General features: G+C 47.8%; 51 protein-coding genes (2 of these 51 only partly in view). 9 read left to right on the forward strand and 42 right to left on the reverse strand.

What is annotated here, in order from left to right; translation table 11 throughout:
- Both BN4314_RS01000 and BN4314_RS01005 read left to right on the forward strand, forming a co-directional pair.
- A protein-coding gene (locus tag BN4314_RS01000) for an LTA synthase family protein (protein WP_021735118.1) crosses the window boundary here: on the forward strand, nucleotides 1-1,091 show its 3' portion. Its footprint begins 1,051 nt before the window's first position; 1,091 of the gene's 2,142 nt are visible here — the last part of the coding sequence; its start codon lies off the left edge, out of view; its stop codon occupies nucleotides 1,089-1,091.
- A 91-nt stretch (nucleotides 1,092-1,182) separates the two neighbouring features.
- Nucleotides 1,183-2,118, forward strand: a complete 936-nt coding sequence (locus BN4314_RS01005) for a zinc dependent phospholipase C family protein (RefSeq protein WP_021734957.1) — start codon at nucleotides 1,183-1,185, stop codon at nucleotides 2,116-2,118.
- A 59-nt stretch (nucleotides 2,119-2,177) separates the two neighbouring features.
- Here the strand turns inward: BN4314_RS01005 and BN4314_RS01010 are convergent, their stop codons facing one another.
- From BN4314_RS01010 to BN4314_RS01090, 17 genes are all read right to left on the reverse strand, one after another.
- Nucleotides 2,178-2,762 carry a manganese efflux pump MntP gene (locus BN4314_RS01010; RefSeq protein WP_068539305.1) on the reverse strand — a complete coding sequence of 195 codons (585 nt, stop codon included), beginning with the start codon at nucleotides 2,760-2,762 and terminating at the stop codon, nucleotides 2,178-2,180.
- Nucleotides 2,763-2,851: 89 nt separating this feature from the next.
- On the reverse strand, nucleotides 2,852-5,035 hold the full coding sequence (ligA, locus tag BN4314_RS01015) for an NAD-dependent DNA ligase LigA (RefSeq protein WP_021734979.1): 2,184 nt from the start codon (nucleotides 5,033-5,035) through the stop codon (nucleotides 2,852-2,854).
- A 157-nt stretch (nucleotides 5,036-5,192) separates the two neighbouring features.
- The gene (htpG, locus tag BN4314_RS01020; RefSeq protein WP_021735087.1) at nucleotides 5,193-7,184 is read right to left on the reverse strand and encodes a molecular chaperone HtpG; all 1,992 of its coding nucleotides are present in this window, start codon (nucleotides 7,182-7,184) and stop codon (nucleotides 5,193-5,195) included.
- Nucleotides 7,185-7,302: 118 nt separating this feature from the next.
- A complete protein-coding gene (locus BN4314_RS01025) occupies nucleotides 7,303-8,778 on the reverse strand; it encodes a glycogen synthase (protein WP_021734837.1) in 1,476 nt (491 codons plus the stop codon).
- A gap of 281 nt (nucleotides 8,779-9,059) precedes the next feature.
- Complete coding sequence (locus tag BN4314_RS01030) at nucleotides 9,060-10,265, reverse strand: ABC transporter ATP-binding protein (RefSeq protein WP_021735065.1); 1,206 nt, start codon at nucleotides 10,263-10,265, stop codon at nucleotides 9,060-9,062.
- Nucleotides 10,253-11,761: a 4-alpha-glucanotransferase gene (malQ, locus tag BN4314_RS01035; RefSeq protein ID WP_021735084.1), complete on the reverse strand. Its 1,509-nt coding sequence runs from the start codon at nucleotides 11,759-11,761 to the stop codon at nucleotides 10,253-10,255. Before malQ ends, BN4314_RS01030 begins: the two co-directional genes overlap by 13 nt.
- Nucleotides 11,762-11,763: 2 nt before the next feature.
- Entirely contained in the window at nucleotides 11,764-12,630 is an 867-nt protein-coding gene (locus tag BN4314_RS01040; RefSeq protein ID WP_021734901.1) for a carbohydrate ABC transporter permease, read from the reverse strand.
- Nucleotides 12,630-13,532 carry a carbohydrate ABC transporter permease gene (locus tag BN4314_RS01045; protein ID WP_021734980.1) on the reverse strand — a complete coding sequence of 301 codons (903 nt, stop codon included), beginning with the start codon at nucleotides 13,530-13,532 and terminating at the stop codon, nucleotides 12,630-12,632. Before BN4314_RS01045 ends, BN4314_RS01040 begins: the two co-directional genes overlap by 1 nt.
- Before the next feature lie 124 nt (nucleotides 13,533-13,656).
- Nucleotides 13,657-14,985, reverse strand: coding sequence for an ABC transporter substrate-binding protein (locus BN4314_RS01050; protein ID WP_068539307.1), 1,329 nt, complete (start codon nucleotides 14,983-14,985; stop codon nucleotides 13,657-13,659).
- Between the two features lie 86 nt (nucleotides 14,986-15,071).
- Nucleotides 15,072-16,112: a LacI family DNA-binding transcriptional regulator gene (locus tag BN4314_RS01055; RefSeq protein ID WP_081700904.1), complete on the reverse strand. Its 1,041-nt coding sequence runs from the start codon at nucleotides 16,110-16,112 to the stop codon at nucleotides 15,072-15,074.
- Nucleotides 16,113-16,256: 144 nt separating this feature from the next.
- Nucleotides 16,257-18,821 (reverse strand): heavy metal translocating P-type ATPase, encoded by a 2,565-nt coding sequence (locus BN4314_RS01060; protein WP_035097817.1) that lies wholly within the window; start codon nucleotides 18,819-18,821, stop codon nucleotides 16,257-16,259.
- 51 nt (nucleotides 18,822-18,872) lie between these two features.
- Nucleotides 18,873-19,169 (reverse strand): metal-sensing transcriptional repressor, encoded by a 297-nt coding sequence (locus tag BN4314_RS01065; protein WP_021734961.1) that lies wholly within the window; start codon nucleotides 19,167-19,169, stop codon nucleotides 18,873-18,875.
- A gap of 98 nt (nucleotides 19,170-19,267) precedes the next feature.
- Nucleotides 19,268-20,641 carry a DUF2130 domain-containing protein gene (locus BN4314_RS01070; RefSeq protein ID WP_021735120.1) on the reverse strand — a complete coding sequence of 458 codons (1,374 nt, stop codon included), beginning with the start codon at nucleotides 20,639-20,641 and terminating at the stop codon, nucleotides 19,268-19,270.
- A gap of 118 nt (nucleotides 20,642-20,759) precedes the next feature.
- Nucleotides 20,760-22,112, reverse strand: coding sequence for a S1C family serine protease (locus BN4314_RS01075; RefSeq protein WP_021734857.1), 1,353 nt, complete (start codon nucleotides 22,110-22,112; stop codon nucleotides 20,760-20,762).
- Nucleotides 22,113-22,363: 251 nt separating this feature from the next.
- On the reverse strand, nucleotides 22,364-23,038 hold the full coding sequence (locus tag BN4314_RS01080) for a winged helix-turn-helix domain-containing protein (protein ID WP_021734910.1): 675 nt from the start codon (nucleotides 23,036-23,038) through the stop codon (nucleotides 22,364-22,366).
- A gap of 176 nt (nucleotides 23,039-23,214) precedes the next feature.
- A complete protein-coding gene (locus tag BN4314_RS01085; RefSeq protein ID WP_021734852.1) occupies nucleotides 23,215-24,582 on the reverse strand; it encodes a glutamine synthetase family protein in 1,368 nt (455 codons plus the stop codon).
- Between the two features lie 161 nt (nucleotides 24,583-24,743).
- Nucleotides 24,744-24,950 carry a hypothetical protein gene (locus tag BN4314_RS01090; RefSeq protein ID WP_021735004.1) on the reverse strand — a complete coding sequence of 69 codons (207 nt, stop codon included), beginning with the start codon at nucleotides 24,948-24,950 and terminating at the stop codon, nucleotides 24,744-24,746.
- A gap of 170 nt (nucleotides 24,951-25,120) precedes the next feature.
- Here BN4314_RS01090 and gpmA point away from each other — a divergent pair, with 170 nt between their 5' ends.
- Nucleotides 25,121-25,885, forward strand: a complete 765-nt coding sequence (gpmA, locus tag BN4314_RS01095; protein ID WP_021734950.1) for a 2,3-diphosphoglycerate-dependent phosphoglycerate mutase — start codon at nucleotides 25,121-25,123, stop codon at nucleotides 25,883-25,885.
- 92 nt (nucleotides 25,886-25,977) lie between these two features.
- Here the strand turns inward: gpmA and BN4314_RS01100 are convergent, their stop codons facing one another.
- From BN4314_RS01100 to BN4314_RS01115, 4 genes are all read right to left on the reverse strand, one after another.
- Nucleotides 25,978-26,610, reverse strand: a complete 633-nt coding sequence (locus BN4314_RS01100) for a TetR/AcrR family transcriptional regulator (RefSeq protein ID WP_021734822.1) — start codon at nucleotides 26,608-26,610, stop codon at nucleotides 25,978-25,980.
- 62 nt (nucleotides 26,611-26,672) lie between these two features.
- On the reverse strand, nucleotides 26,673-28,412 hold the full coding sequence (locus BN4314_RS01105) for an ABC transporter ATP-binding protein (RefSeq protein ID WP_068539308.1): 1,740 nt from the start codon (nucleotides 28,410-28,412) through the stop codon (nucleotides 26,673-26,675).
- A gap of 14 nt (nucleotides 28,413-28,426) precedes the next feature.
- A complete protein-coding gene (locus BN4314_RS01110) occupies nucleotides 28,427-30,136 on the reverse strand; it encodes an ABC transporter ATP-binding protein (RefSeq protein ID WP_232309696.1) in 1,710 nt (569 codons plus the stop codon).
- 213 nt (nucleotides 30,137-30,349) lie between these two features.
- Entirely contained in the window at nucleotides 30,350-31,234 is an 885-nt protein-coding gene (locus tag BN4314_RS01115) for a methionyl aminopeptidase (protein WP_068539312.1), read from the reverse strand.
- 126 nt (nucleotides 31,235-31,360) lie between these two features.
- On the opposite strand from BN4314_RS01115, the gene BN4314_RS01120 reads away from it, so the two are divergent.
- Nucleotides 31,361-31,630, forward strand: coding sequence for an autorepressor SdpR family transcription factor (locus tag BN4314_RS01120; RefSeq protein WP_021735056.1), 270 nt, complete (start codon nucleotides 31,361-31,363; stop codon nucleotides 31,628-31,630).
- A 4-nt stretch (nucleotides 31,631-31,634) separates the two neighbouring features.
- Complete coding sequence (locus tag BN4314_RS01125; RefSeq protein ID WP_021734944.1) at nucleotides 31,635-32,303, forward strand: SdpI family protein; 669 nt, start codon at nucleotides 31,635-31,637, stop codon at nucleotides 32,301-32,303.
- 36 nt (nucleotides 32,304-32,339) lie between these two features.
- Here BN4314_RS01125 and BN4314_RS01130 read toward each other — a convergent pair whose 3' ends face one another.
- From BN4314_RS01130 to BN4314_RS01160, 7 genes are all read right to left on the reverse strand, one after another.
- Nucleotides 32,340-33,092, reverse strand: coding sequence for a type 1 glutamine amidotransferase (locus tag BN4314_RS01130; RefSeq protein WP_068539314.1), 753 nt, complete (start codon nucleotides 33,090-33,092; stop codon nucleotides 32,340-32,342).
- A complete protein-coding gene (locus BN4314_RS01135) occupies nucleotides 33,085-34,446 on the reverse strand; it encodes a Mur ligase family protein (RefSeq protein ID WP_021734984.1) in 1,362 nt (453 codons plus the stop codon). Before BN4314_RS01135 ends, BN4314_RS01130 begins: the two co-directional genes overlap by 8 nt.
- Before the next feature lie 2 nt (nucleotides 34,447-34,448).
- On the reverse strand, nucleotides 34,449-35,045 hold the full coding sequence (locus BN4314_RS01140; protein WP_021735105.1) for an Asp23/Gls24 family envelope stress response protein: 597 nt from the start codon (nucleotides 35,043-35,045) through the stop codon (nucleotides 34,449-34,451).
- Between the two features lie 41 nt (nucleotides 35,046-35,086).
- Entirely contained in the window at nucleotides 35,087-35,461 is a 375-nt protein-coding gene (locus BN4314_RS01145; RefSeq protein ID WP_021734846.1) for a DUF2273 domain-containing protein, read from the reverse strand.
- A complete protein-coding gene (locus tag BN4314_RS01150) occupies nucleotides 35,461-36,234 on the reverse strand; it encodes an Asp23/Gls24 family envelope stress response protein (RefSeq protein WP_021735053.1) in 774 nt (257 codons plus the stop codon). Before BN4314_RS01150 ends, BN4314_RS01145 begins: the two co-directional genes overlap by 1 nt.
- A 93-nt stretch (nucleotides 36,235-36,327) precedes the next feature.
- Nucleotides 36,328-37,629, reverse strand: coding sequence for an LCP family protein (locus BN4314_RS01155; protein ID WP_148424827.1), 1,302 nt, complete (start codon nucleotides 37,627-37,629; stop codon nucleotides 36,328-36,330).
- A gap of 70 nt (nucleotides 37,630-37,699) precedes the next feature.
- On the reverse strand, nucleotides 37,700-38,500 hold the full coding sequence (locus BN4314_RS01160) for a YebC/PmpR family DNA-binding transcriptional regulator (RefSeq protein ID WP_021734858.1): 801 nt from the start codon (nucleotides 38,498-38,500) through the stop codon (nucleotides 37,700-37,702).
- 225 nt (nucleotides 38,501-38,725) lie between these two features.
- Between BN4314_RS01160 and BN4314_RS01165 the strand changes: the two genes are divergently transcribed.
- Nucleotides 38,726-39,181, forward strand: a complete 456-nt coding sequence (locus BN4314_RS01165; protein ID WP_021734954.1) for a hypothetical protein — start codon at nucleotides 38,726-38,728, stop codon at nucleotides 39,179-39,181.
- A gap of 408 nt (nucleotides 39,182-39,589) precedes the next feature.
- Here the strand turns inward: BN4314_RS01165 and lgt are convergent, their stop codons facing one another.
- The 4 genes from lgt to tyrS form a co-directional block, all read right to left on the reverse strand.
- Nucleotides 39,590-40,417, reverse strand: a complete 828-nt coding sequence (lgt, locus tag BN4314_RS01170) for a prolipoprotein diacylglyceryl transferase (RefSeq protein WP_021735044.1) — start codon at nucleotides 40,415-40,417, stop codon at nucleotides 39,590-39,592.
- A gap of 12 nt (nucleotides 40,418-40,429) precedes the next feature.
- Complete coding sequence (locus BN4314_RS01175; protein WP_021735019.1) at nucleotides 40,430-40,669, reverse strand: NifU family protein; 240 nt, start codon at nucleotides 40,667-40,669, stop codon at nucleotides 40,430-40,432.
- 196 nt (nucleotides 40,670-40,865) lie between these two features.
- Nucleotides 40,866-43,364, reverse strand: a complete 2,499-nt coding sequence (locus BN4314_RS01180; RefSeq protein ID WP_068539316.1) for a U32 family peptidase — start codon at nucleotides 43,362-43,364, stop codon at nucleotides 40,866-40,868.
- Between the two features lie 15 nt (nucleotides 43,365-43,379).
- Nucleotides 43,380-44,594 (reverse strand): tyrosine--tRNA ligase, encoded by a 1,215-nt coding sequence (gene tyrS / locus BN4314_RS01185; RefSeq protein WP_068539318.1) that lies wholly within the window; start codon nucleotides 44,592-44,594, stop codon nucleotides 43,380-43,382.
- Between the two features lie 140 nt (nucleotides 44,595-44,734).
- Here tyrS and BN4314_RS01190 point away from each other — a divergent pair, with 140 nt between their 5' ends.
- Entirely contained in the window at nucleotides 44,735-46,843 is a 2,109-nt protein-coding gene (locus BN4314_RS01190; protein ID WP_068539320.1) for a transglycosylase domain-containing protein, read from the forward strand.
- Between the two features lie 130 nt (nucleotides 46,844-46,973).
- Here the strand turns inward: BN4314_RS01190 and BN4314_RS01195 are convergent, their stop codons facing one another.
- Nucleotides 46,974-47,411, reverse strand: coding sequence for an arginine repressor (locus tag BN4314_RS01195; RefSeq protein WP_068539323.1), 438 nt, complete (start codon nucleotides 47,409-47,411; stop codon nucleotides 46,974-46,976).
- Nucleotides 47,412-47,826: 415 nt separating this feature from the next.
- Between BN4314_RS01195 and BN4314_RS01200 the strand changes: the two genes are divergently transcribed.
- Nucleotides 47,827-49,083, forward strand: coding sequence for a C39 family peptidase (locus BN4314_RS01200; RefSeq protein WP_068539325.1), 1,257 nt, complete (start codon nucleotides 47,827-47,829; stop codon nucleotides 49,081-49,083).
- Nucleotides 49,084-49,320: 237 nt separating this feature from the next.
- On the opposite strand, the gene BN4314_RS01205 is transcribed toward BN4314_RS01200, so the two are convergent.
- The 8 genes from BN4314_RS01205 to frlD (BN4314_RS01240) all read right to left on the reverse strand — a co-directional run bounded on the left by BN4314_RS01205 (nucleotide 49,321) and on the right by frlD (BN4314_RS01240) (nucleotide 56,317).
- The gene (locus BN4314_RS01205) at nucleotides 49,321-50,148 is read right to left on the reverse strand and encodes a BtpA/SgcQ family protein (RefSeq protein WP_068539327.1); all 828 of its coding nucleotides are present in this window, start codon (nucleotides 50,146-50,148) and stop codon (nucleotides 49,321-49,323) included.
- A 42-nt stretch (nucleotides 50,149-50,190) separates the two neighbouring features.
- A complete protein-coding gene (locus tag BN4314_RS01210) occupies nucleotides 50,191-51,714 on the reverse strand; it encodes an FGGY-family carbohydrate kinase (RefSeq protein WP_068539329.1) in 1,524 nt (507 codons plus the stop codon).
- Between the two features lie 68 nt (nucleotides 51,715-51,782).
- Nucleotides 51,783-52,514 (reverse strand): GntR family transcriptional regulator, encoded by a 732-nt coding sequence (locus tag BN4314_RS01215; RefSeq protein ID WP_068539331.1) that lies wholly within the window; start codon nucleotides 52,512-52,514, stop codon nucleotides 51,783-51,785.
- Complete coding sequence (locus BN4314_RS01220) at nucleotides 52,515-53,243, reverse strand: GntR family transcriptional regulator (protein WP_068539333.1); 729 nt, start codon at nucleotides 53,241-53,243, stop codon at nucleotides 52,515-52,517.
- Between the two features lie 93 nt (nucleotides 53,244-53,336).
- Nucleotides 53,337-53,765, reverse strand: a complete 429-nt coding sequence (locus BN4314_RS01225) for a secondary thiamine-phosphate synthase enzyme YjbQ (protein ID WP_068540745.1) — start codon at nucleotides 53,763-53,765, stop codon at nucleotides 53,337-53,339.
- Nucleotides 53,766-53,773: 8 nt separating this feature from the next.
- Nucleotides 53,774-54,625: an amidohydrolase family protein gene (locus tag BN4314_RS01230; protein ID WP_068539335.1), complete on the reverse strand. Its 852-nt coding sequence runs from the start codon at nucleotides 54,623-54,625 to the stop codon at nucleotides 53,774-53,776.
- A 1-nt stretch (nucleotide 54,626) separates the two neighbouring features.
- The gene (gene frlC / locus BN4314_RS01235; RefSeq protein WP_068539337.1) at nucleotides 54,627-55,451 is read right to left on the reverse strand and encodes a fructoselysine 3-epimerase; all 825 of its coding nucleotides are present in this window, start codon (nucleotides 55,449-55,451) and stop codon (nucleotides 54,627-54,629) included.
- 65 nt (nucleotides 55,452-55,516) lie between these two features.
- Nucleotides 55,517-56,317, reverse strand: a complete 801-nt coding sequence (frlD, locus tag BN4314_RS01240; protein WP_068539339.1) for a fructoselysine 6-kinase — start codon at nucleotides 56,315-56,317, stop codon at nucleotides 55,517-55,519.
- A gap of 283 nt (nucleotides 56,318-56,600) precedes the next feature.
- On the opposite strand from frlD (BN4314_RS01240), the gene frlD (BN4314_RS01245) reads away from it, so the two are divergent.
- Entirely contained in the window at nucleotides 56,601-57,386 is a 786-nt protein-coding gene (gene frlD / locus BN4314_RS01245) for a fructoselysine 6-kinase (protein WP_068539341.1), read from the forward strand.
- A 270-nt stretch (nucleotides 57,387-57,656) separates the two neighbouring features.
- On the opposite strand, the gene BN4314_RS01250 is transcribed toward frlD (BN4314_RS01245), so the two are convergent.
- A protein-coding gene (locus tag BN4314_RS01250; RefSeq protein WP_232309697.1) for a PfkB family carbohydrate kinase crosses the window boundary here: on the reverse strand, nucleotides 57,657-57,671 show its final stretch. Its footprint extends 849 nt past the window's final position; 15 of the gene's 864 nt are visible here — the last part of the coding sequence; the start codon falls outside the window, past its right edge; it ends in the stop codon at nucleotides 57,657-57,659.

A 57,671-nucleotide genomic window follows, 5' to 3' on the forward strand; every position in this document is an offset into this window, starting at 1 on the left:
GCTATGCAAATCTGGGCGGCGCATACAACGGGCCTGAATGGTTCAAAAACTATCAGGGTGCACTCGCCAAGGGCGCTCTCTACGTTGCACCTTACGGTGGAGGTACCTGCAACTCTGAGTGGGAGTTGATGACAAGCTGCTCGATGGCATTTATGGGTTCTGGTGTCTATCCCTACATGGTCTATAACATGGAGGGTGTACCTAACATGGCCGCCAGCTTCAAAAAACTGGGGTATGACACCATTGCGATGCATCCTAACCTTGCCACTAACTGGGGACGCGATGTGGTCTACCCTACCTTTGGCTTTGATCGTTTCCTTGATATCAACGACTTTACTGGCGCTGATCGCCTACGCAACATGGTTACCGATGAGGCAACTTACGACAAGATTTATGAGAGTCTTACGACCAGCAAAAACCCGCAGTTCTTCCTCAATGTCACTATGCAAAATCACGGCGGTTATGAGACAGGCGCTCTGCCTACAGATATGGTCAAGCACTACCGCGTACATGGTATTAATAACCCTGCTTTGGATGAGTATCTGGCTCTTATCGATGAGTCGGACCGTGCAATGGAGAAGTTCTTAGAGCAACTCTCCAAGCTTGATCGCAAGGTTGTGGTGGTCTTTTTTGGTGACCATCAGCCTTCCATTGCAAATGAGTACAACAAACTCATCACCGATGATCCATCCGATTTGGTGCATCAGGAGCGTGAACGCACTACTGAATACATGATTTGGGCTAACTATGATGTTGCTGGTTCAAAGAAAAACCAGCAGCTCGATACCAGTACCAACTTCCTTGCAGCCGATATGCTGCAGCTCATCGGTGGTCCGCTCACCGACCTCAACAAAGCTGAGCTGGTTATGCGCCATAGCGACATGCCTGTTCTTAACCTCTTGGGCTACCAAGATAAGTCAGGCACGTGGAATGATATCAGCACGAAAGCCGCGCAAAAGGCAGGCACGCCCGCTGCCCGACTACGTCTTGATCTACAGACCCTGCAATATAAGCAGCTTTTTGGCGACGGCGTCAAATTCCGCACGGGCGCTGGGCACGAAGGGACTGTCTGGGGACGTATTGGTGGTTAAATCACCAAGCGAAATGGCTCGCCTTGGGATAGGATGTATTTGTTATTTCCAACAGCCGCCTTGCGCGGCTGTTGCTATAAGGAGAATATAGATGCCAGCTATTATTACTCATCACCTCTTTGGCGAAGATGCCGCAAAACTTCTACCTAAAGATATTGTGAGTGACGAAGAGGAGCTCCTTGCCTTTCTATTGGGCAATCAGGGTCCCGACCCCCTCTTTGCCTGTATAAGCACCTTTCCTGAACAGGCCAAACTCTGCCACAAACTAGGGTGGGAACTCCACGAACGTAAGATTGTTGATGCATTTTGGGTACTACGCGATGCGGTAAGTCACCTGCGTTGCGAAGACGAGCGCATCGGCCTTGCTTGGTCATTGGGCTATTTAGGCCACTATGCACTCGATAGTGCCGCTCATCCGCTGATTTATGCTCAACAGGATGAGCTGGCACGCGCTGCATATGGTCTTGAAGATGCTAGCGAAGAAATCCACGCTCTGCTCGAAAGCGAAATTGACGTTTGGATGCTGCGCCAGCTACGTGGCATAAACGTTACAGATGTGCCCACGTATTCTTATCTAGCACGTACCGAACGCATTTCACAAGTCGCAGGTGCACTGATGGCCCAAGTTGGACTGCAGGTCTACGGTTTGCCAATAGGTGTTGCTGCCTATGGTGGAGCGGTTGCTGATTACGAATTGGTTTATCGTTTTATTGAACCAGCAGGTAGTATGCACACGCGCCTCGCAACAAAGATCGAGCAACTGATACGTCCAAATCACTACTCGCGAATTTTGGCCATGACGCATGTGGTCAGTGAGAGCGACGCCTGTGCAGCAGCAAATCTTGAGCAGCGTAGATGGATTAATCCTGCCGATGGTAAACCACGAACTGAAAGTTTCCCTGACCTCTATCATTTGGGTCTTGAGCGCTGGGAATCATTGTCACACTGCTTGTCCTCGGGTGACCGCAAAGGCTTTGCGCAAATCGTCAATAGTCTTAACTTTGATGGTAAGCCCGATATGGGGTAGCGTCTACGGTTTTTGAGCGCGCTATTGCAGCACTCTTTTTGTCTGCATGGGTACCTAAGCTATATGCCAAAGAAAGCTTTGAGGCCAATTCCTACAAGAACGATACCGCCTACAACTTCAGCTCGATTACCCAGCAATGTGCTCAATTTCTTGCCCAGCACAATCGCGATGACGCAACAAAGTGCCGTAGTGAGGCCAATGGTAGTAACCGAAAACGCAAGGTTTACCGACTGCGCACGCAGGCTCACACCTACCGCAAAGGCATCGATAGCGGTAGCCACTGCCTGAAAAAACAACGTAGTCAAGGTCATACGACGGCGAACAGCGCAGACCTCGCCCTCGATGTTTTTACTGCGGCGTGCGGCAAGTAGAGCGCTGCCACCTTCGCAAATCATATGGCCACCAATAATGCCCAAAATCACGAGGGTCACCAAGCCTGCGTAACGCTCGATAAGAAAAGCAGCCACACTGCCCAAGAAATAGCCCAAGAGCGGCATCAAAGCCTGGAATACTCCAAAGAAAAGTGGCATCAACATCAGACGGCGCTTAGGTTCTTCGCTATAGATAAAGGTGTTGGAAACAGTCACCGAGAAAGCATCTGCTGAGAGCGCAAGCCCCAACAGCAAAATCTCTACTAGGGTCATCGACCCTCCCCCTCTTGCAAGAATCAAACAAGCAGCCGTTTCCTCTCCCCGGCCGCTTGTTTGCCTACAAATTATCTGTGGCGCACATTTTACTCGGGCATAGGCCTCTCGCCTGTTGCCAAAATATGCTCAAGAGCTTCTTCATTCAAAATAGGCACCCCTAACTGGTCGGCTTTGGTAAGCTTGGATCCTGCAGCCTCTCCTGCAATCACAAAACTCGTCTTTTTTGAAACCGAACCAGATACCTTGGCGCCGAGAGCAAGCAAAGCATTTTTCACTTCGCTGCGCCCATGATGAGGAAGCGTACCCGTGAGGACAAAAGTCAAACCGGATAGAGTCTGAGGAATCGCTTCATCCTGTCGTTGTTCTTCGAGCATAACGTTTGCCTGCCGCAAGCGCTCAATTACCGCAAGGTTATCGGCAACCCTAAAGAAAGACACAACCGATGCAGCAATTTTGGGTCCAATGCCCTCAACCTGTGCAATATCTTCTTCGCTTGCAAGCTGTAGAGCCTCAAGGCTGCCAAAATGCTGAGCGAGCAAGCGAGCAACATGAGCACCTACCATACGAATACCCAGACCAAAAAGCACACGTGCCAAACCACGACTCTTGGACTCTTCAATTTCGCTCATCACTTTTGTAGCAATGGTTTTTCCTACAAGAATCGCCTCTCCAGCTTCATGGTCTTTGCCGGTGGTCTCGTAGCTACGGCCAGTTTCAACGGCAGCGAGCTGCGCGGCCGTTAGGTAGTAAAAGTCTGCCACATCGCTCAGTAGACCTTGGGCAACCATACGCTCAACGATTTGGTCTCCCAGACCATCTATATCCATCGCACCACGACTTACCCAGTGCAGCAAACGCTCTGTTGCTTGAGAAGGACAGTCAAGAGATACGCACCGGAAAGCCACCTCGCCTTCTTCGCGCACAACAAGCGACCCACAGCTGGGACAATGCGTAGGCATTTCAAACTCAACAGCAGTAGCGGGACGTAACTCACGCACAGGTCCTACTATCTCGGGAATAACGTCCCCTGCTTTACGAACAATCACGGTATCGCCCACTCGCACATCTTTGCGACGAATTTCATCAAGATTGTGCAAGGTAGCACGCGCAATCGTTGAGCCTGAAACCACGACGGGATCAAATTCTGCCACTGGTGTCAACACGCCTGTACGACCTACTTGAATGCGAATTTCACGCAGCACTGTGGTCTTCTCCTCAGGCGGAAATTTGAAAGCAATACTCCAGCGTGGTGCACGGGCGGTAGCGCCCAGCGCGGCTTGACCTGCAAGCGAATCAACTTTTACCACAACGCCATCAATGTCATAGTCAAGCTCTTCTCTATGAGCAAGCGCAGCTTCACAGTAGGCATGTACCTCAGCCGCAGAGGCGCAGCGACGCGCATGCGGGTTGACATGAAAACCACAGTCGCGTAGCCAATCTAAAAAATCAGCTTGCGTGTTAACGGCGAGTGGTTCCTCATCAGCCACCGCATAGATAAAGGTTGCTAGATCACGCGCAGCCGTCACCTTAAAATCTTTTTGGCGCAAACTACCTGCTGCAGCATTGCGCGGATTAGCAAAAGGCTGAAGACCAGCAGCATCGGCATCCTCATTGAGGCGTACAAAACTGTGCTTGGGCATGTAAACTTCCCCGCGGACCTCAATGGATTGCCCTAAACCACCGCCTGTCACATGCGCAAGTCCTGCTTGTGCCAAAGTACGAGGTACATCAGCAATCGTTAGCACGTTTGCGGTAACATCCTCGCCCGTCGTGCCATCACCACGCGTAGCTGCACGTATTAATCTTCCATCACGATAGGTTAGAGCAACGCCCAAGCCATCAATCTTTAGCTCACAGGTAAAGGCAACATCTTTACCACCCAACGACTCTACCGTGCGTTCAAGCCACTCATCCAACTCTTCAAGGTTCATGGCATCATCGATGGAATACATGCGTTGTGCATGCGTTACTGGCATAAACGCACGGTCAACAAAACCACCGATACGCTGAGTATAAGAATCAGGCGTCAATAACTCAGGGTGCTCTGCTTCGATATGCTGCAGCTCGCGCAAATAGCGATCAAACTGCGCGTCAGTCAACTCGGGGTTATCTTGCACATAGTATTGATAAGCAGCGCGGTCAAGAATGGCGCGAAGTTCAACTGCTCGCTCGGCAGGCGTTTGTGCAGGAGATTGAGGAGTTGTATTCAGCTGTTTGTCTTCACCAAAAAGTGAAGTCTGCCAAAGCTCATCATTAGTTTGGTCTGCCACGTTGCCCCCTTGTATCTGTCTTTGTTATTTATCCTAACGCATGCAGACGACACAAAATGTCTGCCTATCTAACTTCTGAGATACCACGAAACGGTTCTGCCACGTAAGGCAAAACCGTTTCGCTCATGTTTGTACTAATGAGGCTGTCTAGCTGGATTTATGCCATCAACTTGCACACATTTTGGGCAAAGTTTACAGGATCTTTCACAGGAAGGCCCGCCATAAGCAATGCTTGATCTAACAACAATGAACTCATCAAATTGAGCTTGTCGGTATCTCCTGCCTGCTGAGCCGCGCGCAACTTTTCAAAGACAGGATGCGTTGCATTAAGCTGCAGGACACGCTGAGCACCAATCTGGGGCATACCTTCGGGACCTTCAGATATGACACGCTCCATCTCCAGAGAAATGGGACCTTCGGAGGCAATGACGGCAGGAGCATCTGTGGCAAGCGGCGATACGGCAACTTTTGAAATTGCATCACCCAACGCTGCCTTCATAGCTTCAAGCAGTTCCTTGTTTTCATCCGCTGTTTCCTCGGCTTGTTTCTTTTCCTCATCCGTTGCCAAATCAAGCTCGCCTGAGCTAACGTTTTTGAATGCGCACGTGCGCTCCTTGGCTTCCTCACCTTCTTTGGCCTCAGGGGTCCAGCGGTAGTCGCGCATCATTTGCAAGCAGAACTCATCAACATCTTCTGTCATCAACAGCACGTCAAAGCCATGGTCAAGCACTGAATGCACCACGGGCATCTTTTCTAGACGCTCGCGATCTTCACCTGCAGCATAGTAAATAACATCTTGTCCTTCAGGCATAGCAGCTACATACTCGGCCAAGGTCACCAGTTTCCCCTGCTGTGCCGACCAATACAGCAACAAGTTTGCAAGCGAATCTTTCTTGGCACCATAACTAGCGTAAATACCGTACTTTAGGCCACGGCCAAAGTGCTCAAAGAACTTCTCATAGTCTTCGCGTGCATCGTTGCGCATGGTCTGCAGTTCACTGGAAATCTTGCGCTCTACACGCCGAGCAATTGCCTGAAGCTGACGCGTCTGTTGCAGGGTTTCACGCGAGATATTGAGTGCGATATCGGGACTGTCAACTACACCATGAACAAAGTTGTAATAGTCAGGAAGTAAATCTGCGCACTTATCCTGGATTAACACACCACGACTATAGAGTTGCAGGCCTTTTTCATAGTCACGACTATAAAGATCAAAGGGAGGCTCACTAGGCACAAAGAGCAGTGCATTATATTCAAGCGTCCCTTCGGCATGCAGAGAGAAGGTGCGCAAAGGCTTCGAATAATCATGGAAGCTTTGCTCATAGAACTCATCGTATTCGTCCTGACTCACCTCAGAGGGACGACGGCGCCAAATAGGTGTCATAGAATTTAGTGTCTCGAGCTCGGTATACTCTTCCCACTCAGGCGTATAATCCTCGGGCTTGGGCTCAGGGGCAGGCTTTTGGCGACTCTTAGTCACCAGCATACGCACGGGATAACGTACATAGTTGGAATAGCGTTTAATCAAATCACGCAGCTGCCACTCTTCCAAATAGCCGCTATATTTTTCGTCGTCGGTATCATCGCGCAACGTCAAGATAACATCGGTACCATGATTGCGACCCTCAAGCAATGCATCTGCATCGATAGGATTAACACTGTAGCCATCAAGGCCATTGGACTCCCACACATGAGCCTCATCAGAGCCAAAGGCACGACTTACCACGCGCACGTTCTTTGCCACCATAAAGGCAGAATAAAAGCCCACGCCAAACTGACCAATAATCTCAGCTGCGCTATGGGGATTATCCTCGTTTTCCTCATCTGCCGCCTGCGTATTGGCTGCCTTGAATTCCTCTGACCCAGAATGTGCAATGGTACCTAGATTACGATCAAGATCCTCTGCGCTCATGCCAATACCGTTGTCCGAAATCGTCAACGTATGCGCATCTTTATCCACGCTCAGGCGAATCTGTAGTTCGTCATCCCCCAGTTTACAAGCAGGGTCAGTCAGGCTTGCAAAATGCAGCTTATCAACCGCATCAGACGCGTTAGAGACAAGTTCACGTAAGAAAATCTCGCGATTGGTGTAGATAGAGTTAATCATAAGGTCCAAGAGCTTTTTGGACTCAGTCTTAAATTGGTGCATAGCGCAATGCCCCCTTCGATTGGATACAGAATCAACAAACATATGGTACCCAAAAGAAGGAAATCTAAGCGCTACGCACTAAGATTTCTACTTTTTCTTCCCGTGCCCTGCTAGCGGTCTAGCTCAGCATATTTTGGTAAAGCTCTTCGTAGCGCTTGGCAGAGACGTTCCAGCTAAAGTCACGAGTCATAGCACGGCATACCATCGCATCCCAACTGTGCCTGCGCGTAAAGTAAACCGTCTTGGCATAGTTAATCGCATTGAGCAGCAACCATGAATTGTAGTGGTTAAACGAGAAGCCCACGCCTGTCTCATCATATTCGTTATACGGCTCAACCGTGTCACGCAGACCACCAGTTTCACGCACAATAGGCAGTGCACCATAACGCATCGCAATAAGTTGTGTGAGGCCGCAGGGCTCAAAACGACTAGGTACCAACATAGCATCGGCTGCTGCATAAATCTTGGAAGACCGCTCGCTCGAGTACATGATGGAACTAGAAACGGTACCGTGGTGACGCCACTCAAGATCGCGGAACATATTTTCAAGATTGCTGTCGCCTGTACCAAGCAAAACAAACTGCGTATTACCGTCAGCAACCATATCCTCAGCAATGGTACCCACCAAGTCGAGCCCCTTTTGGTTGGTAAGACGCGAAATCAAACCAATGACCATCTTGCTTGGATCCACAACAAGGTCAAGTTCACGCTGAAGTGCCAGCTTGTTTTCGGCCTTGCCTTTAATGACATTGCGCGAGGAATAGTTATAGGTCAGATGCTTATCAGTCTTGGGGTTGTTGACCTCATAGTCAATACCGTTAACAATACCCACCATCTTGGAGGCATGGTAGCGCATAATGCCATCAAGATCTTCGCCATACTCACTAGTCTGGATCTCTCCTGCATATGTCTCAGATACCGTAGTTACTCGGTCAGCGTAAACAATGCCACCCTTGAGCATGTTGGCATCATTGCGATAGGCATTTGCTGCACTTGAATAACCACATTTATCCAGTGCAAATGCCTCATCAGGAATACCCGAAACGCGCTGCATGCGCTCGCGTTCACAAATACCTTGGAAACGCAGGTTGTGAATGGTGATTACACATTTGGTATTGCGCGAAAGATCCGTGTCATAAAAAAGCGTACGTAAAAACACGGGCACAAGCCCTGCTTGCCAATCGTGACAATGGATGATATCAGGAATCCAACCAATAACAGGTAATGCTGCTAGTACCGCTTTATCAAAGAAAATGAACTTTTCGATGTCGTCATACATATTGGTATAGGGTGCGCCCCAACCAAAGAAATCCTCATTATCGAGGAAGTAATAGGTAACACCATCTTGGTCGAAGGTCTCAACACCCACAAAATGGTTACCAATACCTCCCATATCCATCCAAAAGTCGCATACATGCGTCATGCGATCTTTATACTCTTGGGGCAAGACACTGTATTTGGGAATAATGACGCGCACATCCACACCATCGGCTACCAAAGCCTTGGGCAGCGCGCCCATAACATCAGCGAGTCCACCTGTTTTAATAAAGGGGTAGCATTCGGAGCCAACGAACAGAACCTTAGGTGCAGCCATAGCTTGCCTTCCTCCCGTTCGCACCGGCTCTTACGTCCGGGCGTCGTCGTCATTTTTTAGTTTAGCGAAACTGACTCAATCTCGCAGCAGTACTGCCAACCAACCCGTAAGCGGCGTTAAGTAGAGCCTTGGAATGCACGTAAAAGCATGCGCTTGCCTCGCACTCTAGGCAATTTCCAGCCCCAGCTAATCTGCACGGAACGGACATGATGGCCTGTCACAAAAAGGCAGCCCACAAAAAGTGAGCTGCCGACAGAGGGGGCGCAAGTAAAATCTAGAGCTTAAAACTCGAGGTTATGTTCGTCTTCCTTAGAGAAGAGATGTACCGCATTGCCTGGGAAAGAGAAAGAGATCATCGTTTCAGGAGCAAATGCTGTTAATCCTGACTTTGCTAGCTCGGTAGTCTGAACAATAACGATAACGTCTTGACCCTTGGCATTCAGATGCAAATGAATTGAAGAACCCATCATCTCGGAGACTTCAACGCTGCCATTAAGCGTATTAGCTGCGGGAGGTTCATTAGCATCAAGTACCAAGTGCTCGGGTCGAACGCCCAGCGTAATGGCCTGGCTCTGGACATCATGTGCAAGAAGACGCTTCTGCTTATCTGAGCTTGGCTCAACTACAACATCACCTATGACCACCGAGTAGCTATCACCCTTGCGTACAAGCTCGGCATCAAAATAGTTCATCTGAGGCACACCAATAAAGCCTGCAACAAAGAGGTTTGCAGGATGGTCAAAGACTTCCTGAGGGGTGCCAACCTGCTGTACCACACCATCTTTCATGATGACAATGCTGTCACCCAACGTCATAGCCTCGGTTTGATCGTGCGTGACATAGATAAAGGTAGTGTCAATACGCTGACGCAGCTTGATAATCTCTGCGCGCATCTGGTTGCGCAGCTTTGCGTCAAGGTTGGAGAGCGGCTCATCCATGAGCAAAACCTTGGGCTCACGAACAATAGCGCGACCGATAGCAACGCGTTGACGCTGACCACCAGACAGTGCTTTGGGCTTGCGCTCGAGGTACTCAGTAATGCCTAAAATCTCTGCAGCTTCACGAACCTTGCGGTCAATCTCACTTGCCTCAACCTTGCGAAGTTTAAGGGGGAAAGCAAGATTGTCATACACGGTCATATGAGGATAAAGGGCATAGCTCTGGAAAACCATCGCGATGTCGCGATCCTTGGGCGCCACATCATTCATAAGTTTGTCGTCAATCAGCAGCTCACCGCGGGTAATCTCCTCTAGACCCGCAACCATACGCAGGGTAGTAGACTTACCGCAGCCCGAAGGTCCAACAAGAACAACAAACTCACGGTCAGCAATTTCGAGGTTGAAGTCCTCTACTGCCAAAACTCCCTCATCGGTTACCTTAAGATTGTGCTTCTTCTTGGGTGCCTGAGCTTTTTTGCCAAACAAGCCCTTCTTTGCCTCGGTGTTGGGATACACCTTTTCGATATGACGTAGACTTACTGTTGCCATGAGTGCTTCACACTCCTTTCATACTGGGTGGTGAGGTCGGCAATGTGTGCCGCCAAACTTTGACTCAGCTGGCCAGGCACAAGACGCCACTGCCAGTTGTCACCGAGAATTCCCGGCGAATTGATACGAGAATCTGCACCAAGACCCAGATAATCCTGAATCTGTGCCATAAAAAGCTGTGCTTTGCTTGCCATACCTGCGCGCACAAAAGCCCAAGGCAGATCGGACTCATCTTTTGCCTTGAGATATTTGATTGCCGCAGCTAAATCACTTGCTTGCACCTCTTGTGCCCATGCAGCAATAGGCGCGTTGTCATGAGAGCCCACATAGCACACACAATTTTGGGGATAGCCTTCTGGCATAACGCCTGTATTGTCCTGATCGCGTGAGTCAAAGGCAAATTGCATAATCTTCATCCCCGGAAGGGCAGATTGAGCAAGCAAATCACGTACTTCAGTGGTCAGGTAACCCAAATCCTCAGCAATCAAGCCGCAATCCCCAATGGCAGATTTAATAGCGTGGACAAGACGGATGCCAGGACCTTTGACCCAGTGGCCGCCTTTGGTGGTCGTCGCACCATAGGGTACCGCCCAGTAACTCTCGATACCGCGGAAGTGGTCGATGCGAATAACATCAAACAGACGAGCAGCACCAGCAGCACGGCGACGCCACCAGCCAAAACCATCAGCTTCCATAGCCTCATAATCGTACAAAGGGTTACCCCAAAGTTGACCTGTTGCTGAAAAATTATCAGGTGGTACACCTGCAACAAACGTAGGGACGTTCAGTTCATCCAACTGAAAGTTGGAAGGCTCCGCCCAGACATCAGCAGAATCCATTGCCACATAAATTGGCATGTCACCAATGATGCCCACGCCCCGTTTATGTGCGTAGTAACGCAATTCTTCCCACTGCTGGAAAAAGAGATATTGCGTATACACAAAGAGGCGAACATCACTCGCAAGCTTTATGCGATATGCTTCGCAAGCTTTGCTTTCATGAAGGCGAATAGCCTCATCAGGCCAATCAGTCCAAGCAACCATACCAAAGTGACGCTTTACGGCCATAAACAACGCATAGTCATCAAGCCACGTGGCATTTTCCCGAGCAAAGCGTGCAATTTTTGCAGCATCACGCTGCCAGCCACGCTCGCAAGCCAAGGCTAAAAGTGAGAGGCGATGCTCATAGAGTGCTTGATAATCAACACGCGCAGGATCATTTCCCCACTCAACTGCCATAAGCTCTTTGGTCTCTAGAAGTCCATCTTGGACAAGCAAATCAAGGTCGATCAAGTAGTGATTACCTGCAAAAGTCGAAGGACTTTGGTAAGGCGAATCTCCATAGCTCGTAGGACCTACCGGTAGCAATTGCCACCAGCTCTGCTTTGCTGCTGCAAGAAAATCAATCCACTCGTATGCAGCGGCACCTAAGCTACCGATACCATAAGGCGATGGTAGTGAAAATAGTGGAGCTATGATGCCACTCGATCTCTCCATGACTAACCCTTCACGGCGCCAGCTGCGACACCCTTGATGATGTGCTTCTGGCAGGCAAGATAGAAGGCAACAACAGGAATAATGGCAAGCAAAATCAAAGCCATCGTTGCGCCTAAATCAACGGTGCCGTAACTACCCTTGAGATACTGAATATGAATAGGAATCGTGCGGTATTCATTGGTATCAAGTACCAAATAGGGCAGGAGATAGTCGTTCCAGACCCACATTATTTCAAGGATACCTACAGATATCAGGGTAGGTTTAAGCATGGGCAATACTACGAGGAAGAAGGTACGAACAGGTCCGCAGCCATCAATTGCAGCAGCTTCTTCAATCTCAAGAGGAATTGCCTTCACAAAGCCCGAGAACATAAAGATGGCAAGACCCGCACCAAAACCTAAATAAATGATAGGAATGGTAAAGGGATTGTCCATGTGTAACACATAGGCTGTGCGAGATAGGGTAAACATAACCATCTGGAAGGGCACTACCATCGAGAAGACGCACAGGTAGTATACAACCTTGCAAAATGGCGAGTTTACACGCTGAATATACCAAGCAGCCATCGAGCAGAACACCAAAATAAGTGCTACTGATAAAACAGTAATAATGACCGAATAGAGAGCAGAGCTGGCAAAGGGATAGTTACCGAAGGTCATTCCCTTGATGAAGTTACCCCAACCAGCAAAGCTTTCTGCTGTAGGCAAAGCAAAGGTCTCGGTCTTGACAAAAGTATTTTTCTTAAATGAGTTGATAACCACGGCAACCATGGGCAACACCCAAGCAATGCAGATGATTGCAAGTGTCACCGACAAGGTAGTCTTGGTACGACGCTCGGCAGCGAGCGTCTGTTCTTTTGTCTTTGCCATTACTGCTGCACCTCCCTTCTACGGGTGTAAAAGAGCTGAGCCAAACCAAGTGCCGCGACAAGTACAAAGAAGATGACCGCCTTGGCCTGTGCAACACCGCGAGCGGCCGTAGCAGAGCCATAGAAGGTGTTGAAGATGTTAAGTGCCAACATCTCAGTCGTATTGATGGTATTGCCATCAGGCTGGATGATATAAGGCAGACCACCAGTAAGAGCAAGGTTCTGGTCAAAGAGCTTAAAGCCATTAGTGAGCGACAAGAACATGCAAATAGTAATCGAGGGCATGACGTTGGGAATTGTCACCTTAAAGAGGGTCTGTAGCTTGGTTGCACCGTCAATCTTGGCGGCCTCAAGCATATCCTCGGGCACTGCCTGCAGACCAGCAATATAAATAATCATCATATAGCCAACCTGCTGCCAGCACATCAAGATGATAAGGCCCCAAAAACCGTAGGAAGTATTAAGCAAGATTGACGTGTTATAGGCGCGCAATATGCCATCAAAAATCATCGACCAGATATAACCCAAAACAATGCCACCAATGAGGTTGGGCATGAAGAAGACCGTACGAAAAAGATTGGATCCCTTGATGTTTTGGGTAAGCACGTAGGCAACGGTAAAGGCCAGCACATTGATGAGCACAAGACTTACTACTGCAGTAAGAGCTGTGTACCAGAACGAGTGCTGGAAACTTTCATCAGCTAAAGCCGTTGCAAAGTTTGAAAACCCAACAAACTGAGCGTTGGAGACAAGCCTAAAGCTACACAGCGACAAATACATGCCTTGGATAAAGGGCCAAATGAAGCCGATGCAAAATGCAGCAAACACTGGCAGAATAAAAAGCCATGCCCAATGGCGCGTAGACCGGCGGATTGAATTTCCCGTCTTGAGCTTAGCAGCCATTCTCTCTCCTTTCTGCTTCTCAAAATGAATTCAATGCATAAGGGCATTTGGATAAAAAGCCAAGACGGGGCAATTTCATCCCGCCCTGGCTCCAAACTAAATCGCTAGTACGAACTGCTCAAGCTTAGGCATTTGCCTTTGCGTACTGGGTTGCCCAACCATCGACAAATGCAGTTTTAACTGCCTCCCAGTTTGCATCGGTCTGATCAGCGCAGTAAGCATTCATAGCCGAGACAAGAGCTTTACGATAATCATCAACGTTGGGCTGATAGTTGGTAGCCCAGTCCATGATATAGTTGCCCTTCTCGGTGTAAGCAGCAGCATCGCTGAGATAGGCGTTGGTGGACTTCGCAGCGTTTTGGAACGGCATAATACCGAGCTGCTCGACGAGCTGAGCAGAAGCGTCTGCATCGCTCACCAACCAGACCATGAAGTCCTGGGTTGCCTTCTGCTGCTCTTCAGAAGAGTTAGCGTTGATGGCCCAGCAGTTCTCGGTACCGCAGTTGAGGCCAGCCTTCTCCTCGCCTTCGACACCACAATAATACGGAATCATCGTGGTGTTCTTCTGTGCCTCTGCATAGGTGGCATACTGCCAGCTGCCCTGAATATCGAAGGCTGCCTTGCCATCGATAAACTCCTGGCCATTGGAATAAGAAGTATCGGTAGAGAGGGTCTTGGGATCAACGGTGCAGTTATTAATGCACAGATCAAAGAGCATCTTGTAGTTAGGCAAGAACTCACCTGTGATGGTCTTGGGGCACTCCTCCCACTTCTTGCCAGCCTTCTTCTCCTCATAGAAGTACTCGAGGTTTGCCATGTGGCCCGTAAAGCGCCAAGAACTGTCATCGGTCATATCACATGCAGTGAAGGCGTCAAATCCAAGCTCATCCTTGCGAGCATGAATGTCTTCGACAACCTTCTTGAGACCATCAAAGTTGGTGATATCATCCATGCTGTGGCCGGCCTTCTCAACAAGGTCCTTGTTGACGATGATGCCGTAGCACTCATAGCAGTAACCCTGGGAGACCATCTTGCCCGTCTCATCAAAGAGGTCGTAGGTATCGTCAATCTCTTCCTTCTGGATTGCGGTGCCCTTGAGGTCAACTGCATATTCACCCCAGGACTTGACGCCTGCGGCGTTACCAATAACAAAGAGCGTGGGGGCCTTGTCAGCCTTGTCCATGTCAGCGGTAAGGGACTGCTCATAGATACCCGCTGCTGCAGTCTTAACCTTGACAGAGACGCCCTTCTCATCGCTGTACTTCTTTGCGAGCTTCTGGAGAAGCTCATCAATCTCGGGCTTGAAGTTGAGCCAATAAACGGTAGCGCCACCCTCGTCTGCGGAGGAACCAGCACCACCCTTGCCACTCTTGCCACCGCAAGCAGCGAGAGTTGTTGCTGCAACAAGACCTGCGGTACCCAAGAAGGCCTTACGTGTCATTTTCTTGCTCATAGCAAATCCTTTCCCTCTGTTTATACTTCCCGCATCTTATGATGCGTTCGTGCCCTACATAACAAGCCGTACCTACTTTGCTGCATCTACGAAGCGACTGGAGCGATAGTGCCTCCCTTCCGCAGATATGTCTCCACGCGGATGTGCCGCGTAAAATCCTCCTTATTGAGCATCGAAAGCAGCGTGTCAACCGCAAGCTCTCCCAGCTCTATCTGGGGTTGCACTAAGGTGGTTAAGGTGGGAATTGCAAAGTACGACAGCTCAATTCCGTCAATGGCAATGAGCGAAAACTCCTGGGGAACTATCACGCCTTCATCATGAAGACCCTTAAGCGCAGCAATTCCCAGCGAATCGGATACCGCAAAAAGAGCGGTTACTTCGGGGTGATTTTGAATGAGTGTGCGAATTCCTGAATAGGCTGCTTCAAGAGAAAAATCTAGGGCATGAACAACAAGATTTTCATCGACCGTCAATCCTGCTTCGCGAAGAGCACAACAATATCCGTGATAGCGAAGCTCGGAGATAGAGTGATCATCTGTAGCCGAAAGAAGTACTGCTATATGCTTGTGACCCAGTTCAATAAGTTTTTTTGTTGCCTGAAAAGCAGTTGCCTCGTCATCAATAGCAACCGAGGAATAGCAACGTTCATCAAGGCTGCCAAATTGATTGGCATGAGTACAACAAATAACCGGAACACCAATAGAGGCAATATCCTCTGGATTATAGTCAAAACGACCGCCAAGCAAGATAACACCGCGTAGACGCTTTGACTGAGCAAGTGCCGCCGCAGCAGCAACTTCATCGGAATCAAACTCAAGTTGATCGATCACCATGGTGTATCCAGCGTGATCGATACGCTGTCCAATGGCTCGCACGATGGGGGTATAAAAGGTGTTTTCTGCACCACGAATTACTACGCCAAGATGCTTTGCTTGGGTTTGTACAAGGTCGCGAGCACTGATATTGGGTACGTAGCGAAGCTCGCGCACAGCAGCCATAACCTTGGCCCGAGTTTCTGCGCTCACATCGGGATGAGCATTGATTGTGCGAGAGACTGTACTCACTGCAACGCCGCTTAATGCTGCAACGTCTTTGATGGTGGCCAAGGTCTCCCCCCTTCGACTCATCTGTGCAAGACTTGTTTTTCTTGCTATTGGAAACGTTACTGGAAACGTTTCCAACTGCCTTTATTCTATTATCAGCTATAAAAAAGGGGCACAGGAGTGCCCCGGATTCTAGGTAAGCGGTCAGTTTTGGTCGGCAAGCGTCACTTACACAATACGTGCTTTATATCCTGCTTCTTCAACTGCCTTGATAAGTGTGCTATCACGAACAAGCAAACCTGCGTCAAGATCAGCTGTACCCTCCTCCAAATTGACAGTGACATTCTTGACACCCTTAACACCCTCAAGCGCTTGCGTGACATGAGCTGCGCAATGTTGGCACATCATGCCTTCAACCTTGAGCTGCTTGTGAGACATTTCTTCCTCGCCTTCTGTCAATGCAGACTGACTCTCTTGCATAACGCTGATATTTTGACTGCTACATTTGAGCTTCTTTGGCTTCCATAAACGCAAAAGCAAGGCGTTGCTTACCACAAAAAAGCTCGAGGCTCCCATAGCTGCAGCGCCAATCATCGGATTTATTTGGATACCCCACGGTACAAGCACGCCCGCCGCAATGGGAATGCAAAGTGCATTGTAAAAGAGCGCCCAAAAGAGACCTGACTTGATTTTTTTGAGCGTTGCCTGCGACAAGTCGATAGAGCTTGCTACATCGTTGGGATCGGAGTGCATCAATACAATGTCTGCTGATTCAATGGCAACATCGGTACCTGCACCAATAGCAATACCAATATCGGCGCGAGCCAGTGCGGGTGCATCGTTAATACCATCACCTACCATAGCAACCGTACTGCCCGTCTTTTGCAGGTCGCGAATTTTTTGCTCTTTTTCCTGCGGGAGTACACCTGCAATAACCTCATCAACACTCACTGCTTGAGCTACTGCTGTTGCAGTGGTCAACTGGTCGCCAGTAAGCAATAAGGTTTTGATACCCATGCGACGCAGGCGACATATCGCCTCAGCACTACTCACTTTGATGGGATCTGCAACGGCAAGCATGCCAACAGCTCGCCCACCTTCCGCAAAAAAGATTGGAGTTTTAGCCTGGGTTGCAACAGTCTCAGCCGCAGCGAGCAGAGCTCCCAGCTCGACACCTTTTGCCTCCATCAGACGGCGATTCCCCGCAAAAACCTGCTGACCTTCCAAAATCCCTGTCAGCCCACCACCATCAATTTGCTGAAAGTTTTGCACAGCAATAGCATGTCCGCCTTGAGCCTTATAGGCTTCTGCCCAACTCATGATAGCGCGCGCCAAAACATGTTCGCTTTTTTGTTCAAGCGCATAAGCAAGTCTTGCAAGCTTATCTTCACTCATGTCCTTTGCCACTACAACATCGGTGACCTTAGGTGCTCCCTCCGTGATAGTACCTGTCTTGTCCATCACGACCGTATCAACCTTGCACGCACCCTCAAGAGCCTCAGCACTCTTGATAAGGATGCCATATGCTGCTCCCCTACCAGTACCCACCATAACGGCGGTGGGAGTAGCAAGACCTAAAGCACAGGGACAAGAAATCACCAGTACCGATACCGCATGCATAAGCGCTACTGAAAGTCCTCCGCCCAAAAGCAACCAAACTATCAACACTATCAATGCAATACCAATAACTACCGGTACAAATACACCAGCGATCTTGTCTGCCACACGCTCGATAGGAGCTTTGGAACTGGTAGCTTCGTCAACCAAACGGATAATGGCAGAAAGTGTCGTATCATCTCCAACTGCTTGAGCCTCAATTGTCATCCATCCCGAGGTGCTCGTTGTGGCAGCGCTCACCTTTGAGCCTATCGTTTTTTCTGCAGGAAGAGGCTCACCTGTGATTGCAGATTCATCTACCAATGCAGAGCCTTCAACTACCACACCGTCTACGGGCAAAGACTCACCAGCGCGCACGATAACGTGCTCACCTAGGCGTACTTCCTCGGCAGGAATCTGTTGCTCTTCTCCGTCACGCATAACATTTGCCGTTTTAGGGGCCAGATTCATAAGCGAAGCAATCGCATCAGTAGTGTGGCCTTTTGCCCGAGCTTCAAAGTACTTACCCAAGGTAATCAAAGTCAAAATCATACCTGCAGAGTCAAAGTACAAATCATGCGAAGCTGCCATCGCCTGTGTAAAATCGCTACCACCAAGCGCCCAAGCCATACGCAGAGTCGCTGCAAGTGCATACATTACTGATGCGGTAGAGCCAATAGCAATCAAACTATCCATATTGGGCGATAGCTGCCCTAAGCTGCGAAAACCAAGCACAAAGTAATGACGATTAACCAAAAGGATGGGTACCAACAAAAGCAGCTCAACAAGCGCCCGTACCATCATTCCTTCTTGGCCCATAAAAAACAGCAATTGAGGCCATCCAAACATGGGTCCCATTGCAATATAAAAAAGCGGCAATTCAAAGATTGTAGAGATGATGAACTGGCGAAGCTTTTCTTCTTGAGTCTTGCGCGCAATCTCTCCAGGCACAGAAACAGCAACGTCCTTTTTACTTATATCTGAGTGCTGTCTACGCAGAGCGCCATAACCTGCTTTTTCTACGCTTGCCACGACCGCCTGGACTGTTGCAGACAAGCCATCATAATCTAGGGTCATTGAGTTTTTAAGTAGGTTAACATCCGCAGCGCTCACGCCTGGCACCGCAGCTGCGGCTTTGCTCACACGAGCAGCACAAGCAGCACAAGTCATGCCAGTAATATCAAGAGTTTCTTTCATATTTTTCCCCAAACCCAGCCTCACATCCTTAAGCTGGAGTAGCAACAGTTTTTACGCGCCAAATTTCTTAAGTAGGGCCATAAGCTCATCAAGCACTTCGGTATTACCCCCTTGGATCTGCTCAACTACACAGGTTTCTAAATGCTCCTTGAGCACCATGCGGCTCACTGCTTTAACTGCGCTTTCCACAGCAGCAAGCTGCGTGAGCACGTCGCCACAATAGCGATTTTCATCAATCATGGCTTTTACACCATTAAGCTGACCAATCGCACGATTGATGCGACGAGTAACATCTCCTCTTAGTTCATCCGAGCGAGGTGTCTGCTTACATGCGCACTGCTTCGCCATGCGAATCTCTCCTCTTCCCTGCTGTAGTTGAAGGTATTATACCCCTAGGGGGTATATCTCAATCAGAAAGCTGTTTATAGGAGGAAAAAAGCGAGTCTCTACTCATTAAGTTGGCGGAATTTCTCCTGCATGGTGGGATTGCCCCAAGTAAGCTTGCGAATAGTAAGACCCTGCGCTTTGTCATTAGCAATTCGTAGTTGGTTTTCGGAAGATAAGAGGTTTTCCTTAACCTTTTGCAGATGTGAGATTGTCTTGTCAATCTCCTCGATGGCCACATCAAAACGCTTTGACGCAGCGGCAAAATTTTTGGAAAAACCATCTTGGAAGTTCTGCATCTTTTCTTCGAACTGTGTCACATCGATATTTTGTTGACGAATCTCAGCTAATTCACGGCGAACATCAGCTGCCGATAAAGCAGCATTACGCAAAAAAGAAATTAACGGAATAAAGAACTGTGGACGGATGACATACATCTTGGGATAGCGATAGGACACATCCACGATACCTTGATTGTAAAGTTCACTTTCAGGCTCAAGCAGACTGACAAGCACAGCATACTCACAGCCCTTACGACGCCGATCAGCATCTAGTTTGGCAAAAAAATGCTCATTCGTCTTTTGGTTGCGCGCATCCGAGCTAGCAGATTCATTTTTCATCTCAAACATGATAGAGAGCAGTTCAACCCCATCGTCAGCCTCTTCACGAAAGATGAAATCCCCCTTCGTACCCTCGGAAGCATCGTTATCTTTCTCAAAATATGCCTGAGGAAATGCGGCCATACGAATCTTGTTGAATTCGTTTTGGCAATGCTGCTCTAAAGACTCTCCTACCAACTTGACCGAAAGTTTAGATTTCATATCTTTAAGCTGCGAAATCTCTTCTTCGCGAAGTTTGATGAGAGCATCACGGCCGGCAAGCTGCTCAGACATCTGCATCTGCAAGGTATTAACGCTACGTTCTGCTTCGCTTTTTGCGAGCGCGAGTTGCGAAGTCAGCTCATCTCGCTCTTTTTGCGCTTGAGCATACAACTTGGCAAGTGCGAGTTCGTTTTGTGCCTGAAGCGTATCTTTTTGGGAAGCAAGCTGAGCTGTCAGTTGAGCGATATGCGTATCACGCTCGGCTAGCTGAGTTTGTACCTGCTGGATAGTTTGAGTTTCAGCAAGACGAACTGCTTGATCACGGGTATCCTGAGCAGCCTTAATTTGAGCTTTAAGTTCTGCTAGCTGGGCATCACGCTGAGCAATCTCATGAGCAGCAATTTGCTTGTCTTTGGCTGCATCAGTCAAGAGCTGATCGCGAAGTTTTGCTAGCTCAAGCTGCTGAGACTTTTGACTATCGGAGCGCAGCAAATTCTCGCGTGCCTCAAGCTCACGTTTGAATTCCTTGTCTCGCACCTGCGCAACAATTTGAGCGTAACCACTTTCATCAACGGTAAAGTGCGTGCCGCAGTTGGGACAAACGATATCGCTCATGAGCTTTCCTTCCGCTAGCTTTGCTTGACACTTATCTTCTCACAAGCACCGGACAGCAAAAAGGCTGCCAACAACTGACAGCCTTTGTGTACTTCTTTCACAAACAAAATAAATAGTTCTACTCGCCAAAGCCTTCAAAAGGATTGTAATCTTGAGAATTTTGGTTGTCCTGAGGGTTGTTTCTCATGAGCTGTTGTTGGGTCTGTAGCTCCTCATCATTGCCCAGCGTTACCGTAAAGCTCTCTTCTTTGCCATCACGATTGACGGTGACCTTGACTTTATCGCCCTCAGCATGACTACGAATGCTCAAAATCACCCCATCAGCAGAACTAATCTTGTCATCATCAATTGCAGTAATGATGTCGCCTTTCTTGATGCCGGCCTCTGCAGCAGGACCATCCTTGTCAACCTGTGCTACATACGCACCCTTATCGACAGCAAGACCACTGGAATTTTGAGAGTTAACTGTCAGCATCGACACGCCAATATAAGCATGGGTGACCTTTTCGCCAGCAATAATCTTCTTGGCAATATTTACGGCGTAATTTCCTGGAATAGAAAAACCAATACCCGAGAAGTCACCACTTGAGGACTCTACCAGTGTATTGATACCTACAAGCTCACCCTTATCATTAACCAAGGCACCGCCGGAATTTCCTTGATTGATGGCAGCGTCAATCTGAATAAGGTTGGCGTAAACCGTAGTGCCCGAAGAAGAGGGCAACAGGGTCGAGCGGTATAAAGCCGAGACAATGCCTGTCGAAACAGACTGATTGAGACCAAAGGGACTGCCAATAGCCATAACCCAGTCCCCAACAACCAGCTTGTCGGAGTCGGCAATATCAATAGGAGTTACGCGAGCACCCTTAAGATCAACTTTGATAACAGCAATGTCAGAGGAGCTATCTGAGCCTACAACCTTAGCATTGTAAGTTTTGCCTTCAATATCGACCGTAATAGACTGGGCATTTTCGACTACATGATAGTTAGTGACAATATTGCCTTTTTTATCCAAGATAACGCCAGAACCCAGAGCTCCCCCGCGTGGAGTCTTAACACCAATGGACACAACAGAAGGCAAACACTTGGTAGCTACTGCCCTCGCAATCGAAGCATTTTCACCACTGGCGTTGATTGTTATCTTGTTACTTGAGCCTGGAGTTGGGGTGACAACTTTTGATCCAAGAGTCCCCGTACCAAGAAGTATCGCCACCAGTGCACCAGCGCCTACCGCACCACCAAGTACACCCTGCAAAAAATGCTTGGCTCCACTGCGCTTTTTCTTATGGGCATTGTGCTCCGAGGACGCGGTTATAGGCTGATCACCCACAAGACCATTTGCTGCGCCACCATAGTTTTGTGTGGGACATGGTTGTGGTGCCGTGGCCTGCGTTGCAGAGTTCACATGCGCAGAATGCTCAGAGGTAGAACTCTGCTTATCAAAGATGGGCTGATCATCAAATTCACTCATCGTTGCTCCTTTGCTTTGACACTACTTGTATGCCAAGCCTCAAATACAAGAAAAATTTACCCTTAATGAAAACTCTCATACCCAATAAGTACTAAGCCTACATTGTACAAAACAGTGCGATACGATAATTCTCAAGATAAATACTGCTGCTTTATCAAATACCTGTCTCACCGTTCTTTTTTCAAGAACAAAATTGTAGCTAGGTACAAACCTAGCTACAAAGACTTTAAATATAAATTTTGATCCACAACTTAAATCTTGAAGAGATAGCCAACGCCACGTACGGTCACAATATGAGCCGCAATCTGAGGACCTACCTTGGAGCGAACGCGCCGGATATGAACATCAACCGTACGAGTACCGCCACAATACTCAAAGCCCCACACGCGATGAAGCAGAGCTTCGCGCGAATAAGCGCGTGACGGATGCGTAGCCAAGAAGGACAGCAGCGAGTACTCCATCAGTGTTAAGTCAACGCTCTTCTCATTGATATAGACCTGATAGGTGGCCAGATTAATCGTCATATTGTCAACAGTAATGATGTCATCCGGAGCATTTTCCTCGCCAGGCCATAGCAGTAGAGAACAACGCACCTCAAACTCAGCATCACTGGCAGTAGAGCAGATAAAATCATTGTGACCCTGAACAGGCAAATGGAATTTGCTGAGCTTATGCTCATCCATAATAAAGAGACGAGGGATGAGCCCGTTGTCGGCCACGTAGCTATCAACGCTGGTAAGCGTTTCATTTTCCATATCTTCAGGATCAACAATTACTAAAGAAAACTCATGCCCCGAAGAAATTGCCTGCGAAAACGTAGCAGGCGTGGCTAGTGCAACCGAAACGTCGAGCTTATGCGTAAGCTCGCTCATTCTTGCATGGTAGCGATCAGATTTCGCAATGAGCAAGATATTCTTATGATGCATGTGCTTGCTCCCCGTACTCTTTTGCTAAGGCAGGGCCAAAGGCCCTGCACATTTCAAAAAGAATAGCATATTGATATAAGATTGGACACGAACACAAAAACTCACATCGAGTCTCTAGCTGTTGTCAGAGACTCGTTTCTTGCAAACATATCTTAACTAGCTGGAGCCTTAAGGATTTAAATACCTGCGTAATACCTATCACGCTCCCAGTCAGTAACGGCACTACAGTATTCATCCCACTCCTTATGCTTGGCTTCAAGCATATAAGAAACAATGTGGTCGCCCAGTACTTCTCGCATGAGCTCACTCTTTTCAAAGACATCTAGAGCCTCGCCTAAAGTGCGCGGCAATGAGGCCACACCCAGACGTGCAAGCTCAGCAGGGCCCTTAGCCAAAGTCTCAGCATTGACTTCACTGGGGAGTACCAGCCCCTCTTCAATACCGCGCATGCCCGCAGCAAGAGTAGCTGCAATAGCAAGGTAAGGATTGGCAGAAGGATCGGGGCTACGTAGCTCACAGCGAGCAGACTGGTGTTTACCTGGTTTGTGTAGAGGAACGCGCACCAGAGCGTTGCGATTTTTGAATCCCCAGGTAGCATAGGCAGGTGCATCCCCGGAAGGTACCAAACGCTTATATGAATTAATAGTTGGATTGCAAATTAAGGTGTATTCGGGTGCATATTTAAGAAGACCTGCCATGTACTGGCAACCCAGCTCCGAGAAGTGTGCATGCGGCGCATCAGAGTCACCATCGCGCGGACCCCAAAAAACATTATTACCCTCGAGATCAAAGAGTGAGTGATACAAAAACATTCCAGAGCCCGGGTACTCACTCATCGGCCTGGGCATAAAGGACGCCAGTACCCCGTTTTCTTGAGCCATCGAACGAATGACATAACGTGCCGTAATGATGTTATCGGCAGCAGTAAGAGCCTCGGTAAAGCGTAGTTCAACAGCATTTTGCGAGGGCGCACTGGAGTGAAAATTGTACTCTACAGGTACTGACATGCGCTCAAGCATCATGGTAGTATCGCGACGCAAATCAGAACTTGAATCAAAAGAAGTCAAATCAAAGTAACCGGCGTAGTCCAAAGGACGCGCTTGATTAGGACGAGCAGAACCATCTGAAGCAAAGTAAAAATACTCAATGCGAGGACCAATGTTGGCTACATAGCCTTTTTCATCAAGATTTTCGAAAAGTGTTTTGAGGCAAGTACGGGGATCGCCCTCAAAAGGCTCGCGACGAGGCGTGGCGATGTCACAAATGATACGCGCTGAGGGACCTTCGGAGGAATTGCCTGGCAAAATCTGAAAAGTCGAGGCATCAGGGAAAGCTAGCATGTCAGATTCTTCAAGCGGTACAAAGCCATCAACGGAGGAACCATCAAAGCCAATGCCCTCTTCAAAGGCTTCTTCCAAATCTTCAGCTGAAATAGCAAAAGATTTTAATGTGCCGAGCATATCGGTAAACCACAGTCGAATAAAGCGAATATTGCGCTTTTCTACTGTACGCAGAACGAAATCGATGTTTCTGTCATCGCTCATTCAATGCCTCCCTCAGACATATCATGCCAGACCAACTCTCTACAGCTCTTGCACAGGACAGCCCCCGCAAAACTGCGCATACCTATAGTCGAACATGGAAGTATTCCATACATAAATTTCGTCTCTGTTACCTGTTTTGACTAAACTCTGCAGAAGGTAGGCTAACGACCTTGTATGTCCTTTTTAAGAGCAGAATTTGCGCGCTGGAGCATATCGGCTGCAGCAGAACAGTGACCTGAACCCGCAGCTCGTGCCTTGCAGGTACCAGAGCTGCCGCAACTCGCACACTCTCCTCCGCCTTTTCTAAAAGAACGAAACACCAAAAAGACACCCAGACCGATGAATGCTAGGACGATTAAATCAACCATGGTACCCCCTCATCTTTGTTAGACAAGTATAACTATACTCAATAAACTCTGCCTTACGGTAGTAATACGTTGATTGCTACGTGAGGAACACACGGGCCTTACTCTCACTTACAATAAGAACTAACAGGTCGCGGATTACCGCGTAGGGACAAGACGGGAAAGAGGAACAGATGGCAGATAACCAAAACATGCAACTTGTCATTATTCGTCACGGCGAAAGCGAGTGGAACAAGCTCAACCTCTTTACTGGTTGGACAGATGTAGATCTTACCGATACAGGGCGCGAGGAGGCTGCTGCAGGTGGCCGTGCGCTCAAGGAGGAAGGTTTTGACTTTGATCTCTGCTATACCTCCCTACTCAAGCGTGCTATCCATACCCTCAACCACGTTCTTGATGAGATAGATCGCAATTGGCTACCTGTATATAAGACATGGCGTCTTAATGAGCGCCACTATGGCGCACTTCAGGGCCTAAACAAGGCCGATGCTGCTGCAGAGCACGGCGATGATCAGGTCAAAATTTGGCGTCGCTCCTTTGATGTACGTCCACCTGCGCTAGAGCCTGGCGATAAGCGCGATCCTCACGTCCAAGATCAGTTCCGCGATGTACCTCAGGAGGAGTTGCCTTACACCGAGTGCCTCAAGGACACCATCGCTCGTGCATGGCCGTACTTTGAGTCCGAGATTAAACCTCAGATGTTGGCTGGCAAGCGCGTGCTCATCGTTGCTCATGGCAACAGCCTACGTGCTCTTGTGATGCAATTTGAGCACCTTACTCCTGAGCAGATTCTTGAGGTCAACATCCCTACTGGTGTTCCTTGTGCGTACACCTTTGACAAGGACTGGAACGTTATCGACAAGCGTTACATCGGCGATCCTGCCACCATTGAGGCAAAGATTAACGCTGTCGCCAACCAAGGCAAGGCAAAAAAGTAGTTTTGCTTAATATGACAGCTATGCTGTTAGTCTAAACCAGAGTCGCTTGCGGTTTAACTGCGCAGGCGGCTTTTCTTGTTCTCATATTTCGACTATGAACGCAGCTTATCAAATAAACTTGCATAACCACTGTGATAAAAGTAGACAAGTTCTTGTATATATGTAGCAGCGATTCCTTCATCTGGTTCATTATAAAAAATTTCAAAGACACAGGAAAAATAAGAGCGCGCGAGGGCATGCGCCAGTATGCCCGAGATGGGAGACATGCTCTCATTGCTTCGAGCATTACAGATTTCAATATATTCAGCCGTACTTTTTACCTCAATCTCCACAAAGCGATCAACGTAGTTTTCCCACGGTGTGCCACCTGCTTTTTCTAACACAAGCAAAAAAGAATCGCGATTGGCATAAAGTGCTTCAGTTATACGCTTACTCACCGCAAGCGTGTAGTCAAGCATGGCTTCCATGCCTTGCTTATCGGGACTTAAGGCATAGAAGTCCTCTTGGGCTTTTTCAAAAAGGGCAAGAAGGCCCGCAGCGGCGGGCTCAACAAGCGCATCAAAAAGCGCTTGTTTTGAAGTGAAATAACCATAGATAGCACCCGTGGTCATATGTGTTTGTTGCGCTATCGTACGCAGAGATGCCTTCTCAAAACCGTGCTTCCAAAACTCATTACGAGCCGCAGCAAGAATTTTTTCTCGTGAAGAACTCTGTACTGCTGTCATACCAATGTCCCTCTCGCCCGCCTGCCTTGCAGTGTCATTATAGGCAAGCGGGCATACAGGCTTTATAGAGAAGCTATCTTCCAACCAGCTGCTTGCTTACGCATATTTACAAATGTGGCATAAAGACCATCTTGCTGCATAAGCATATCGTGTGTACCACGCTGGACAATACGTCCTTTGTCACACACGAGTATCTGATCGGCATTGCGTACCGTTTTGAGGCGATGCGCAATCAAGATAACCGTCTTACAAGAGATAAGCTCAGCAATTGCATGCTGCAACTCCAACTCATTTTCTGGATCAACATTTGCCGTTGCTTCATCAAGCACCACAATTGGTGCATCTTTTAAAATCGCTCGTGCAATTGACAATCTCTGGCGTTCTCCCCCCGAAAGCACTGAGCCATTTTCACCGAGACGTGTCTCATAACCATCAGGCAAAGCAGTAATAAAGTCATGACAACACGCTCTTTGTGCTGCTTGTACTACCTGATCATGAGTAGCATTGGGGGAACCGAACTTAATATTATTTTCAATCGTATCGTCAAAGAGAAATACGCCTTGGAACACGGTAGAGAAATTTGAAAGTAACGCATCAACTTTATAGTCGCGCACATCGTAGCTACCTAGACTGATACTGCCCTCATTTACATCCCAAAAGCGTTCAATTAAACGTGCCAAGGTAGTTTTGCCCGAACCAGAAGGACCAACGATTGCACAGGATGTACCTGATGGAATGCTAAAACTAACATCTTCTAGAATCCGTTCTTTTCCATAACCAAAACAGACATGACTCAGCGTAATATCGAGATTATCTGGTACTTCTTTTCCAAGCCCTTCACTCATTTCTTCCGTAGCGAGCAGCGAGTCAACACGTTGCATTGCAACTTCTATATGGCGCAAAATAGTAGAAAAAGCTCCTGACATTTCAAGACGGCTAAATACCATAAATGAAGCAACTATCATCGTAAGACTAATACCTGCATCCATTGAACCCGTTAGATAGAGCCAGCATGAAAGAAGACACAGAGCAACGCTTGTAGCTTTTGAGACTACGGCCTGCATAAGGGCAAAGCGCATGGCAGCAAATTCAAAGCTAATATTTTCTTTTTCACAGGCAACAATGGCACAAGTCAATTTATTCTGTGCACTATCAAGAAGGGAGAAAGCGCGTACAACTGAAATACCACGGACATACTCAAGTACAGCTTCTACGATGGACTGCTGAGCGGCAGTTCGCCTGTCAGATGCCACGCGGACAAACCGCTGTAGAAGCTCCATACTACCCGCAAACAAGGCAGTAGTGGTAAGGGTCAAAAGACCCAATCTCCAATCGAGCACAAACATCATGACGCAAATCATCAGTGAAAAAGCTAGACCACCAAGGACTGCCTGGTAAACCAAACCGCCAAGATTTTGCATGTCATCAAGGGTATTTGTCATAATGCTTGTAACTTCTCCTAAGCTTTTTTCATTGAAGTAACCCATCGGCAGATGACGCAATTTATCGCCTATATCCATACGTTTTTTTCCCGCGTTACCATAATTAGCCCAGCAAAAATTCATGCTGGCAAGATGCGTCGTAACAAAGGATCCAATAATATTCACGAGCATTACGACAAGAGAAATGAGAGCCGTTGCTGCTGATACTTCATTACGAACAAGACTAGAGAGTACAACCCAAAGTGCCGTAATTTGTAGGGACTCAAAAAGCGCATGTAGAAGAGTAAAGACGAGGCCGCGCTTTAATTTGAGTTGGTAGGCATTGCCAAATATAAAATACTTTCTTAAAACAGAAAACATAGTTTTGCCCTCCTTTAGGCCTCGTCGCGTGCGCCGATGTGCGCTGTATACATATCTGCATAAAGCGGGCAATTTTCCATAAGCTCACGATGCGTGCCCTGGGCTTCAACGCAGCCCTTTGACATCACCACAATCAAATCAGCATCACGGATTGTAGAAAGTCGATGTGCAATTACAATCAGCGTTTTGCCAGTTACCAATTTGCCAACTGCTGACTCAACTTCAACCTCGCTTTCGGGGTCGGAATAGGCGGTAGCTTCGTCAAGCAGCACGATGGGTGCGTCTTTCAGCATGGCGCGTGCAATGGTAATGCGCTGACGTTCGCCACCTGAAAGATGGCCGCCCGCACTACCCACGACTGTCTGATAGCCTTGCGGCAATGCAGCAATAAAATCATGACAACCCGAAGCTTTTGCACAAGCTATTACCTCTGCATCACTTGCTTGTGGCCTACCCATACGAATATTGTTCATGATGCTTTCATTAAACAAATAACTATTTTGGTCGACATAGGCAATTTGCTGTGTCAGTTGCTCTGCAGTCATCTCTTGCAGCGCATGTCCACCAATGCATACCTTGCCACTATGAGCATCCCAAAAACCTGCAATAAGCCGAGCAAGGGTCGACTTTCCCGAACCAGAAGGACCAACCAAAGCGGTCATCTGTCCTGCTTTTATTTCCAAATTTACGCCATGAATAACCTCTTGGTCACTATAAGAAAAGTGCACATCTGAAAGGCTGATGTCATAATTTTCAAGCACGATCGGCTTTGTGGCACGACGCTGATTGGGCAAGTCAAGCACCTTGGCAATCTCATCTACCGTCGTGCCAATCTGCGCCAAAGAATCTGCAAAAGTCGCCGCTGCATAAAGTGGTGGAAAGATACCCACTGAAAGAACAGCACACATGACAAAGGTAGCTGGGTCAAGCGTTTTCTGCGCAACAAATAGGCAACCTAAAGGCAATACGGTAACAAGCGTTGCGGGCGCGAGTGAATATGCACCGTTCGCCCATACTTGGCAATGTGCCATCCAATCAATATAGGCATGTGCCGATGCGTGAACGGCACGGGAGAATTTCTCATATGAGCTGGCAGATTGCCCAAACGCCTTGATAACCTCAATACCAGCGACATACTCAACCGAGGCATCATTCATGGCTTTACCCGTTGTTACGGTATTGCCGTACCATAGTGCATAATCACGGGTCATTCCCACCATGCAGAGCATCCCCAAAAGAAATGGGATAAGTGCTGCTAACGCTAACCTCCAGTCAAGGGTAATTAGATATATCAAAACGAGCGCGGGAATCAACAAATTTGATGTTAGTTCAGGGACCGCATGAGCGAGCATAGTCTCAATACTATCGACTTTCTCAACCATCAATGATTTAAGTGTTCCTGAAGGAATATCAAGAACGTAACCCATGGGAACATGAACAAGTTTTTTGGCTAAAAGCTGGCGTATATTCGAAATAGTAGCAAACGTAGCCATATGTGAAATCGCCGTTGAGGCAAAGTGGAACACCAGATAAGCAAGGTAGCCTATCGCTGCAACTACTCCCCAATACAAAAAGAAGCCCCAATTTCGTTGTCCTGTGAGGATTCCTGCGATCATATGTCCGGCAGCAAAATAGGCAGCCATACTTCCTGCAACACCAATAATCGCAAGAATAACGCTGAGTGCATAGCTTCCCTTTTTTTCAGACCATCCCAAAAGTCTCATGAGAGGTGATGATTTTTGGGATGACTTTGACGATGAAGGTTCCATCTCTTTCCTTCCTATTAGTTATCCTTAGCTAACTATATAACAGTGTTATAACAGTTTTTATGACAGATTCCCACCCAAAAGAAAAAACTTTTAATTAAAAAAGGTGCCAAGTATTATTGGCACCCATTTTTGAATATATTGAGCAAGCAACAAAGCTATAAAGCAAGGCTACCAAGACAAAAGCTCATATCCATCTTCGGTAACAACCAACTGGACTTCCCGCTGAGCAGAATCACTACCGTCCTTGGTACGGACTACCCAACCGTCACTTTGATCAATCCAGATGTCGTGAGCGCCTGCATTAACCATAGGCTCAATGGTAAAACACATACCAGGAACAAGCACATAATCGGTACCTGGCTCACCTACAAAGCTCACAAAAGGATCTTCGTGGAACTCTTTTCCAATGCCGTGCCCACCATACTCGCGAACCACCGAATATCCTGCTTCTTCAACGCAGCATTGAACAGCATAAGAAACATCACCGAGATGACCCCAAGGCTTAACTGCCTCAAGTCCCGCCTTAACCGACTCGAGCGTAACCTCTACCAAACGGCGACGCTCATCGGAAACCTCACCAATACAAAACATTCGACTCGAGTCCGAGAAATAACCATTCAAGATAGTCGAACAGTCAACGTTAACAATATCGCCTTCCTGCAGCACTACCTTAGGAGAAGGAATCCCGTGGCAGACAACATCGTTAATTGAGGTACAAACACTTTTTGGATAGCCCTCGTAGTTAAGGTCAGCAGGGACGCCGCCATGTGCGGTGGTATATTCATAAATCCACGTATCAATCTCCTCGGTGGTAACTCCTGGAGCAATGCGCTTCCCCACCATATCTAGCACGCCACGATTAATTACAGCAGATTTACGAATGCCCTCAATATCAGCCTCGGACTTCATGAGACTGCGAGGGAGCAGCTCTTCACCTGCAAGCGCGAGTTTTTCCATACGCTCATCTTTGCGCATATGGCATTTCTTGTACTTCTTGCCCGAACCACACCAACATTCGTCGTTGCGACCTGGTACGTATTCATTGTCATACATGGCTTACTTCCTTTCATCGCGTTTCATTATAGGTTTCAACCAACAAAAATCAGTCTTGACGCAAGAAGAGCACTGTCATACCATCTCATACTAATTTGATATTCATCGAATTAGTGAGGAAAGGACATGGCTGGAGAAGCATTCACTGCACTATCTGATGTAACACGCAGACGAATTTTGGAACTCTTACAAGACCAAGAACTCACGGCAGGTGAAATTGCCGAGCATTTTGACCTGAGCAAAGCCACCCTCAGCCATCATCTTGCCATTCTCAAAAATGCAGGGCTTGTAAGTTCTGAAAAAGAAGGACTCTACGTACGCTATCGACTCAATACTACCGTTGTTCAAGGACTCATGGCGTGGCTGTTTGAACTCACGTCACACGAAGGGGCGTAAGACCATGAAAACTAAAGAAAAGAAGTTTTGGCTGACAATAGCTCTACTTTGCCTCATTAATTTTGCAGCTCATCTCTATTTTTATCCGAAGCTCCCTCAGACTATTCCTACGCATTGGGGTGTAAGTGGACAGATAGATGCTTATGGTCCTCGTTGGACAACACTGGTTTTTTCGGGCTTGCCTCTGGGTATGTTGGTGACTTTTTACTTTATCCCCAAGATTGATCCAAAAGGTGAGGCGTATAAAAAAATCCAAGGACTTTGGCATAACTTTATCATTGCTACGAGCTGTTTTTTCATTATCCTTTCTTGGATTACAGAGGCTACTGTGTTTGGTTGGATTCCCCAAAGCAGCAAGGTAATCCCTCTGCTTATACTTTGCACAGTAGGAGTGGGCCTCATCGCTCTCGGAAATTATCTTCCCCGCGTACGCCAGAATTACAGCTTTGGCATTAAAACACCTTGGGCACTGGCAGATGAACATTGTTGGCAAAGGACACATCGCATGGGTGGTATTACGTCCATATTTATGGGAGTAGGACTCATCATCTGCGGTCTTGCCAGCGATATTTTGCAAGCACTCGCAACGCCCATTCTTACCGTAATTTTGTTGGGCGGAGTTGTATGGATGTATCTCTACTCATATCTAGTTTATGCAGGTAAAATGCGCTAGGCAATCAGACGCACTGCCAAGCTGGACAAGACACGTCTATTGCTCTTTAACCTTACCTAGAAGCAGGCGTTTTGTCATAACCGAGTTTGCTTCAAGCTCCTCTGCATCGTCAAGCGGCTCGAGCGTTGCATCACCGTAGCGGCGCCCGAGCGCACTCGAGATAAGATAATCTGCTACCCCAGGATTTTTTGGGAGCAGGGGGCCATGAATATAGGTACCTAGCACATTTTTGTAGAGACAGCCCTCAAAACCCGTCTTGCCATCATTGCCATGACCATATAAGACCTTGCCCATAGGCTCAACATCAGCACCTAAATGCGTACGCCCACCATGGTTTTCGTATCCCACAATACGCTGCGGAGAGATGCGACTCTCCACTACAATATTGCCAATAAGGCGTGGCTCTGCTCTATCGGTGTACATGTCCACCAAAGCGAGACCGGGAAGCTCTTCATCCCCCATCAGATAGCTGGATCCGAGTAGCTGATAGCCACCACAAACTGCCGCAAGGACACCATTATCCTCGACAAAGGCGGATAGCTCTGTTTGAACCGAGAGCAGCTCCTTACAAACAATACTCTGCTCACGGTCGGATCCCCCGCCAATAAAAGCGATATCTATATTCGAAAAAGTCGGACGATCGCCCATATGACATTCAATGACCTCACAGGCAATCCCGCGCCATTCCAAACGACGACGCAACACAAGAATATTGCCCGAATCACCATAAAGATTAAGCAGCTCAGGATAGAGATGCGCAATACGAAGTGTCCGAGAAGTACTAGACATGGCGCGCCCTCATCTCTTCAAGCTCAGCTTTGGCAGGCCAGAGCGCCGAGTAATTTGTGAGTACATAGAGTGTTTGTTTTGTATCAGAGGCGTCAAGCGAAGCGAGCGTGCTCTTTACACTTTCAGAAATTGATGAGGCGATTCCTGCATACTTCAGACGTACTTGCAAATCATTTGCGCGACTGCCACTGCAATATACCTGTATAGGATTCTCATCGTCAGAAAGACGCTCAAAATCAACATCCCAAATCCAGGAGATGTCCTTACCATCATTTACCTTGTCATTAATGGCAATATGAACATATTTGGGACGTTTGTCCGCCAACAAAAGAGAGATATTTTGGTTAAAACCCGTAGGATTTTTTGCAAGGTTGAGAACCACTTCGCGCCCATAAACGTTGAAATGTTGCAAACGACCGTTGGCAGGCTTGAATGTATCTATAGTACGCTGAAAACTTGCGGCATCGACTGCAGCAAGATGCGCTGCAGCATAGGCAGCAAGCAGGTTATACACCATGTAAACGCCACCGAAATCAGCATGGAGCTGCAGGGGCCTTTCATTACTAAAGCCAGGTCCCGACACACTAAATGTGATTCCTTCACGGCCTACTCTGACCTCGCGAGCCACAAAGTCGAGCTCAGGATGGGCAAAATCACAGCTGGGGCAACGAAACGCACCAAGTTGTGCATAGCTGCGATAGTCATAACTAAGCTCTGCTCCGCAACGCTGACAAAAACGCGCTTCGGGCACACGATCTGCTGCTTGATCTAAATCCTCACCAATACCAAAGCTCAACACCTGCGTCCCTGCCTGAGCAGCACGATAAGCGACGCCTACCGAAAGCGGATCATCGCCACAACACACAAGACAAGTCTCAGGAGATGCTAGCAGGGCTGACACAATAACATCCTGTACGTGCTCAATTTCACCTGCCCGATCTAACTGATCTCGAAAGAGGTTGAGCAATACGAGATATTTGGGGCGCAGTTGGGGAAGGATATGAACTGTTGAGAGTTCGTCCGCCTCAATCACTGCCCAGTCTGCCGTTTTTCCAGGAAGCAGTGCCGCCGCAACACCAGGAGCCATATTTGCCCCCACGCGATTGCAGAGTACACGCTTACCGGTAGCCTCAATAGCAGATGCCACTATATTGCTTGTAGTGGTCTTACCATTTGTGCCGCAGATAACAATCGAACCCTTTTGCAGTTTTCCTGCCAAAGCTGCAATCACCTGGGAATCTACACCCAGCGCAACTCTACCAGGTAGCTGGGATGCATTGCGGTGAAGCAAATCGCGCAAGCCCCAAGAAGTTAGTCTCCCTAAAGCGATCGCAACTGATGTGCGCAAACTCACGCTTATTCCTCTGTTTCGGTGTCGGTAGTCTCGGCCTGTACAGCCGCTTCTGCAGCAGCCGCGGCAGCGGCATCGGCGCGCTTGGAAGCCGCATACTCTTCCTGTGTCAAGACATCCTCAATACGCAGATTGACGCCAGCAACTTCGAGTCCCGTCATACCCATGACCTGCTTGACCACCGTCTTTTTGACATCCTCAAAAACCTGGGGGGCATAGGCACCGTACTCAATCATAACCGATATATTAACGCGTACAGCAGAATCGGGGGTAACCTCAACCGTCACGCCCTTACGAGGCGCATGAGCACCAAAGGTCTCCTGTACACGATCGAGCCAGCCACCCTTCATACCAATAACGCCTGGTACATCACGCATGGCAATGGCAACAATTTTTTCAATAACACCATTGGAGAATGTCAGGGAGTCCTCACTGTCGAGATCTTCTTCAGAATCAACAGCCACTCCCTCACCTCCATCCCAGACCGGCTCTATAGCAGTACTGCTCTCGCTTGCTTCGATAGAAGCAAGAGGAGCTGCAGGTGTATCTATACTTTCCTGAGAAACTGTTTGCTCAAGCTCCTGCTTTTTGTCTTCACTCATGAAAGTGTCCTTTCTAGCTGCACGAAGGCTAGTTCATAATCTTAGTTGCGAGGCTCAAAAAACGAGCGAATGGCACGAATAATACGGGGATCACCGTCAACTAACTGCCCCACTGCAACACCAACAATGCAGAAAAAAGCAATTTCTAATGTGGTCCAAAGGCCAACAATCAAAAAGAGAATTGCTAATGCAAGGCCTATGACACCACCGTAAACAGCATTCTCGTGACCGGGAAAGCTCCGACGAATCCACTCGATAACAGCCTGATGAGGAAGCTTGCCCGTCTCAGCACTTTGCTGAGATACCTTCTCACTAGGCATCAATTGTGGAGAGCTAGTTTTAACTGTGTGGGTCTGTTCTTCTTTGCTGGCAGCCATCTGCTGTTCAATGTTCATCTTAGGTTTCTTTTCTTGCATTATGAGTCCTCCCTATCAGTTGTAGGGACTTCTTCAGTTATATCCATGTCAACAGAAAGATTATCATCGTCAGTAATCTCAGGCTCAAGCTGAGGTGGGCGCAAGGTCGTCGCGTGTCCCATGGGTACACGAATATCTTCAGCAAAAGGCGTTTCGGAGGTGGTTGACTGAGATTCAGGCTCTGTCGACACAGGATGTGCCTTTGGCATCGTGTTGGCATAGCTAGCTTCAAGGCTATCAAAATTGACAGGTTCGTCATGAGTAATGGGGTCAACAAACTCAATCGTGACGCTATCAACCGTATCGCCACATATCTCGGAAAGACCTACCATCAAGCGGTCATGAAGCTCTGCTCCGACCTCTGCAACATTAACCGTGTTGTTGGGCTGAATGCGACAAAAGACACGCACATGGCCGCGTTTCTTTGCTTTGACATTTACGCTCCGTGCCGTCAAGGTGCCGTCGCGCTCTATGGTATGCACTGCCTGAGCACGAATAGCATCACGTGTGACGTGCACCTCATCACCATCAACAACAGACACAATAACTGAATGCGGGTTACGCGGGGTAAACAGAGCACCTAACAGACATACCAACAGACCGAGACCGGTAATGCAGGCAAGCACAAGAGCGACTGTACCACCAATAGGATGGGCAAGCACAGTCGCAATGCCATGCTGATAGATGCCATACCAAGGCAGCACTAATATTGCGAGGCAGGCCATTCCAGCTAGTCCAAAGACAAACATGCACAAGCGCTTAAAACCGCTCATGCCCCACCCCCTCATACTCTGCAGCACACAGGCCGCGATTAATCTACTCTTATGAAGGATAACGCAAGCGCCGGACACATGCTTTGCTTGCTTTTATTCCATACCAGTCTTTACATTCTCATCCTCAGGATTGCCACCTGCATTGATGACCTCCATCAGACGCGAAGTTGCCGCTTCATCATTAATGACATAAGACACACCATCAATATAATCAGTCGTAGACGGTAGTGCCGCATGATAAATAGTTGGTGATCCACCCAACATGCGTAGCATAATCGGCATCATGTTATAACAACGCATCGAGCTATCCATCATGTCAGCCATTGAATTGGCAACACCTAACATCTCCCAAGGCGGCAGCGTGCGAGCCTTACTCATGATGGCCTGCAGTACCAGCATCTGATCTGCTTGGCGTTGAAAATCACCTAAAGCAAAGCCATGACGAACACGTGAGAAAAGCAGTGCAGTCTTGCCATCCATCTGATGGGTTCCTGCGGGCAGAACGAGCCCCGTGTACTCAGGGTCATTGACATCTACGGGCACGTTAACCGTAATGCCACCTATTGCATCTACGAGCGAAGATAATCCATCAAAGTGAATAACGGCAACCTTTGAAATGGGCACATTCACGAGCTTACTCACTGCGGAAGCCATGCCGCCAGCACCGCCAAAAGCATACGCTGCGTTGATTTTTTGAATACCGTGACCAGGTATTTCTATCTTGGTATCGCGAGGAATGGACAACATCGTAATCTTGTTGGCTACTACGTCAATTCGAGCCAAAATAATGGAATCAGCACGCGACACGGTATCGTTCTCTCGTGCATCAGAGCCCAGCAAAAGCGCATAGTAGGGCTGCAGAGGAATATGCATCTGGGTAGCTTCCGCTACGCCTTTTGCCTCGGGATCTTTAAAGGCAATTTTATTGTCGATAGGCAAAAACACCAGTGCATACACTGCAGCAAATACCGCAATCAGGACAATTAAAAACTTTAGGAATCCATGACGTTTGTGTTCACAATGTGGAAAATGGATCTGGTGTCCTGGTTGTCTATCGTAGACACTCTCATCATAATATTCCTGTGCAGGTCTACGAGACCTGTGTATGGGTGTAGCAGACCAACTATCAGTATTGCCGTAGCCTTCATTTCTATAGCGACGGTCAAAATCGGCACGATTTGCCTCAAGACTACTCAGGCTTGCCGGGTGCTGTGATAATTGAAGATTTGCATTTGCACGACGAGTCTGCGGCGCCGGATTGACAGGCGGCAAATCGGCCGCGCCCCTCGAAAAGGCTGACCCGCTCTGAAAATGCCCCTTTTTGTGATTATGCGAAGCGACCTCGAAGCCATCTGCCTCGAGGTCGTCACCATAATTGCGATATTGCCTACTCAAGCGCACCTCGCAATACTCGTCTTGGCCAAAGTTGCTTTACCTAACTATACGCAAAGCACCTAGGTCGAGGCTACTCGTCAGCTGCGAGGGCCTCCTCAATCTCATCAGTACGGTTCATGGTGTCATAAACGTTTTGAACGTCCTCAAGCTCCTCAAGGCGATCAACGAGACGTTGAACCTTTTTGGCATCAGCAACAGAGACCTCGGTGGGAGTCGTCGCAATCATCGTGAGCTCGGAACCCTTAACCTCAATACCCTGTGCTTCGAGGCCCTTTTGGACATCCTGCATATTGTCATAGGCGGTATAAACAATCCACTGATCGCCGGCGTCCTCATAATCGTCGCCCTCAGCTTCGGCAACTGCCATCATGAACTCATCTTCATCGACAGCATTGTCGCGGTCGGCAACCTTCTTATCATCGCTCTTGATGATTTTATCAACAGCAATAGAGCCTTTACGCTCAAACTGGAAAGCAACAGAGCCCGAAGTACCAAGATTGCCACCAGCATGAGAAAACGCGGAGCGCACGTCCGCAGCGGTGCGGTTTTTATTGTCGGTTAGGCAGTCAACATAGACAGCGACACCCGCAGGGCCATAGCCCTCATAGCTAATCTCTTCGTAAACAGCGGCATCGGCACCAGCACCAAAGGCCTTGTCAATAGCAGCCTTAATCTTTGCATTAGGCATGGAAACCATGCGAGCACGAGCAACAGCAGCAGCAAGCGTTGCGTTGTTGTCCGGGTTGGGGTCGCCTCCAGACTTGGCGGCAACCGTGATGTTGCGCGAGAGCTTGGAGAAGAGCGAGGAACGCTTTGCGTCAATCGCAGCCTTCTTGTGCTTGGTGGTAGCCCACTTAGAGTGTCCGGACATGCAGGTCTCCTTCTTGCATCGTGGTAGAAACAGTAGAATTTTAGCCGTTTGTCTTGTCAAGGGAAAGTAGAAAGCTTATCCCCTACTCAAAACCCACGCAGTCATGGTAATTGATGCTGCCAATTTTTACCGTCTACCTAAGCTCGTTCACTTGAGAGTCTACATGCGTTAAAGTCACAAGTGAAGCGTTTGTATTGTTGTATTCCTCATCTAAAGGAGACGCTCATGCTTTATATAGGTAACTTCAACTACAGTGATGAAAACGATGTCTCTGACAACTATGTCTTGATGCCTGCTGTAGTAGAAGCCTCAGATGCAGAAGAAGCGCTCGATCGTTTTGAAAAGATGTTTGAACGTTTAAACGCCAAATCCGACCTACTTGATGGCGCGCATTCCATTTATCTAGACTCATTAGTTGAGCTCGACCGTGCACCTGAATCTGCCGTTCTCATCCAATGGGAAAAGATTGTTCCTGCAGATGAGGGACTCTGCTCTATTACCGCTGCTCTACCCGAACTCGAAGAAGGAGAAGTGGCCTCTGCCTATGGTTGGAATGACGATGATGAAGGGCTTGAGCATACCCATATCCATAGCGACAGCGAAGATGCGGTAGATACTGAACTTGATAACTTTGACGATGATGAGGATGGCTTTGAGGAAGAGCCCTTCATGAGGCTATAAGCTCTGCTTTATGGTGCGCGAGGATAAATACTCTGCGTGATAACACATCCCCACCCGTGATAACACATCCCCACCGTCTATGCTCATTATGCTCAGACAGTGGGGATTTGTGTTTTCTTGGATATGCATTTTCTTTTATGTACAAATGGTTCGAATTTCGACCGCTGCGCCCACAGATGGTCCATTTTTCGAGCCCTAAACCCACAGATGGTTCGAGCTTCGAAGTCAACGATCACAAAACACCAGGTCATTTTTTTCGAAAAGTCGAAGGATGAACCATCTATGGAAATGGACATGCTATACAAGGCTGTCCTCTGCGCAAGACAGCACTACACAAGGATGCGCTGCATAAGAACACACTGCATATGGCTGTCCTGCACAAGGACAGCCTGCACAAGCAGGAACACTTTATGTATCGAGGTAAATCCGTTGCGGGGCGTTGATGTGGGCAGCAATGACGAAAATCGCTATGCCAGCAACAATTAATGGTAAAGACAGAATTTGGCCCATTGTCAAAAAATTGCCAAAAAGATAACCCAGCTGAGCATCTGGTACACGCACAAACTCAATCAACGCACGAAATACCCCATAGAGCAGCAAAAATACACCCAAAAAAGTCCCCTGTGGAAGAGTAGGCTTACGTCGCGACAGCACAAAAAGTACCAAGAAAAGCACAGCGCCCTCAAGCAGAGCTTCATAGAGCTGCGAGGGATGGCGATAGACCATCCCACCACCTGCATCAGAAAACATAACTCCCCAAGGCAAATCAGTCGGCTTGCCCCAAAGCTCACCATTAATAAAGTTGGCACAACGCCCAAAGAAAAGCCCAATCGGTGCTGCGCTTACTCCTAAGTCACAAAGGGTTGCCAGCGACAAATGCAGTCTGCGTGCCACAATACCGCCCCCAACAACTGCCCCTATAAGGCCGCCGTGAAAGCTCATACCTCCCTGGTTGAATGCCAGAATCTCAAGCGGATGTTCTAGATAGTAGCCAGCTCCGTAAAAGAGCACATAAGCAAGACGCGCTCCGATAATGACACCAAAAGCAAGACCTATCATGACTGATATCAAATCATCGAGCGTTAAATCCAGCCCCCATCGCTTTTGTGTCTTCCAAATCCAAGCAGCGCCTAAAACAAAACCAGCAAGATATGCCAAACCATACCAGCGCACCACCACTGGCCCCAATGCAAAAGCTATGGGATTAAGTTGATGATACAGCTCGTTAAGCCACATACCTGCACTACCTTAGAACGGCATCGCAGGTTGAACTTTGGTTACACCTGGCACATGCTCCATCAAAATGCGCTCGATACCCTCACTCATGTCATACGAAGACAGAGGACAGCCAGCGCAAGCACCCTGCATTTCAAGCGTTACCACACCATCATCGCTGCAATCTACAAGCGCAACATCGCCACCGTCAGCCTGTAGGCTCTGGCGAATAATATCAAGTGTCCTTTCAAGAAGCTCCCTATTTACTGCCACCTCTACCCCCTCCTTTGCGAGCACATTGACATACGCTCACTTAAATCCCTATTTGTCAGCTAGACATTAGGCTATATTACCCGATACAACTTTGTGCATGCACTGGTATCTTTCTTTACACGAATGCCAAATCTGCTCCAACCAAGACGTCATAGCTACCAGAGATACTCACAAAAACGAAAAGTCCACCTGGCGTCTAATCAATCGGACTAAATAGATGCCCTGTATCACTTCCCGCAAGGCGCGAAGCAGGACGCTTACCCGTCTGCGCTGCCAAAAGTGTCGCTTGGATACGCCTGAGTTCGCTGCCCACTTCCTGCTCACCTAACAAAGTGCAATCGACCATCAAACGTCTTACTCCAGCGGAAAGCAGCTCCCCTATCTCTGGTGTCAAATCCAAAGGACGAGCAGCATATAGTCTTGAGCGCCCCTGCAAATCTGTACGTACGGGCAGCAAAGAGCCATCAAGACTACGCAAAGACAGACGTTGTTTGCGTAGTTCACAGCGCGCACAATCCTCTATACAGTGCCCTGCCGCCTGCAAAATGCAATGCTCGCTCGTCATTGCACGGATACGACCCGATACGGTCACACCCACAGGAGTCTTTGCTTGGGAAGCAATCTGACGTATCTCCTCAAGCGAAAGCTCCGATGACAGCCAAAAACCCTGCGCACCCTGGGCTTCAAGCCAAGAGAGACAGCTTGCATTGTGTACAGGAATACATGCCCTAATCTCAGGCTGCGCACCTCTATCAACAGCTGCTGCCAGCTCGGATACATTGCCTACTGCCAGTTCGCCACCTGGCACAATATAACTATCAATACGCCTATGATCTGCTTGACGGCAAACCTCATCAAGCCAAGGAATCACCTTGTCAGGCCAATTTGAAAGCGTTGAATCGGTCAATTGATCATCACGCACATACACGCGATGAGCACCAGCGGCCAATGCTATGCGAGCTGCCTCAGGCGTTACCACCAACGCACAGATTTCTGCAGTCTTCGCTGGTTTCATATCAGCACGTAACGCAGCTTTTTCACGAGGACCACGCAGCCCTACACCCACATTTTCGGAGCGTGCCTCATAGTCTGAAAGCAATTCTTTTTCAAGCAATCTACAAGCTCTTGATCTCAGCTTATGCAGGGAAGAAAAACCTAGACCCACTCCCTGATCAAGCTCAACATCTATGGCTCGCGCTTCAAACGCAGAGTTACCCAATCTACCCGCATGCTCCGCCAAATCCTCAGCAGTCACGGCTTTGGTACGGGCTGCCTCAACCAAATCGCCTTCTGCACACACGGAAGCAGAACCATCCACGCAGCTCATTTCAACAGTAAGTGGCATACCCCTGTGCGCTTTGACCCGCATTGTTACCGCACGTTTGGGAGCAGCGCTGGGTCGTGCCGCCAAAGCCGAAGCATCCAGTGCTGCTTGCGAACGAATAACGCGCACCACACTCCCCTCAGGCAGCGTGCGTACCGTGCGGCATGTGAGAATCTCTCCCGGTCGTACATCTTTTGATGCCAAGGTAGTCAAGAACTGCGAGGGATCTTCAAGCGGTCTCAACTCAAGCAAATCACCTTTGCCCACTGGTACATCAACGCGCAGCGTGACTTCAGCCTCGTGATGCATGCGCGTACGCTCGCGACCACCTGCAGAACCGCCCTGAACCCGCCTAAAACTCCCAAGATCGCGACTCGCAAGTACCTCCCCTGCCAGCTCACCACGGTTATTTGAGCGGTCATAGCTCATCATCTCATCGCCAGAATGACCTCTAAGATATGCATCGGTAAAGTCACGATTGAAGGAACGTAAGAGCAAGTCACGACGACGATTGATATCGTCCTGACGAGGCGTGCGTCCTGCAGCAATATCATCTAACGCCCCGCGATAAGCAGAGACTACTGACCACACATAATCAGCGGCCTTCATGCGCCCTTCTACCTTAAGGGAAGCAAGCCCTGCTTGTGAAAGCGCAGCTAAATCACTTATGGTGCAGTAATCTTTAGGACAAAGCGGTCGCGTGCGTCCATCTACTGCTATCACACGACCCTTACTATCCACCAGATCATAAAGCAGACGGCAAGGCTGCGCGCAAAGGCCACGGTTTGCCGAACGGTTGCCTACCGACGAACTCAGCTTGCAAATGCCTGAATAGCAAAAGCAGAGCGCACCATGTCCAAAGTTTTCAAGTTCCACACCCTCTTGTGCAATGCGTGAAATCTCGGCCAAGGACAACTCGCGTGACAGTGTCACCCGCTCTACCCCAAGCACATCTCGCACCCATGCCACAGCACGCTCGTCATGCAGATTTGCTTGAGTAGATACATGAATTTCGATGTCAGGACGACGGCGACGCAGTTCCGACATGAGGCCCCAGTCTTGCACGATGATTGCATCTGCACCAAGTACCCACGCATGAGCAGCCCAGCGTACCGCCCGCTCCAGCTCGTTTTCCTTAATAACGACATTTTGTGTTACGTAGACCCGTGCACCCGCAATATGAGCAACGCGACAGGCTTCACGAAACTCCTCATCAGAGAAGTTATGTGCACCTCGACGCGCATTAAAATCGCTCCCAAGACCACAGTAAATTGCATCGGCTCCAGCGGCTAGCGCCGCATAAAATGCCTCAGGGCCACCAGCGGGCGCCAGCAGCTCAGGTATCTGCAAAGCGCCAACTTGATTGGTCATCTTTCACTCCTGCATTTAGGCAAGACGAGCAAACTTGCGCTTGCCAACTTGTACAACACAGCCGCTATGCAGCCGCTCGGGATCAATGTTGTAATTTTTTGCAGCAACAGCAATCTGATCAATTTTGACTCCGCCACCGTCAATCTGACGACGTGCATCGCCTGCCGAAGCGCAAAGTCCTGCTTCGGCAAGGACTCGGGCAAGATAAATCTTGCCTTGGTCGTTGGGAGTCAAATCCACACTAACTTCAGCAATATTTTCAGGCAGCTCGCCCTTCTTGAACTGAGCATCAAAAGCAGCTTGTGCAGCTTTGCCCGCACCTTCACCGTGGTAGAGATCGCAAATATTGCGAGCAAGTGCGCGCTTAAGCTGATAAGGGTCAGCTGTGCCATCTGCATAAGCAGCATCAATTGCATCGACCTCATCGACAGGAAGTGTTGAGCAAAGACGGTAATACATAGGCACAACGGTGTCGTTAATGCTCATGAGTTTGCCAAACATTTCATCAGCAGGGTCCGTCAAGCCAACATAGTTCTTATAGCTTTTGGACATCTTCTTAACACCGTCAAGGCCCACAAGCAGCGGCATCGTAAGAGCTACCTGTGGTTCCATATCAGATTTTTCCATCAAATCGCGACCAGCAAGAAGATTAAAAATCTGGTCGTTACCGCCCATCTCAAGGTCAGCCTTGATAACCACCGAGTCATAGGCTTGCAGCACAGGATAGATAAACTCATGCAGCGCAATTGGCATACCATTTGTGTAGCGGTTGTGAAAGTCTTCACGCTCAAGGATGCGAGCAACATTGAATTTGCTCATCAGACCGAGCATTGAGCCCAAATCCAAAGGTTTTAGCCATTCGCCATTGTGAACAATTTGCGTACGCTCGGGATCCAAAATCTTGAGAGCTTGTTCAACATAGGTAGCAGCATTGGCTTCGACCTGCTCCTCCGTTAAAGGAGGACGAGTAGAATCACGACCCGAAGGATCACCGATGAGCGCTGTACCATTACCAATAATGAGCGTTACCTTGTGACCAAGATCTTGAAACTGACGCATCTTGCGCAGAGGCACTGCATGGCCTAAGTGCAGGTCAGGCGAGGTAGGGTCGACACCTAGCTTTATATTCAAAGGAACTCCACGTTCGAGTTTCTTTTTGAGCTCATCTAAAGGAACAATCTGCATAGTTCCCGAAGTAATTACCTTGAGCTGCTCTTCTACCGATAACACAACAAACCTCCCGAGATGTTATTAACTACCATCGCACCACAATAAATTAGTTGAAGGATGGACTCTCCTACTCTAGCAGGACAGGCGCGATCGAACCTTTATAATGTTGAAGCAAATGTCGCTTCCCCAAGGAGGACTGCATGGGCATTCGTACGCGCAGGGCCCGTCTGCATTCGCGCACACATATCGTCGGCTTTGGAATTGTTGGCGTTTTTGGCTTTTTAGCCTTATTCGCCGCTGCCGTGGGTATTTCTCTTGGAGCACTTGTTTCAAGCTGGCTCCAGGATCTACCTGACTATCAGTCGGCCGATGCCTATCTCGTGGCAGAACCTACACAGGTACTCGCCTCTGATGGCACGGTCATGGCTGAGTACTATCTGCAAAACCGTCACTCTGTAAAGCAGGCTGACGTAGCAGATGCCGTATTCAAGGCCACCGTTGACGTTGAAGACGAGCGCTTCTACAAGCACAATGGTGTTGACCCACAGGGTATTGCTCGAGCTGTTGTCTCGCAGCTTGCTGGCCGCTCTGAGGGCGCGTCTACCATCACTCAGCAGCTCGTCCGCAATACTGTCTTATCTGATGAGCAATTTGAGCAGAGTCTCAAACGCAAGGTCCGCGAGGCGTATATTGCCATTCAAATGGAAAAGACCTACACCAAAGACCAGATTCTGATGATGTATCTCAACACCATCTACTATGGTCATGGTGCTTACGGCATCGAAGCGGCAAGCAAAACTTACTTTAATAAGAGCGCCAAAGACCTTGATCTCAATGAAGCCACAACTTTAGCTGGCATCCCCAACTCTCCTGCCTATTTTGATCCCACGGTCAACATGGAAGCCTGCAAGAAACGCCGCAACCACGTACTTGACCGTATGTTGGCAATTGGCGACATCAGCAAGGAAGATCATGACAAGGTTAAGGGTGAAGATATCAAACTCAACCTAGGCAGCTTCAAAGAATCTGACAGCTCTAGCCCCTACTTCACCGACTATGTCCGCGAACTACTACTTAAGGACTTTGACCAGGATCTTATCCTTAAAGGCGGTCTGAAGGTCTACACCACACTTGATCTTAATTGGCAAAAAGCTGCCGAGGAAGCCGTAGCCGACCAGCTCAAGACCATTGATGATGACCAACTACAAGCGGCGCTGTGCGCTATTGACCCTGGTACAGGTTATGTCAAAGCTATGGTCGGCGGCAGAAGCTACAAGAAGAGCCAGTACAACATGGCTACCCAAGCAAGACGTCAGCCTGGTTCGAGTTTTAAAGCATTTACGCTGGTAGCAGCGCTTGAAGCAGGTGTTAACCCCAATGTTTACTTGGATTGTAGCTCTCCGCAGCAGATTACAAGCACTTGGAAGGTACAAAACTACGGCAACGAAAATCTTGGTATTTTGACTCTGCAACAGGCGCTTGCGGTGTCTTCTAATACCGGCTTTGCACAGGTTGCTATGGGTATTGGTGCCGACAAGATTGTAACTGCTGCCCATGATATGGGCATTGATGTTGACCTGCCTGCTTATCCTGCCATTACTTTGGGTACCGCGGGCGTGCCTCCTATTCAAATGGCAGAAGGCTATGCCACCCTTGCCACGGGCGGTATCCACCATGATGCCGTGGCTATTACACGTATCGAAGACCGTAACGGCAATATCGTCTACGAGCATAAAGATGACGCTAAGCGCACGGTGCCTGCAGAGATTGCTCAGGCTGCAACTGAGGCGCTGCAAACTGTTGTCACGAGTGGCAGTGGTACGGCAAATGTTGTTTCCTACACTACCAACTACAACCAGCCCATCGCTGGTAAAACCGGCACAACCGAGGACTTCCGTGACCTATGGTTTTGCGGATACACACCTCAGGTTTCAGTTGCTGTATGGGTGGGCAACGAGGATGATACCCCTATCTTGGTGCATGGCAGCTACCTGCATCCTTATAACACCGCTTGCCCCATCTTTGTAGGCTTCACAAATGCCATTCTCAAAGGCGTGGCACGTGAAGAGTTCCCCACCACAGATAAAAAGCCTACATACAAGGACAATAGCGCTTGGGACTTTGCTCGTACCTATACCGTGGAATACGAAGTCGAAGAAGAGACCGAAGAGTCCACGGATGAGCAGGACACTGAAAATCCCGAGAACAACGGTCAGACTGATTCTAATAATGGAGGCGGCGCCACGACTCCTGAAAACACCGACAATAATGGTGGTGGACAGCAACAAGAGGTGCCTGCGGGTAACTAGCAGTTACCTATGATCCCTATACTGATTAAAAAAAGCACGCTCGATATCGAGCGTGCTTTTTTGTTTCCATGCCTACATCCACTGAAAAGCTCTTGCTTTCATCTGTCCCTTTGTATTGTATCCTTGAACGCTATCTGTGCGTACTACGCAGTTTGTCTATGAGATGGAGCAGTTCGATTGCTGCCTCATCATCGGTTGAAACTACAAGCACTGTATCGTTACCAGCAACGGATCCGCAGACATTGTGCAAAGCTGCCGCATCAACAGCAGCAGCGACACCCGGAGCAGTACCCGGCTGGCTTTTAATAATCAAAAGATTCTGAGCACGATTAACACTGAGCACAAATCCAGAAACCATACGCTGGAGATGCAGGTCTTCTGCAAGCACATAAATACCTTCGGAGAGCTTACGCAATCCCATATCGGTAATATCGCGCGAAACGGTAGCCTGGGTGCATTTGTATCCGATATCTTGCAATTCATCAACTAACTCACGCTGTGTACGGATGGACTTGCCACGGACAATATCACGAATAGCATCTTGCCTACTGTTGCGTCTTTTCACCATAATCAACCCCACAAATCCAATATGTATGCATAAATCTCAAAACCAAAGTCTGCAATACCTTCTCATTTGAGCTGGATGAGACAAAGCCACTATGCATCATACCTACTTAATAATCGAATAATTAAACTTTACGTTTGAACGAGCGGCAAGCGGTAAGAACCAAGGGGACAAACGGAGTTTTACACGTCTTTTGCACATAACTTAGCTATACATAAAGCTCTTATAAATCCGCGAAAGAATTCTCAAAAAATATTCTTAGTGGCTAAATATGTTAGTTTTCATAAAAAACATGCATTACCATTCACTTATTTTTTCTTAGCTAGATCTGCAAGCTTGTCCTACTATAGATAGGGAATACAAGGCACTAAGCTGCTAAGCCTCATAGAGCAGCAAAGTTATAGCTGAGAGGATTTCCATGTCCAATTATGCAGATTCAAACCGTGGCGGTTCGCGTCCGCGTTCTAACGGCTATTCCAATCGTCCTGCTCGCCTACGTTCTTCTTCTGGCAATAGTGGAGTAGGACAAGGTGCTCGTCGTGGATACCGTTCTGGACAGAGTGCTTCTCCTGACAGGCGTGGCGGTCAACGCCCCTACCGCTCCAACCGCAATTATCGCACCATCAACGGACATGACACGGGATACTCATTGCGCCAGCGCGGCATCAACTTTAGTGGCCGCAAAGGCGGTCTGCTTTCTAATCTAGATCAGCGTAGCCTCCTCATCCTTGCTGGCGGCATTATTGCTCTGCTTATTTTGATATTTGCTATCTCAAGCTGTGTCCGCGGATGTACTTCTGGAGCAGGCAAAAAAGACAATTCAACTAGTTCGGTCAACTCTCAGGACGCGAGGGTCTCAGCAAGTGCGTCTCCTGACATCACCAGTAAGCTCACTCCTGCTTTGGATAACGCTGACAGCTTGTACAAGATTGCTAAAAATGCTGATAAATATAAAGATAGCCGCATGGTTGATCTGGCTGTTAACGAGCCTAATGCTATTAAGTTTGTTCTCACCTACCCCGATGCCGACCACACCAGTGGTGCCTATGAAGACACTGTTGAAAAAGGCAGCTATCCTTTGCTTTTTAATTGGGATTCTCGTTGGGGTAATGTTGATTTTGGTGACGGTGCTCTTGGTGTCACGGGGTCTGGTCCCACTTCACTTGCCATGGCTTATATGGGGCTCACTGGTAAAACCAACCAGACTCCCGCCACGATTGCCAAAGCAATTGCTGACGCAGGTGCAGATTCTGGTGACACGGGCATGGCAACGTCCTTCTTTGACAAGGGCATCTCAACGGTGGGTCTCAGCATTACTTCAATGGAAGTGAGCAAGGATAATCTACACTCGATTTTGGGCAATGGAAGTCCTGCTTTGGTACAAGTAAAAGACGATAGCCTTACAGCATCGGCACATTGGATACTGGTAATTGGCTACGGCAATGATGGCTCGCTTGTCGTGTATGATCCCACTTCATCGGCGGTATCTTCCCACAGCTGGGATGCAGGTACCATCAGCTCAAGTGCAAGCGCACTGTACTCGGTAGCTGCTGCTTCTCAAGGCGACACAGGAGATGGCAGCTCGGACAACAACGATAACAACTCTGACACAAGCAATACCGATGAAAATACCTCATCGCAAACAGACACGGGCAATGAGACCTCAAATCAATAAGTAAACCCCTTGTGCATAACGAGGTGATTTGCCTCGTTATGCTCCCTCACACTTACGTCATTGCGGTGATTTCAGCAGAACAAACTTGCAAGAGAATTCCCCAAAAAAGAGGTGCTGACCTGCGTCAGCACCTCTTAACTAAACTCACATTTGCCCTATAAGCAACTTTGTAACTCTCAGGTTTATAAATCTTGTTTTAATTAAAACCTAACTCGCTTGGTATGTACTATTACGAAATTACACCTTCAGTCGAATCTCATGGACAACCTTCATGAGTTCCTTAACACGCTCAACGTCAACGCGGACGTTTTCTAGCGACTCATCTTCAAGGCGACCACCATCTTTAAAATATGTCCCAACCACAGCTGCATCTGCTGAAGCAAGCTTCGCTTCAATTGTATCTGGACGGCAACCAGTATTCACAAGAACGGCCACGTCAGGATTCTTCTCTTTTACTGAAGCAATTAAGGCCTCGTCAACATCAGCACCTGCCGCGCTTGCCGAAACGCATAGCCCATCAGGATGAACCTTAAAAATAGTAGATGAAGCAATGTCTGCCAAAGACCTCGTATCAAGATTCCGGTCAGACTCAGGGTTGATAAAGTACAGCATGCGCAAATTATCTAGATGAAGTTCGGCTTTGCGGCGCATCAACATGGAGAAGTCATTGTTATAGAAGCCGCCATCGCCGACATAGACACCTGAGAATGTTCCACGTACAAAATCTGCCTCTACTGCAGCTGCAAGCTCGATGCATGCCAGACCATCAGAAATAGCATCTACTCCCAAGGGACAAGACAGCTCGCTCCTCAGTTGACCGATAATGTAGGCCATTGTAGAAGGGGTGACAAAGCTCATCTTACGCTGATAAGGAAGGGAAAACTCATTAGAAACAATAATTCCGTCTACGCCGCCCTCTTGAAGAGCCTCGAGATCTCGCTTTGCATGTTCAACAACAGACGAAACGGTCCTATTCCCAAACCGTGGATCTCCAGGAAGTGCATCAAGGTGAAGCATAGAAATGATTGGCTTTTTTGTACCAAATAGTTCATCAGTCCAAAGCATATTAACTACTCTCCTAACTACAATTACAAAAGTTCAAATAATTTACTTAATAAGCCTGTGTACCAGCTCTTTTGTCGCAGGATAAAGCTCATCAAATAGCTGCTGATACTTTTTATATGCTTCGTGGTTTTCCATGTTTGGCTCGTAAGTAACGCCGGGTTTCACTTTGCTAGCAAGCTCGTCAAAGCCATTCCAGATGCCTGTTCCTACTGCTGCCATCATTGCATCGCCGTAGCTTGCACCGATACCGATCGCTGGTACAGAAATTGACTTGCCAGTGACATCGGCAACAATCTGCATCCACAAAGCGCTCTTTGTTCCGCCGCCTGCAGCCATAACGCGACGAACAGGAACTCCGTCTTCCTCAAAAATCTTGAAGTGCTGATTAATTGAGTAAGCAACACCCTCTAAGCATGCGCGATAGAGATGTGCGCGTGTATGAGCAAGATTAAAGCCGGCGAATATACCACGAGCATCAGGGTCATTAATAGGAGTGCGCTCACCAGCGAAATAGGGTAGGCAGAGGAGCCCTTCACTTCCCAGAGGAATCTTCTCAGCATCGGCAGACATTGCCTGGTAGGCATTGATTCCGCCATTTTCTTCTGCTTCTTTATAGTCCCTATAGCACTCATCACGCATCCAGCGCGTTAGAGTTCCTGCAGTATTGGTACCTGCGGAAACATCAAAGGTACCAGGAATAATAAAGCGCTCACGCCAGATTCGATCGTCATTTACAAGTCGGTCTGCGACGAGGAACATGTAAATTGAGGAGCCAAACTGAAGCATCAGATCGCCAAGTCGGCCAATACCACAAGAAATTCCTTCTGCCCCAGAGTCGTCGGTACCCACTGTTACTGGGGTGCCAGCTGCAAGGCCAGTTTCACGAGCAGCCTGCTCTGTGATGGTACCCGCGATAGCGGTCGTATCAGCAACGTTAGCCAGCTGATCGGGGCGGCAAATCGGCTCGCAAAGCTTTGGATTAGGCGTTCCATCTGCATCATACAGAGGATTGAAGCTTGCTAATCCCAAAAACTTATCTACATAATACTCACCAGTAAGCTTTGCTGTGATGTAGCTAGAGCCTGTCAGAAACTTGTGAGTGCGAGCATAAACTTCAGGCTCATTTTCTTTAATCCAAAGAATCTTTGGCATAACGTCAGATGAGCCAAGAGGACGACCAAACCACTCACGTATCTGATCTTCGCCGTAAAGTTCAGTCAGCTCTTTGCATTGATCAAGTGCACGGGCATCAATACCGTAAAGAATTGCTTTGCGAAGTGGTTTACAATTTTCATCGACTGGTAGGCAGTCCGCACCAAGTGCACTTGCAGCAACACCCTTAATATCGCTTGGATTGATCCCACTCTTTTTAATCAAATCATTGCTGATTGTGCAGAAATCATGCCACCAGACGGCCTCGGCATCATGCTCATAAAAATTAGGCTGGGGGTTTTCCATCCCATGCTCAGTTGCACTTTCGGCAATAACAGTGCCTTCGGCGTCGATAATAACGCCTTTACTTGCAAAAGTTCCAGTATCGATGCCCATGAAATAAATTTCAGACATATTATCCTCCAAAAGTTTACTGTCTCTTTTAAAAAGAATTCAGTTTTGGGACCTAGAATTGATGACAACTAGACCAAGTGTTCTCCATTTTTTACGGTAAAGTGACACATATCGCTACGGTTGAAAGAGCGCATATATTCGATTACACGGCCACTTCTGTCATAACTTATGCAGGTCAACAGTAGTACGTCTTTATTTGCTTCAACACCTAAAGAACGAGCAGCACGAGGTTCAATTGGGACAATATCGAGAGTCTCCCAAGCCCGAACGGGCTCTTCTCCGTTAAACCCATAAACGTCATAGAGAGAGAAAACCTCAAGATCTATTTCCATAAGATTGGGCACGAGCTTACAAGGGATATAGGTATATTCCAAAGAAACGGGCTTGCCGTTTGCAAGATTCAGGCGTTTGATAGCATAAATGTCATCGTCAGGGTCTATTCCTAGTCTGTCTGCATAGAGCGCCTTAGCCTTACGAACCTCTTTGCCCAAAATCTTTATACCTGCCTGTGCTTTGCTGTCAGTGATCGACTGACGGAAACCTGTCAGGTTGTCGAGATCACGTACCAAACGCCTTCCGACAACAAAAGCACCTTTTCCCTGAACACGCTTGAGAATACCCTCCTCAACAAGCGCATCGAGAGCGCTTCTGGCTGTTAGACGATTTACTCCATACGTCTTTGCAAGAGCATTTTCAGAGGGAATAAGACATCCTGGTGGATATTCTCCTGAATCCACTCGATCACGAACAACTTCGCGAAGTTGCAAATAAATAGGTGAGTTTTCGTCTACAGCACTCATTTACCCTTCGCTCCCGTACGTGTCGGTACGTCTAAGCTCCGTACCGAAGATAATATGTTGAGGTAATACTATATTTTTAAAAAATTCTACAGGATTATTTTTTTCATCTTGAATAAGTCCTGTTTGGAAAAAGGCAGATGTGCCAAGAGGAACATTCAAAATTTCTGACTCTTCTTCATCCACCTTGGTGATACTAATTTTCTCAGAACCTGTTTTCGGAACGATACCATAGACTTCTTTTAGAACGCGATATAAAGAATCCTTTGCAAAGTCATATTTCTCGATACCTTGGCAATCCCTAGCATTGACCCAAGTAGTCTCAATTGAAACTGGACATTCGTCAATTAAATTAACTCTTCTCAACACCAAAACAGGGGAAGCAAGCATGACATGGAGGTGTCTCACTGCATACTTATTTGCTTCAATAATTTGAGAGCCAATTACCAAATGCGATGGCGTATATCCAGATTCTGAAACTGCCTGGCTGAACCCTATCGTATCCTGAAGATTTCGAACCATCCTAGGCTGCGCTACAAAAGTTCCAAGTCCAACCTTACTTACCACTACACCAAAATGCGCAAGACGCGAAAGCGCATTGCGAAGCGTCATTCGATTTAAATCCCAAAGCTCACACATATCGCGCTCAGAAGGAAGCTTATCGCCTGGCGTGAGACCATTCTCTATGATATATGATTCAATTAGTTCTGAGATTTCATCTCTTGAACGCATTTAGTATCACCTTCAAAAAATTACCAAATAACGCAGGTAGCCCCCTTAGTTTACCGCAGTATTACTCAACTTTCCGAATATCTTCACACACGTTTAATCACCTATCACTTGAATGAGATAGGTGCGCTCAGATGGCCCATCGAACTCACAAAAATAAACTTCCTGTGCTCCTCCTTTATCCAGTTCACCTCCCTTCACAAAGAAATGAGTATGATTTCCCACCAGTAATGCTTTGAGGTGACCTGTTGGATTTCCAGCAGTTGATCCGTAATCTTTCAAAATGCGAGCATGAGCGTAGGGATGATCCTCCGGGACCAATCTCCCCAAGAACTCATCGATATCGGCTTCAAGACACTCCAGTGCCTCATTCGTTGTTATCCCTGCAGTCGTATGCCTAGAAATAACCGTTACCATACCCTCTTTAATTCCACTCTCTTTGACGGCTTGCTCGATTTCTTCCGTAATCAATGAGTACTGGTTGTACTCCGTCGTTAGGAAAGTTTTTGATATTGTGTAGATCATCTTGCTCACTACTCCAACCCATTGAGGAACTGGAGGGCATTTTGTCCTTTGATTAACTGAACCGTACTTTCACGTAATCCAAGATTGTCGAGTGCTTTTGCCATACGAATTTGTTCAAAACGAGGGTTATCGCTTCCGAACATCACCTGATGGCGCAAACTCCGGTCAATCCATGTCGCTGGCAAGTCTTTAGTAAAAAGCTGAGAATAAAATTCCTGCGCACAATCGAAATAAAGTGCTCCAGTATCTGCGTAAACATTCGAATGCTTCACCATAATCATTGCAGCTTCTTGCAACCATGGCCAAGCAAAATGCCCAAGACAGAAACGTAAATTAGGACGTGTCTCTGCTAATTCTTCAAACTCAACAGGTCTTCCAAACTTTGAGAGCGTATGTGGCTCCCATGACATTCCTGCATGAAACATAACTGGTCGATTGAAGTGCTCGCAAATGTCATACAGCTTTTGCGCCTCATCATCCATAGGATAAAAATGCTGACGACCAGGATGCAGGTTAAGTCCTTTTAAATCCAAATCAGCAAATGCGTGCTCCAGCTTTTCGGGTGCCTGCGGGTCTTTTGGATCCACGCTTGCAAAGCCAATAAACTTATTAGGAGCGAGGTCCACCAACTGGCGGACCTCCTCATTTGTGACTGGGACAACACCTTCGCAGGCAGAATAATCTTGAGGTAGCAAGCACATCTTATCGAGCCCAGCAAGTCTCATCTGATTGGAGATATGTTCGAGCTTTGCCGTCCCGTTCTTATGAATATCTAGGATTTCGTGACGCATGTCTTCTCTACTAGAATCCATATTGATTGGCTCATAAAAAGCCGGATGTACATGCACATCAATAAACATTTTACTCCCCGAGCATTGCCTTAACATTATTAATTGCGCGCTTTGCATAGAGACGCGGCTCATTGATATAGCCAGTCACTAGCTCAATCGTTGCGGTGCGCTCATAAGGAAGATCGCGGATTTCCTCGAGCAGCTCTTTCATGGGCAAAACACCCTCGCCGGGCATTACATGAGCATCAGAAGTGCCATCAGAATCGATGATGTGGAGGTGATACATCTTCTCGCCGAGCTTAGAGAAGTAGCTCATCATCTGCTCCTGCTGCTGGAATGGTGGGACGATGTCCATCATGCCCATGAGGTAATCAGAATCAACATGCTCAAATAGGTCGATGAGGTCATTAGCATTCTTGAATACGTTTGACTCCATTGTTGTCAGTGGCTCAACAACAATACGAACGCCAACCTTTTCAGCATGACGAGCAAGCTCTTCGCAGCTGCGATATAGGCGATCATGCATCTCTTTGTACGTTGCTTCATATCCTGCATGAGCCGGAGAAATGAGCATGTAGTCTGAACCAAGTGCGCGAGCCTGATCAAGACAAATCTTGAGGTAGCGGATTGCATCCTCGCGCTGGCGCTCAGAGCCAATCATAAAGTTGTAAGGATAAGCATTGTGCTCGGGGCAATAACCGGTAATGGGCACACCATACTTATCGCGAAGCCTTAGGATTTCTTCTATATCGCCATCTGCAAGATCTGGAGCATATGCATGTGGACGGGCACCCCAAAGCTCGATATAGTCATAGCCAAAACGCTTCGCATCTTCGAAAATGTTCTCAAGGGGATTACGCTGATAACCTGAAGTAAACATGCCAATTTTGAACATAGACTTTCCTTTCTCATGCAACCGTTACCCTACTGAACTACTTCTATCTCACGTATTCCAAAACCTTAGGCAGACATGCCTACCCAAGGTTCAAAAACACCGACGACCTGAGCTGCTACTTCAGCTCCCTTCTCTAGACATTTAATGGGTTCTTCACCCATTAGATAGGCATATAAGAAGCCAGAAATAAATGAGTCTCCTGCACCAATTGTGTTTACAACTGTTGCTTTTTTAATCCCGTAATCGTAAAGCTTGTCATCTATGGCAACGATACTGCCTTCTTCGCCAAAGGTTGCAACTGCGACTTTCATGCCGTGTGCAAGGCGCTCGCGAAGATAACTCGAATCAAAGTTCTTTTTTCCTTCGTGGAAAGAGAAGAAGCCAATGTCAACACAAGAGGCAGTCTGTTCGACAAGGGGGTCATTTAGGCGGTCTGCATAGTCAAAGCTCACCAGGGTCCCTGTATCGTGAATTGCAGGCAAGACAGACTCAGCGTGTCCCCAAAAAGCTGAGTGAACAAGATCATGCTCAGCAGCGAAACGGACGTCTTCATCGTCGAAGACAATATCTTTAAGCACGCCTTCTTGATACTCTCCGTGGACACGCTCTTTTCCAATAAGCTCCATGTAAGTAATGGCTGTAGCTCCACTGCCCTTTTTTAGATGAGATATATCGAGACCCTCTTTTGCTAAGGTCTCAATCATCCATTGACCGTTGGCATCAGAGCCGGTCGTAGAGATTATTGACGTAGGCATACCAAGTTTTTGAAGGTTTACTGCCGTGTCAACCGCGTTTCCAGTTGGATATTTCCGCCCAAGTGCTGGATAGTCATCAATACAATTGTCACCAATGCACGCGGTTCGCATCACTTACTCCAATCTCCATCTGGTATAAGTTTCATCTCTCCTCATATATTATTCTCTGATAATAAAAAATGAAGCCATTTATGGGTATTTCCCCTTCACCGAGGTTTTGCCTACGTTCACCTTGTAATTAGTCGCTTTTTTGTGGTTTTCAGATAGTTCATAATTTCTTCAATATGCCGTTTACGGAGAATTGTCTGCCTTATTTAGAGGCAATATTTACCTTTATTGGTATATATATATTATTAAGTTATGTGCTTAAACTTCTTCATCGAAAGGAACAGATATGAAGGTTGCAGCAGTAGGAGATAACTGCGTCGATGTCTACGAAAACGAGGGAAAGCAGTATCCAGGAGGCAACCCTGTCAATGTCTCTGTTTACCTCAAAAGAATGGGTATTGATGCTTCCTATACCGGTGTCGTGGGTAATGATGCATACGGTAAGGGTCTTGTTGACGCACTAAGCTCAAAAGGCGTTGATGTAAGTCACGTTCATGTTGAGCCTGGTTCAACCGCAATTACAAAGGTCGAAATCGTAAACGGTAATCGCGTATTTGGCGATTATATCGAAGGTGTAATGGAAGACTTTAAAGTCTCTGAGGATGACTTAAAGTTCCTGTGCTCCCATGATTTGGTTGTTAGCGGTATTTGGGGACACACTACTGACGCACTCGCTGCAATTAAAGAAAGCGGAACAACTGTTGTCTTCGATTACTCCGATCAACCTCACGACCCTATCGTAGACAGCTCTATTGCTAATGTTGATTATGCCTTCTTTGGTCTTGAAGCTCGCGACACTGAGGAAGTCCGCAACTTTATGCGCGAGAAACAGGCGATGGGTCCAAAGGTTGTCATCGTTACTTTGGGTGAATATGGAAGCCTCGCCTTTGACGGGGAGAATTTCTATTCTCATGGCATTATTCCTGTCAAAATTGCCGACACCATGGGTGCAGGGGACTCTTTCATTGCAGGCTACATTAAAGGCATTCTTGAGGGTAAAGATGTCAGCGCATGCATGGAAGAAGGTGCGCAAAGTTCTGCTGTTACGATCCAATACAATGGGGCTTGGTAAGATTTTTAGACAATCACAAGTTGAAAAAACTGTCTGGCAAATTTGCCAGACAGTTTTTATATTAACGCGATATCTTAATAGAAAAAGCTTACGAAAGTCTGCAGCAATAGCTGCAACAGGTTGGTGAGCCAATAACCCTCATCTGCCCCATAGGGACTTCCACCCAGCAGATAGAAGAGTCTATCCATATAGTAAATGGGGATACCAAATATAAATCCGTCTGGTTCCTTCGCTATCTCAATAAACTCATCAACTCAATCATCATATTGCTTATGAAAGCTTAGC

The organism is Olegusella massiliensis (assembly GCF_900078545.1).
Taxonomy (GTDB): domain Bacteria; phylum Actinomycetota; class Coriobacteriia; order Coriobacteriales; family Atopobiaceae; genus Olegusella; species Olegusella massiliensis.

Bases quoted from the DNA above. Each gene is read 5' to 3' on its own strand.
- BN4314_RS01005 (WP_021734957.1), top strand. From the start codon at position 1,183: ATGCCAGCTATTATTACTCATCACCTCTTTGGCGAAGATGCCGCAAAA.
- BN4314_RS01010 (WP_068539305.1), bottom strand. From the start codon at position 2,762: ATGACCCTAGTAGAGATTTTGCTGTTGGGGCTTGCGCTCTCAGCAGAT.
- htpG (WP_021735087.1), bottom strand. From the start codon at position 7,184: ATGCACCAATTTAAGACTGAGTCCAAAAAGCTCTTGGACCTTATGATT.
- BN4314_RS01025 (WP_021734837.1), bottom strand. From the start codon at position 8,778: ATGGCTGCACCTAAGGTTCTGTTCGTTGGCTCCGAATGCTACCCCTTT.
- BN4314_RS01030 (WP_021735065.1), bottom strand. From the start codon at position 10,265: ATGGCAACAGTAAGTCTACGTCATATCGAAAAGGTGTATCCCAACACC.
- malQ (WP_021735084.1), bottom strand. From the start codon at position 11,761: ATGGAGAGATCGAGTGGCATCATAGCTCCACTATTTTCACTACCATCG.
- BN4314_RS01040 (WP_021734901.1), bottom strand. From the start codon at position 12,630: ATGGCAAAGACAAAAGAACAGACGCTCGCTGCCGAGCGTCGTACCAAG.
- BN4314_RS01045 (WP_021734980.1), bottom strand. From the start codon at position 13,532: ATGGCTGCTAAGCTCAAGACGGGAAATTCAATCCGCCGGTCTACGCGC.
- BN4314_RS01050 (WP_068539307.1), bottom strand. From the start codon at position 14,985: ATGAGCAAGAAAATGACACGTAAGGCCTTCTTGGGTACCGCAGGTCTT.
- BN4314_RS01055 (WP_081700904.1), bottom strand. From the start codon at position 16,112: ATGAGTCGAAGGGGGGAGACCTTGGCCACCATCAAAGACGTTGCAGCA.
- BN4314_RS01060 (WP_035097817.1), bottom strand. From the start codon at position 18,821: ATGAAAGAAACTCTTGATATTACTGGCATGACTTGTGCTGCTTGTGCT.
- BN4314_RS01065 (WP_021734961.1), bottom strand. From the start codon at position 19,169: ATGGCGAAGCAGTGCGCATGTAAGCAGACACCTCGCTCGGATGAACTA.
- BN4314_RS01070 (WP_021735120.1), bottom strand. From the start codon at position 20,641: ATGAGCGATATCGTTTGTCCCAACTGCGGCACGCACTTTACCGTTGAT.
- BN4314_RS01075 (WP_021734857.1), bottom strand. From the start codon at position 22,112: ATGAGTGAATTTGATGATCAGCCCATCTTTGATAAGCAGAGTTCTACC.
- BN4314_RS01080 (WP_021734910.1), bottom strand. From the start codon at position 23,038: ATGCATCATAAGAATATCTTGCTCATTGCGAAATCTGATCGCTACCAT.
- BN4314_RS01085 (WP_021734852.1), bottom strand. From the start codon at position 24,582: ATGAGCGATGACAGAAACATCGATTTCGTTCTGCGTACAGTAGAAAAG.
- BN4314_RS01090 (WP_021735004.1), bottom strand. From the start codon at position 24,950: ATGGTTGATTTAATCGTCCTAGCATTCATCGGTCTGGGTGTCTTTTTG.
- gpmA (WP_021734950.1), top strand. From the start codon at position 25,121: ATGGCAGATAACCAAAACATGCAACTTGTCATTATTCGTCACGGCGAA.
- BN4314_RS01100 (WP_021734822.1), bottom strand. From the start codon at position 26,610: ATGACAGCAGTACAGAGTTCTTCACGAGAAAAAATTCTTGCTGCGGCT.
- BN4314_RS01105 (WP_068539308.1), bottom strand. From the start codon at position 28,412: ATGTTTTCTGTTTTAAGAAAGTATTTTATATTTGGCAATGCCTACCAA.
- BN4314_RS01110 (WP_232309696.1), bottom strand. From the start codon at position 30,136: ATGAGACTTTTGGGATGGTCTGAAAAAAAGGGAAGCTATGCACTCAGC.
- BN4314_RS01115 (WP_068539312.1), bottom strand. From the start codon at position 31,234: ATGTATGACAATGAATACGTACCAGGTCGCAACGACGAATGTTGGTGT.
- BN4314_RS01120 (WP_021735056.1), top strand. From the start codon at position 31,361: ATGGCTGGAGAAGCATTCACTGCACTATCTGATGTAACACGCAGACGA.
- BN4314_RS01125 (WP_021734944.1), top strand. From the start codon at position 31,635: ATGAAAACTAAAGAAAAGAAGTTTTGGCTGACAATAGCTCTACTTTGC.
- BN4314_RS01130 (WP_068539314.1), bottom strand. From the start codon at position 33,092: ATGTCTAGTACTTCTCGGACACTTCGTATTGCGCATCTCTATCCTGAG.
- BN4314_RS01140 (WP_021735105.1), bottom strand. From the start codon at position 35,045: ATGAGTGAAGACAAAAAGCAGGAGCTTGAGCAAACAGTTTCTCAGGAA.
- BN4314_RS01145 (WP_021734846.1), bottom strand. From the start codon at position 35,461: ATGCAAGAAAAGAAACCTAAGATGAACATTGAACAGCAGATGGCTGCC.
- BN4314_RS01150 (WP_021735053.1), bottom strand. From the start codon at position 36,234: ATGAGCGGTTTTAAGCGCTTGTGCATGTTTGTCTTTGGACTAGCTGGA.
- BN4314_RS01160 (WP_021734858.1), bottom strand. From the start codon at position 38,500: ATGTCCGGACACTCTAAGTGGGCTACCACCAAGCACAAGAAGGCTGCG.
- BN4314_RS01165 (WP_021734954.1), top strand. From the start codon at position 38,726: ATGCTTTATATAGGTAACTTCAACTACAGTGATGAAAACGATGTCTCT.
- lgt (WP_021735044.1), bottom strand. From the start codon at position 40,417: ATGTGGCTTAACGAGCTGTATCATCAACTTAATCCCATAGCTTTTGCA.
- BN4314_RS01180 (WP_068539316.1), bottom strand. From the start codon at position 43,364: ATGACCAATCAAGTTGGCGCTTTGCAGATACCTGAGCTGCTGGCGCCC.
- BN4314_RS01190 (WP_068539320.1), top strand. From the start codon at position 44,735: ATGGGCATTCGTACGCGCAGGGCCCGTCTGCATTCGCGCACACATATC.
- BN4314_RS01195 (WP_068539323.1), bottom strand. From the start codon at position 47,411: ATGGTGAAAAGACGCAACAGTAGGCAAGATGCTATTCGTGATATTGTC.
- BN4314_RS01200 (WP_068539325.1), top strand. From the start codon at position 47,827: ATGTCCAATTATGCAGATTCAAACCGTGGCGGTTCGCGTCCGCGTTCT.
- BN4314_RS01205 (WP_068539327.1), bottom strand. From the start codon at position 50,148: ATGCTTTGGACTGATGAACTATTTGGTACAAAAAAGCCAATCATTTCT.
- BN4314_RS01210 (WP_068539329.1), bottom strand. From the start codon at position 51,714: ATGTCTGAAATTTATTTCATGGGCATCGATACTGGAACTTTTGCAAGT.
- BN4314_RS01215 (WP_068539331.1), bottom strand. From the start codon at position 52,514: ATGAGTGCTGTAGACGAAAACTCACCTATTTATTTGCAACTTCGCGAA.
- BN4314_RS01220 (WP_068539333.1), bottom strand. From the start codon at position 53,243: ATGCGTTCAAGAGATGAAATCTCAGAACTAATTGAATCATATATCATA.
- BN4314_RS01225 (WP_068540745.1), bottom strand. From the start codon at position 53,765: ATGATCTACACAATATCAAAAACTTTCCTAACGACGGAGTACAACCAG.
- BN4314_RS01230 (WP_068539335.1), bottom strand. From the start codon at position 54,625: ATGTTTATTGATGTGCATGTACATCCGGCTTTTTATGAGCCAATCAAT.
- frlC (WP_068539337.1), bottom strand. From the start codon at position 55,451: ATGTTCAAAATTGGCATGTTTACTTCAGGTTATCAGCGTAATCCCCTT.
- frlD (WP_068539339.1), bottom strand. From the start codon at position 56,317: ATGCGAACCGCGTGCATTGGTGACAATTGTATTGATGACTATCCAGCA.
- frlD (WP_068539341.1), top strand. From the start codon at position 56,601: ATGAAGGTTGCAGCAGTAGGAGATAACTGCGTCGATGTCTACGAAAAC.